Genomic DNA, 55,452 nt, shown 5'->3' on the forward strand with positions numbered 1-55,452 from the left:
TTCCCGGGTTACCAGCCGGGTCCGTCGCCGGCGGGCTTCTCGGCCTGGCGCGAGGGCGGCTGGATGCCGCCGACGCAACGGCCGATGGATCTGCCGGGGCTGAACGAGGTCTCGGCCCGCGTTGAGCCGAGCTACTCGCCTGGTTTTGGGGGCGAACTGGCCGAGGTGGTGCGCGAGGCCTATACCAGCGTCGCCTTCGAGGACCGCCCCGCTCCCGACTACGCGGCCGCCGCCCCGTTCGACCCGGTCGACTTCCCGCTGGGCGCGGCGCGCGCCCAGGTGCACGAGACCTATATCGTCGCCCAGACCCGCGACGGCATGGTCATCGTCGACCAGCACGCCGCCCACGAACGCCTGGTCTATGAGCGCATGAAGGGCGAGATGGCCGCCGGCGGCGTGGCCCGCCAGACCCTGCTGCTGCCCGAGGTCGTCGACCTGGACCCCGCCGAGGCCGAGCGCGTCGTCGCCCGGTCCGAGGAACTGGCGTCGCTCGGCCTCGTCATCGAGAGCTTCGGCCCCGGCGCGGTGCTGGTGCGCGAGACGCCCGCCTTGCTGGGCAAGACCGACGCCGCCGCCCTGATCCGCGACATCGCCGACGACCTGGCCGAGAACGGCCAGGCCCTGGCCCTGAAGGAGCGGCTGGAGGAGGTCTGCTCGACCATGGCCTGCCACGGCAGCGTCCGCGCCGGCCGCCGCCTGAACGGCGCCGAGATGAACGCCCTGCTCCGCGAGATGGAAGCCACGCCGCATTCGGGTCAGTGCAACCACGGGCGACCGACCTACGTCGAGCTGAAGCTGGCGGATATCGAGAAGCTGTTCGGGCGGCGCTAGAACCGAACTTCCGCCCAGGCGTTCGCCTCCAAACCCGGAGGCCTACCCATGGAAGTTCATCGCGGCCGACTGATCGACCACATCCAGCTGCGCGCCAAGGACCTGGAGACGACCAAGCGGTTCTACCGCGCGGTGCTGGCGGTGCTGGACGTCCCGTTCAATGAGGACGACACCCACCTGGACGCCGATGAGATCTGGATCGACCAGGGCGAGCCGGCCACCCATATCCACCTGGCCTTCCAGGCCAAGGATCGCGAGACGGTCGAGCGGTTCCACAAGGCAGGGGTCGAGGCCGGCGGTCGCGACAATGGCGGGCCGGGCGAGCGGCCCTATCATCCGGGCTACTACGCCGCGTTCCTGTACGATCCGGACGGCAACAATATCGAGGCGGTGTTCCACGGACCGTCCGAGCGCTCGGCCGACAGCGTCGTGTTCACGTTCGAGATGCCGAAGGCTTAAGCCGCGTTCTGGGCCAGCGCCAGGGGCGCGCCGTCGGGACCGCCGACCGGGACGTCCAGCAGTTCGGTGACCGCCAGGCCTTGCACCAGGTTGATGCCGCCGGCCTTGGCCGCTTCCAGCTCGACCGACGAGTTCACGCCGGCCAACGCCTGGACGAAGCCCTTGGCGGCGTAGCCCGACTTGCGCTCGACGAACTTCAGGATCTGCTTGAGGCGATCGTGCTCGGTCTCGCCATCCAGAACCAGGGTGATGGTGTCCAACAGTTCGGGCGGCAGGCCCTGGATCGGGAAGGTCGGATCGCTGACGCGCACGTCGAACCTGGCGAAGCTGCTCTTCAGGAAAGCCCGCATCTGCTGCAGCATCCCGAGCGAGGCCTCGCGCGGCGTGGCGTAGACCGTGGCGACCAGGCGCGGCTGCTGGTCCAGCGGATAGCGCGACAGGCGGCCCTTATAGGCCTCCTGCGACGATGGCGTGGTCAGGTTCCAGAAGCCGAACGGCACGTGGATCTCGCCGTAGGGGCCCTTCTTCAGGGCGGCCTGGGCGTCGGTCAGACAGACCAGGTCACGCTTCAGCAGCTTGGCGTCGTCCTCGGGCGCGGGACCTATGAGGTCCGAGCGCATGCCGATGGCCGAGCCCACGAAGGCGCCCTGGGCCATGTCGTAGATCCCCCACCAGCCGGTCTCGGCCGGCGGCGGCGGGGCTTCGACCCTAGCGGCCTTGGCGGGCGCAGCGGCGGTCTTAGCCTTGGCCGGGGCGGGCGCGGCGACGGGAAGCGGTTCCAGCTCCGGCGCGACGGCCTTGGACGGCTCGACTATCGGGATGGTCGAGATCGGCGCGGCGCTCTTGGCGGCCGGCGCGGGTTCTTTTTCGATCGTGGTCGCGGCCGTCAGCCCCCCCGAAGCCTTCTTCTCGGCGGCGTAGACCTTGGCCTCGGCGCGCGTGCTGGGCAGCGGGCCGTCGATGGAGTCGGCGGTGATCACGTGAACGCGGCCGGGCTCGCCTTCGTAGCCCTCGCCGTTCATCAGGCCGCGCAGTTCCTTCTGGGTCAGGGCGGCGAACTTCAGCACCGCCTGCTCGTCGCCCTCGAAGGTCATCAGCGCGATCTGGCCGATCGGACGGCCGGGGAAGAGCACCTTCTCCAGCTCGACCGCCAGGCCCTGAACCTCGGTCGGATCCAGGTGTTCGACATTGTGGTCGGCGATGACGAAGGCCAGGGGCGCCACGGCCCCGCACTTGCGTGGCTTGCGCCAGCGGGCCTTCAGGAACGCGTCCGCGACCCCTTGCGCCTTGTGCTTGGGGATATCACCGGGCTGGCTTTCGCCATCGGCGGTGAACAGGATGCGAAGGCAGGCAATGGCCGTCATGAGGACTGACCCTAGCGCGCCTTCATTTTTGAATTCTTACAACCGACGGGATAACGCGGTTTTATTTTAGACCCTGGGACGCGTCGTTCCGACGCACCCCGCCCGTCTAGACGAAGCTCTCGCTCAGGCGGAATTCCAGCCGCTCGCGGATCGCCGGCCAGTCGTAGTCGGTGATCGAGAAGACGGCGGTGTCGCGCACATGGCCGGTCCAGGTGACCTTGTGGCTGCGCAGCACGCCTTCCTTGCTGGCGCCCAGCTTCTCCACGGCCGCCTGGCTGCGGGCGTTGCGGACGTCGATCATGAACTCGACGCGGATGGCCCCGGCCTTCTCGAAGGCGTGGGCCAGCATAAGGCGCTTGCTTTCCGGATTGATCGGACCCGAGCGGCCTTCCGGGTTCAGGAAGGTCGAGCCGATCTCCAGCCCGCCATGCAGACGGCGGATGTTCAGATAGCTGGAGGTGCCGATCACCTTGCCGTCGGACAGGCGGCGGATGGCGAAGCCGATGCGCTCGCCGCGGTCGGTCTCGCCCTGCAGCGAACCCCAGAAGTCGTCGAAGCCTTCGCCGCAGCCATTGATCGACATGATCTCCCAGCTGGCGGGATCGCAGTCGACGGCGGCCTTCAGCTCGTCGCGGTGATCGATGGTGATCGGTTCGAGCCGGACGTAGCGGCCCTGCAGGGTGTCGGCGGTCAAGGTCAGCATGTCCCCGTTTTCGGTCAGGAGCGCCGTCATGACAAGTCGGCTTACGCGACGGGACCGCTTGCCGCCCGCGTAAAGCCAGTTTACAACCACTTCAAACAAGCGTTTGACACATAGAGAACCGGGCAGAGGGAACGACCATGGACTTCGACATCTCCCCCACGCAGCGCGCCTTCCTGGATCGCGTCACCGCGTTCATGGACGAGCACATCGTTCCGGCGATCCCGGTCTACGAGGCCGAGATGAACGTCCTCGGCGCCGAGCGCTGGAAGGTCGTCCAGGTCGTCGAGGAGCTGAAGGCGAAAGCCAAGGCCGCCGGCCTGTGGAACTTCTTCATGCCGCCGCACAGCGGCCAGACCCACGTCGACGACACCTTCCAGTTCGAAGGCGTGCAGCTGACCAACCTGGAATACAGCCTGATCGCTGAACAGCTGGGCAAGATCGGCTTCGCCTCGGAAGTGTTCAACTGCTCGGCCCCCGACACCGGCAACATGGAAGTGCTGATGCGCTACGGCACGCTGGCGCAGAAGGAGAAGTGGCTGCGCCCGCTGATGAACGGCGAGATCCGTTCGGCCTTCCTGATGACCGAACCGGCGGTGGCGAGCTCCGACGCCACCAACATCGAGACCCGCATCGAGCGCGACGGCGACCACTACGTCATCAACGGCCGCAAGTGGTGGTCCTCGGGCGTGGGCGACCCGCGCTGCAAGGTCGCCATCGTCATGGGCAAGACCGATCCCGACAACGCCAGCCGCCACCAGCAGCAGAGCCAGGTCCTGGTGCCGCTGGACGCGCCGGGCATCGAGATCGTCCGCATGCTGCCGGTGTTCGGCTATGACGACGCCCCGCACGGCCATGCCGAGGTCATCCTCAAGGACGTGCGCGTGCCGGTCGAGGACGCCCTGCTGCTGGGCGAAGGCCGCGGCTTCGAGATCGCCCAGGGTCGCCTGGGCCCCGGCCGCATCCACCACTGCATGCGCACCATCGGCACGGCGGAAGTCGCGCTGGAAAAGATGTGCAAGCGCCTGATGAGCCGCAAAGCCTTCGGCAAGTACGTCTCGGACCACTCGGTGTGGGAAGAGCGTGTCGCCGACGCCCGCATCGACATCGAGATGTGCCGCCTGCTGTGCCTGAAGGCGGCCGACATGATGGACAAGGCCGGCAACAAGTCGGCCCGCCTGGAGATCGCCATGATCAAGGTCGCGGCCCCGCGCCTGGCCCTGAAGATCATCGACGACGCCATCCAGGCCCACGGTGGCGGCGGCGTGACCACCGACTTCGGCCTGGCCAAGGCCTATGCCGGCATCCGCACCCTGCGCCTGGCCGACGGCCCGGACGAGGTGCACCAGCGCACGATCGCGCGGATGGAGTACGGCAAGTACGGCGACCTGGTCTTCAAGCAGAAGGCCGAGAAGGAAGCGGCCATGCAGGTGCCGGGGATCCGGTAGCAAAATCCGGGCGGACGGCTCATCGCGTCCGGGCGATGATCGCCCGATGAGTCGTCCCGCCCGTCTTGTTCTCGACCGCGCGCCATCGCCCATCGGCGAGCTGCTGATCGTCACCGACGAGGCCGGCCTGCTGCGCGCCGTCGACTTCCATGACTACGAGCACCGCCTCGATCGGCTGCTGAAGACCCACTACGGCCCGCTGCGGCCGGATGCCGGCGCGGCGCCCGCCTCCGTCCGCGAGGCCATCACCGCCTACTTCTCGGGTAAGTTCGCCGCCCTGAACACCATCGCCTGGACGACCAACGGCACGGCGTTCCAGCACGCGGTGTGGACGGCCCTGACGCAGATCCCGGCCGGCGAGACCATCACCTATTCCGAACTGGCCCGCCGCGCCGGGCGTCCAGCCGCGATCCGCGCCGCCGGCCACGCCAATGGTTCGAACCCGCTCAGCATCGTCGCGCCCTGCCACCGGGTGATCGGCATGGACGGAACCCTGACCGGCTACGGCGGCGGCATCGAGCGCAAGCGCTGGCTGCTAGCCCACGAAGGCTTCAGGCCAGGTTCGTAACGCCGCGCAGGGCCACGCGGCCGATCTGGAAGAATGGCAGGCTGAGGGTCACGCCGATCAGGGCGTTGAACACCATGGCGCCGGTGTTGAAGCGCTGGTCCGCGCCGTCCAGCGCCGCCGACAGCGCCCGGCCCGTCGCCGCGCCCAGCCAGGCGACGGCCAAAGCCAGGGCCATGGCCGCGCCGATGCGGGGCTGGTAGCCCAGATACAGCGCCGCCACCCCGTGCGAGGCGATCAGCACACCGCCGAGGGCCCGCCCTTCGGCCAGCAGCGGCGTCTTGGGGGTGTCCTCGTCGGCCAGTCCCGCCAGGCCCAGCATGGTCTGAGGCCGCGCCAGGATCATGCCGCCCAGCGTGCCGCCGATGACGCAGGCCAGGACCGCCAGGAGCAGCGACAGGACATAGCTGGACATCAAGGATCCTCAGGCGGGCGCGTGACAGACGGCCTCGACGTTTCGACCGTCCGGGTCAAGCACGAAGGCGGCATAGTAATTGGGATGATAATGAGGCCGCACGCCGGGGCCGCCATTGTCGGTCCCGCCCGCCGCCAGGGCCGCGGCGTGGAAGGCGTCGACCTGGGACCGGTCGGCGGCGATGAAGGCCACGTGCATCGGGCCGGTCAGGGTCTCGCCCTGGCTGATCCAGAAGCTGGGCTTGCCGGCCTGGATGTCGCGCCGGTCGGCGGTGGGGCCGTAGCCATAGAACGCCGTGCTGCCGGTCTGCTCGGCGCTGACGCTCATCACCACGGCGATGCCCAGAGCGCCGAACGCGGCGTCATAAAACGGCTTGGCCGCCTGGAGATCACGGACCGTCACGCCCATATGATCGATCATCGAAGGCTCCTCTGAATTAACCCTTCGCGAAAAGTTCGCGGGCGTCGTCCTTGACTCCCCCGAGCCCCCTGCCTAACTCACGCCCGACGTTGGCACTCGATGGGAGCGACTGCTAACAGCAACGCTCCCCGGTCCGACGCAGCCTTACTTGAAACCGTTCCGACGGAGAACACCCATGAAATTTCGTCCCCTGGGCGACCGCGTCCTCGTGAAGCGCGTCGAAGAAGAAACCAAGACCAAGGGCGGGATCATCATCCCCGACACCGCCAAGGAAAAGCCGCAGGAAGGCGAAGTCGTCGCCGTCGGCCCCGGCGCGCGTAACGACAAGGGCGAAGTCGTCGCCCTGGACGTCAAGGCTGGCGACCGCATCCTGTTCGGCAAGTGGTCGGGCACGGAAGTGAAGGTCGACGGTCAGGACCTCCTGATCATGAAGGAAAGCGACGTCCTGGGCGTGGTCGAGGGCTAATCCCTCCCTGTTTCCAGACGCTTTCTTCCTAGAAATTCCTATTTCAGAAAGGCGCCCTCCATGGCCGCTAAAGACGTTTATTTCGGTTCCGACGCGCGCGACAAGATGCTGCGCGGCGTCAACATCCTCGCCAACGCCGTGAAGGTGACCCTGGGCCCCAAGGGCCGCAACGTGGTCATCGAGAAGTCGTTCGGCGCCCCGCGCACCACCAAGGACGGCGTCTCGGTCGCCAAGGAAATCGAACTGTCGGATAAGTTCGAGAACCTCGGCGCGCAGATGATCCGCGAAGTCGCCTCGAAGACCAACGACAAGGCCGGCGACGGCACCACGACCGCCACGGTCCTGGCCCAGGCCATCGTCCAGGAAGGCCTCAAGTCGGTCGCCGCCGGCATGAACCCGATGGACCTGAAGCGCGGCATCGACAAGGCCGTCCTGATCGCCGTCGAGGACATCAAGAAGTCCTCGAAGAAGGTCACGACCAACGCTGAAATCGCTCAGGTCGGCACCATCTCGGCCAACGGCGACAAGGAAGTTGGCGAGATGATCGCCAAGGCCATGGACAAGGTCGGCAACGAAGGCGTCATCACCGTCGAAGAAGCCAAGACCGCCGAAACCGAACTCGACGTCGTCGAAGGCATGCAGTTCGACCGCGGCTACCTGTCGCCGTACTTCATCACCAACGCCGACAAGATGGAAGTTCAGCTGGAAGAGCCGCTGATCCTCCTGTTCGAAAAGAAGCTGTCGTCGCTGCAGCCGCTGCTGCCGGTGCTGGAAGCCGTCGTCCAGTCGGGCCGCCCGCTGGTCATCATCGCTGAAGACGTCGAAGGCGAGGCCCTGGCCACGCTGGTCGTCAACAAGCTGCGTGGCGGCCTGCGCGTCGCCGCCGTCAAGGCTCCGGGCTTCGGCGATCGCCGCAAGGCCATGCTGGAAGACATCGCCATCCTGACCGGCGCTCAAGTCGTGTCGGAAGACCTGGGCATCAAGCTCGAGAACGTGTCGCTCGACATGCTCGGCAAGGCCAAGAAGATCTCGATCACCAAGGACGACACCACGATCGTGGACGGCATTGGCGAGAAGGAAGCGATCGAAGCCCGTATCGCCCAGATCAAGCGCCAGATCGAAGACACCACGTCGGACTACGACAAGGAAAAGCTGCAAGAGCGTCTGGCCAAGCTGGCCGGCGGCGTTGCGGTCATCCGCGTCGGCGGCTCGACCGAAGTCGAAGTGAAGGAAAAGAAGGACCGCGTCGACGACGCCCTGAACGCGACCCGCGCGGCCGCCGATGAAGGCATCGTCCCGGGCGGCGGCACCGCTCTGCTGTGGGCTTCCAAGGCCCTGGCTGGCGTGACCGGCGACAACGACGACCAGACGGCCGGCATCGCCATCGTCCGTCGCGCCCTGCAATCGCCGATCCGCCAGATCGCCGAGAACGCCGGCGTCGAAGGTTCGATCGTGGTCGGCAAGATCCTGGAAAGCGACTCGAGCGCGTTCGGCTTCAACGCCCAGAGCGAGCAGTATGTCGACCTGGTCGTCGACGGCGTCATCGACCCGGCCAAGGTCGTCCGCACGGCTCTGCAGAACGCCGCCTCGGTGGCCGGCCTGCTGATCACCACGGAAGCCGCGATCGTCGAAGCCCCCAAGAAGGGCGGCGGCGCTCCGGCCGGCGGCGGCATGCCGGGCGGCATGGGCGACATGGACTTCTAATTTAGAAGTTCAGCTCAACGCTGAAACGATCGAGGGCGGGTCCGAAAGGTCCCGCCCTTTTTCTTTGGCGCCTAGCCGATCACCTCGGCGCGCCATTTCTGATTGTCGCCGCCGTGCCACGCGTAGCTGAGGATCCGCACGCCATCGCCGATGTTCGCATGGTCGATGTCGGCGACCTGGCTGTGGTCATAGTTGTTCAGCGCGAACCAGGTGTCGTCCAGGTAGTCGGTGGTGAAGGCCGAGTAGAACTCCGCGCTCAGCCGCAGGGCGTCCCCCTCGTCGCCAAAGCCCAGCCGCAGCGGATTGGGTCCCTCGCCCGCCACCCACTGCAGCGAGAAGCCGTTCGGCACGTACTTGGCGCGCCAGAGCGTGGTGTTGTCGTTGTAGCCGCTCAACGGCCGCAGGACCGCCGCGCCGTAGCCGTTCTGGTATTCGTCCACGTGCCCAATCACGTAATTCTGGTCGGAATAGGCGTGAAAGCGCACCACGGCGTTGTCCGGTATTCCCGACATCGCGACCTCCCCATACGATTGTTTCCGCAGAGGAAGTTGCGCTCAAGCCACCGGCCGGCGCTGTGCAGAAGCGCACCTCACATAACAGCGCTCTCACCTTCCCGTGAGAGGCGAAAATCGTCCGCATCCGAATTTCGCCACAGGCGTTAACAACCCCAGCCAAGATTGAAGCATGGAGCGGGTGATGGCGTTCGTGCGTGAACTTCCAACCTATCGTCGGCGTCGCACATCGCGGACGACCCTGGTCGTCGTCGCGCTTTCGGCGTGGCTGGTGCTGGGCCTGATCAGCCAGGCGGCGTTCCAGCTGATCGGCTAGGACGCCGGCACGCCTCGGCGGGCCCACACGTCCGCCAGGGACGGCATTCCCTTCAAGGCCTTGGCGACGTCGGCGCGCCCCTCGGCCTCCCGCCTCAGGCGCAGATGGGTCATGCCCCGCATGTAGCGCGAGGAATCCGCGCGCGGCGCCAAGCGCAGGGCCTCGTCGTAGAGCGCCAGCGCGCCGGCATGGTCCCCGCGCTGGAAGGCCACGAAGCCACAGGAGTCGACGGCGTCCAGCGAGCGCTGGATCGTCAGGGCGCGGTCGCAGCGACGCGAGGCCTCGTCCAGGTCGTCCTTCATCAGCGCCCGGATCCACGCCGTGTGACTCCAGGACTTTTCGCGCCCCGGCGCCAGCGCCAAGACCCGCTCATAGTCGGTCCGCGCCCCGGCCAGGTCGCCGATCTTCTCCCGCAGGAAGGCGCGTTCGGTGATCGCCGAGGCGAAGTCGGGCTGGCGGCGGAAGAGTTCCTCATAGACCGCCAACGCCTGGTCGTTCTCACCCCGGCCCGCATGGCGACGGGCGCGTTCCAGGAGGCGGGCCTCGGCGTGGCCGGCCGGCGCGAACAGTGACCTCGCCTCCTCGGCGGCCCGCGCGGGCGGCACGCACAGGGCCATGACCGCCAGCAACAGCATCACGACACGCATGGCTTCTCCTCGGCCCGATCGACCTGAGGTTACACGCGCGATCGAAAACAGCCAGCGATCGGGATTTGCTTTCAGCGCCGACGGGACTACATGCGGCGGATGTTTCGCCAGCGCCCCGACGCCGATCTGATCGTTCAAGGCTGGGTCATCGGCGTGATGGTCGAGGTCCCGGGCGAGCGTACGCCCGTCCGCCACTACTTCGCCGTCGGCAAGGCCGACCGGGCCCAGGCCGAATGGACAGCCGTGGACCTGGCGCAGAACGCCGGTTCCGTGGCCTCCAGCCCCGTGGGCGGCAATGAGCCCGTCGAGGCTTTGCGCGAGATCGTCGCCTATCGCATGCGTGACCTGGGCCTGAAGCCTGGCGAGGCGCGGTCTCTCGGTGACAAGAACCCGCGTCGCTGGCTGTCGCTCTAGTGCTTCTTGCCGCCGCCGCAGTTGCAGCCGCCACCGCCGCCCCGGCCGCCGACACGCACCGAGACTGACGAGGACGCCGAGGCCGAAGCGCTGGCCGACGCGGACGAACGACCCGAGGCGTAGCCGCCGGCCCAGCCGCCACCGCCCACCAGGCCGTAACCGCCATAGCCACCGCCACGCCCGCCCGACTGGGCGCCGACATAGCCCATCGGCAGCGGCGGCGGTTCGACATAGCCCCAGGCCTGGGTCGGGGCCGAGCCGGCATTCCAGCCGCCGCCCGAACCGTAGCGCGAACCCGAATAGGACGAAGACGACGAGCTCTCCTCGTAGCGCTCGGTCTCGCGGGTCTCTTCGTAGCTCTCGACCGCGCGCTCCTGGTAGCGGGGCGCGGGACGATCGACATAGACGGGACGGTCCACATAGACCGGGCGGTCGATATAGACGGGCTTCTCGACGACGCGCTCGACCTTGACGATCTTCTCGACGGGAACCTGGACGACGCGGTCCACGGGCACCTGGACGATGCGCTCGACTGGCACCTCGACCCGCTTCTCGACGATCACCGGCTTTTCGATCACGCGATCGACGGGACGGTCGACATAGATGCGCTTCTCGACGATCCGCTCGACGGGGACCTCGATGCGCTTTTCGACGACGACCGGCTTTTCGACCACCTTCACGATCGGCACTTCGACGCGCTTCTCGATGATGACGGGCCGGTCGATCACCTTCTCGACGATCTGGGTGGTGGGACGGTCGACATAGACCGGCACGCGCTTTTCCACGACGACCGGGCGGTCGACATAGACGATCCGGGTGCGGGGCTTCGGGGCGGCCCGTTTCGGCACATGCTCGCCGCGCACCGGCGCGCCGGGGAAGCCGTCGGCCAGGACCGGCGAAACCGCCGTCGCGCTGGCGAACACGGCCGCCGCGCCGACAAGAAGAAGGGTCCGGACAGTCATCGCCGACCTCGTACGCAAAGCTCTGCCGTCCCGGGGCGGGACAACTCCCGCCTGTTCCCGCAATCCCCGCGCCAAGACCCCTTGGCGAGCGGCGTTCTCTGTGGTCATGCTCCGCGCCAAACGAGCGTTTGAGCGCGATGGGGAGAGACGGATGGCGAAGACCTTGGCCGCGATGGCCTTGACCCTGGGCCTGGCCCTGACCGGTGCGGCCTGTGCGCAGGCCCCGGCGAATATCGCCCCCAACGACTACGGCAATAAGGACAGCTGGCTGTGCTGGCCGGGCCGAGCCGACGCCTGCGCGGTCGACCAGACGACGACCATCGTCCAGACGGACGGCAAGACCTCGACCGAGGCCTTCAAGGCCGCCACGGCGCCGGGCTACGACTGCTTCTACGTCTATCCGACCGTCTCGACCGATCCGGGCGGCAACAGCGACATGGTCATCGATGAGGCCGAGCGCCGGGTGGTCGAGCAGCAGCTGGCCCGCTTCGCCAGCAAGTGCCGGGTGTTCGCGCCGATGTACCGCCAGGTGACACTGGCGGCCCTGCGCACGGTGATGATGGGCCAGCCCTCGCCGGGCAACGGCGTCCTGGCCTATGGCGACGTCCGCGACGCCTGGCGCTGGTACCTGGCCAACGAGAACAAGGGCCGCGGCGTGGTCCTGCTGGGTCACAGCCAGGGCTCGCGCATGCTGCTGGACCTGCTGAAGAACGAAGTCGACGGCAAGCCGGCCCAGAAGCAGATGATCTCGGCCTATGTGCTGGGCATGAACACCCCGGTCGCCGACGGCAAGTTCGGATCGATCCCGCTGTGCACGAAGGCCGACCAGGCCGGGTGCCTCGTCACCTATGTCTCATTCCGTGAGAGCGCCCCGCCGCCGGCCAACAGCCGCTTTGGCAAGACCGACGAGCAGGGCCGCCGCGCCGGCTGCGTGAACCCCGCCGCCCTGTTGGCCGGCAAGGCCTCGACCGACGAGACGCCCGTTCACGCCTATCTGAGCAGCAAGGGTTTCCTGTCGAGCGGCGAGCCCAAGCCCTTCGCCAAGGACCTGAAGGTGACGACGCCGTTCGTGTCGCTGCCAGGCCTGCTGTCGGCCAAGTGCGTCAGCGAAGGCGACTTCACCTACCTGGCGATCAAGGTGAACGCCGATCCGGCCGACCCGCGCGCCGACGACATCACCGGCGATATCGTGATCCCGGGCGCCGGCGTCCTGAAGGACTGGGGCCTGCACCTGATCGACGTGAATGTGGAGATGGGCGACCTGGTGGCGCTGGTCGATCGCCAGGCCAAGACGTACGCGGGACGCTAGGACCCACCCACGGGTCCTAGCGCCATCTTATGCCGGCGGCGGGGTCGACGTCCGCTCCGGCCCGCGCAAGGCGTGCGGCGGCCTATTTCGGGCCGGTCGCCGCCTTGAACACGGTCGCGCCCAGCAGCATGACGATCACGAAGCCGAGCAGGAACAGGAAGAACAGGATCTTGGCCACGCCGGCCGCCGCGCCGGCGACGCCCGTGAAGCCCAGGGCCCCGGCGATCAGGGCGACGACAGCGAGAATGATGGCCCACTTGAGCATTTGCGTTTCCTTCCAGGGGCGCGCGAACGGCGCCGTTAGAAAATCAACGTCTCGTCCGCGCACGCCGTTCCTTGTTTTCGCCGCCCGGCGCCGCTAACTCGAAGCCATGGCCTCCAAGCCCGAAAGCCCGACCGAACCCTTCAAGCGCGCCCTGGCGCACGCCGCGCGCTCGCTCGCCGAGACCCCGGACCTGGAGGTCGTGTTCTCGGGCGATGGCCCCCAGCTGCTGGGCAAGCGGGCGATCCTGCCGCATCCGCCGCGCGACCTGTCGTCGAAGGAGGCCGCGCGCATCCGGGGCCTGGCCGACCAGATGGCCCTGCGCCTGGCCCACCACGACCCGATGGCCCACGCCCGCGCCCGTCCGGCCTCGCCCGATGGCCAGGCGGCGTTCGAGTCGATCGAGCAGGCCCGCCTGGAAGCGATCGGCGCCAACGCCCTGGGCGGGGTGCGCCAGAACCTGACCGCCGCCCTCGAGGCGCGGCTGGAAAAGCAGGGCCTGACCCGCGCCGTCGCCACCGACCGCCAGTCCGCCCCCATGGCCGAGATCCTGGGCCTGATGGTGCGCGAGCGCCTGACCGGCGACGCGCCGCCCGACGGGGCCAAGGCCCTGGTCGACATCCTGCGCAACGACATCGAGATGAAGGCCGGCAAGGACCTGGACCGCCTGGCCGCCGCCATCGACGACCAGGCCGCCTTCGCCCGTGTCACCCGCGAGATCCTGCGCGACCTCGACCTCGGCGAAGAGATGTCCGAGGCCACCGAAAGCGCCGACGAGGACGACGGCGAGGACGAGGGCGCGACCGAGAACTCCGACGAGGATCAGGGCGAGGGCGAAGGCGAACAGCCCGAGGGCTCTTCCCCGCAGGAGAGCGAAGCCTCCGACCGCGAGACCGAGTCCGGCGACGAAGAGATGGTCCAGTCGGACCAGGAGGGCGAGCCCGAGGAGTCCGACGAGACGCCCGACATGGGCGACGGCGCCAAGGCCGCCCGGCCCGACACCAGCAACGCCCAGGGCGGCGAGCCCCTCTACAAGATCTTCACCACGGCCCACGACGAGGTCGTCGACGCCGAGGACCTGTGCGACGCCGAGGAACTCACGCGACTGCGGGCCTATCTGGACCAGCAACTCAGCGCGCTCTCCAGCGTCGTCTCGCGCCTGGCCAACAAGCTGCAGCGCCGCCTGCTGGCCCAGCAGAACCGCGCCTGGACCTTCGATCTCGAGGAAGGGATGCTGGACGTCGCCCGCCTGACGCGGGTGATCATCGATCCGACCGCCCCCCTCTCCTTCAAGCAGGAAGAGGACCAGGAGTTCCGCGACACGGTCGTGACCCTGCTGATCGACAATTCCGGCTCGATGCGCGGCCGGCCGATCATGGTGGCGGCGATCTGCGCAGACATCCTGGCGCGGACCCTGGAGCGCTGCGGGGTCAAGACCGAGGTGCTGGGCTTCACCACCCGCGCCTGGAAGGGCGGCACCAGCCGCGACGAATGGATCAAGTCCGGCAAGCCCGCCGCGCCGGGCCGTCTGAACGACCTGCGCCACATCATCTACAAGGCCGCCGACAGTCCCTGGCGCCGGGCCCGCAAGAACCTGGGCCTGATGATGCGCGAGGGGCTCCTGAAGGAGAACATCGACGGCGAGGCCCTGATGTGGGCGCACCAGCGCGTCATCAACCGGCCCGAAGCCCGCCGCATTCTGATGGTGATTTCCGATGGCGCGCCGGTGGACGACTCCACCCTGAGCGTCAATTCGGGCCACTATCTGGAGCGTCACTTGCGCCAGGTCATCGGTGAGATCGAGGGCAAGAGCCCCGTGGAGCTGATCGCCATCGGCATCGGCCACGACGTCACGCGCTATTACCGCCGCGCCGTCACCATCGTCGATGTCGAGCAGCTGGGCGGGGTGCTGGTCGAACAGCTGGCCGCTCTGTTCGAGGAAGAACCGCGCCAGATCGCCCGCACGCGCGGCCTGCTGGCTCCGCCGCCGGTCGTGACCCCGCAGGTCCCGAAGGCCGGCAAGGTCCCCGCGTGATCGGTCCGCGGTTCGCGCTGATCCTGGGTCTGGTCGGCGGCCTGGGCGGCATGGCCACCCAGTGCACGCCGCGCCGGGCTCCGCCGGCCCCCATGGTCCCGGCCGCGCCGGTCAAGGCTGGCCCCGAGATCAGCGTCACCACCACGCCCGTGCCGCTGGACGCGGCTAACCCCGCCAAGGTCGATGCCGGCGGCGGCTTCACCTATGCCGGCGGCCTGGTGCTGACCAGCGCCGACACCACCCGCCTACACGGCCTCTCGGACCTGTCGGTCACGGTCGACGGCCGGCTGACGGCGATCAGCGATGACGGCGACCTGTTCGAGGCCCAGCTGCAGCTGGACGCGACCGGTCGCCTGGTCGGCGTCACCGACGGCAAGCTGCAGCCCCTGAAGGGTCCGGACGGCCAGCCGCTGCAGAACAAGCAGCACGCCGACGCCGAGGGCCTGGCCGTGCTGCCCAATGGCGACCGCCTGGTCAGCTTCGAGCGCAACCATCGCATCTGGCGCTACGCGGTCGGCCCCGACGGGACCTGGAGCCTGCCCGCCCCCGCCCCCAAGCCCGCCACCATCTTCCCCGACAACGAGGGCATGGAGGCCATCACCGCCTATCCGGCCGCCGGCCCCGACGCCTATATCGTCGGCGGCGAGGAGGGCGAGGTCTGGCTGTGCCGCCTGTCTTCGGACTGCAAGGCGCTGCCGCCGCAATCGGGCCCGGACTTCACCTGGGGCCTGACGGGCTTCGCGCCCTTCTCGGGCACGGCCATCGCCACCCTGCACCGCGGCTACGACCCCGTGCGCGGCTGGCGCTCGGTGGTGCGGTTCATCTCCGACCCGACCAAGCCCCTGGCCCAGCAGCGGACGTCCGCCGCCCTGCACATCGAGGGGGCCATGCCGCGCGACAACTTCGAGGGCGTGTCCCTGACCGGTCCGCCGCCGGGCGCGCCGGCCGGCTCCACGCGTCTCTACCTGATCTCGGACGACGGCGCGGTCAGCAACAGCCAGCGCACCCTGCTGCTGGCCTTCGACTGGGTCGCGCCGCCCATGCCCGCGCCGCTTCCGCCCAAGCCTGCCCGGAAACCCGTTCGCAAGCGCTAACCCGTTTCGTTTCACACGAGACGGTTTCATTGCCAACTATATGATACTATTGAACTTTTTTCCGAAAAGTCGGATTTCGCACTTGCAATAGGTACCGGTACCAGATACCGGTGTCAGTGACGGACGACGAGAGGGCGAGAACCTGGGCCGTCAGAGGAACGCACCTGGAGGCGGTTGAATCCAACCTCCTTTCCGGGACTATCAAAATGATCCGCCTGCTCGCTATCGCCATCGCCGCCCTGATGACCACCGCCGCCGCCACCTCGGCCAGCGCTGGTGAAATCACCATCAAGGTCGCCGGCCGCGCTTCCGCCGAAGTGCACGCCGACATCATCAACGCCGCCAAGCTGCTCTGCCAGGAAGACCTGGCCGGTAACCCGGCCGCTTCGGACCTGGCCCCCTACTGCGTGCGCGAAGTCACCCGCGACGCCGTCCTGCGCACCAAGAGCCGCGACCTGGTCGCCTACAACAAGGCCCAAGGCCGCAGCGTCTACTTCATGCGAGTCGCCGCCCGCTAATCAGCGGACCGCTCGCTGAGCTGAGTAAGGCCCGTGAGACTTCGGTCTCGCGGGCTTTTTCGTGCCAGCCTTCTGGCCTGCAATCGGTTGTTCGCACGCGAAACACCCGAACGCTCAAGCTAAGGGTGCAATGCAATATAATCGTTGATAACCCAGGAGAACGTTGCTATATGCAACGCGACGGGCTGAGCAGGCGATAGACCAGGTACTGGCCGTCAGAGGAACGCGTCTGGAGGTGGTTGATCACAACCCCCTTTCGGAACTTTCGAGATGATCCGCTCCATCGTTCTGGCCGCTTCGGCCATCGTTCTCGCCGCCGCCGCTCCCGCTTCGGCCGCTGAAATCCGCGTCAAGGTCACCGGCAAGTCGGCCGCCGAAGTCCGCGCCGAAATCGTCAAGGCCGCCTCCACCGTGTGCTGGCAAGACGTGCGTGGCGAAGCCCTCGCCGGCTACCTGTACCCGGCCTGCATCCGCGCCTCGGTCAACGACGCCGTGTCGAAGATCAACAACCCGGCGCTGTCGGCCTACAACTCGGCCAACCCGTCGTCGGGCGCCGTCGTCGCCCGCTAAGCGACCACTAGAGTAACAAGCTTCCAAACCCGCCGCGGCTCAGTCGCGGCGGGTTTTGCTTGTTCGCGTCGCGTTCCTGCAAGGCCGCCTCCCCGCTCGAGCGCATCGTCGCCCGACGAAGGAGGACCCCATGCGCTATCGGATCTTTGGCCGTACAGGCCTGCGAGTCTCGTCCCTGGCCCTGGGCACAGGCAATTTCGGCACCGGCTGGGGCTATGGCGCCGAGCGGGGTCAGGCCAAGGCGATCTATGACGCCTATCGCGCCGCCGGCGGCAATTTCATCGACACCGCCGACCAGTATCAGTTCGGCCAGTCAGAGACCCTGGTGGGCGAGTTCGTGGCCGCTGATCGCGACGATGTCGTGCTGGCCACCAAGGTCTCGATGGGCGACTCGCCCGGGGCCGGCCTGCAGGGCACCGGCAACAGCCGCAAGGCCATCACCCAGTCGCTGGAAAAGAGCCTGAAGCGCCTGAGGACCGACCGCGTCGACCTGCTTTGGGTCCACATGCCCGATCAGGTCACGCCGACCGACGAGCTGGCCCGGACGCTGGAGGACCTGATCCGCTCGGGCAAGGCGCTGCACGCGGGCCTGTCGGACTTCCCCGCCTGGCGGACCGCCCGCGCCGCGACGATCGCCGAGCTGCGCGGCTGGTCAGGCGTCAGCGCCATCCAGCTGGAGTACAGCCTGGTCGAGCGAACGCCCGAGGCCGAGTTGCTGCCGATGGCCGACGGCTTCGACCTGGGCGTCGTGGGCTGGTCGCCGCTGGGCGGCGGCCTGCTGACCGGCAAGTACCGGCTGGGTCAGACCGGCCGCAAGGAAGGCCTCGGCGTCGTCATCCACGATGAGGAAGGCGACGCGCGCAAGACCGCCGCCCTGGACGCCGTCCTGGCCGTCGCTCAGGAGGCCGGCGACAGCCCCGGCGCGGTCGCTATCGCCTGGGTGCTGGCCAAGGGCGTCCTGCCGATCCTGGGGCCGCGCACGCCTGAGCAGCTGGCCGGCAATCTGGCCGCCGCCGACGTGACCTTGAGCCTCGAGCAGATCGCCCGCCTGGACGCCGCCAGCGCCCCGCCGGTCGTCTTCCCACAGGGCATGATCGCCAACCCGGGCAATCGCCAGGTCCTGGCCGGCGGCATTCCCGATCGGATCGCGCCGACCGGCCGCGCCCTGCTCTAGCCGCACAGGAACGACGAAAAGCCCGCCGGGCGAACCCGGCGGGCTTTCGATGGATCAGTCTAGAACCGTAAGCCTTAGGCGGCTTGAGCGGCGGCCTTGGCCTTGGCCTTGACCTGCGACTTGATCTTCAGGGCGCGCGGCGACAGCTGCTCGTCCTTGGCGCCCAGCAGGAACACGTCCAGGCCGCCCTTGAAGTCCAGGGTGCGCAGGGCGGCGTTGCTGATGCGCAGACGGAACGTCTGGCCCAGCGACTCCGAGGCCAGCGTCGCCGGCGACAGGGCCGGCAGGAAGCGGCGCTTGGTCTTGATGTTCGAGTGGCTCACATTGTGGCCGACCATCGGACCGATACCGGTAAGTTCGCAACGGCGCGACATGGTGGTTACCTTGGCTTGGGCGAAACCGTCTGGCTCGGTGAAGAGCCTGGTTCCGATAAGATATGAATTCGGACACGCGATTGGACCAAGCCGACCGCGCGAGAGCCGGCGATATAGGCGAAGGCCCATACATGAGTCAAGGCTGTCGGCGCGCATCCGCGACGGGAACCGGACGCCTCACCGCCGCCTTCAAGCACGGTTCATATCGCACTCTATATAGGGAGCTGCATGAAGGAGACCCGCCGTATGCGTTCCACCGCCCTCGTTGCTTCCGCCCTGGCTCTTTGCACGGGCGTCGCTATCGCCGGTTTCAGCCTGGCCCAACCCGCGGGACGCGCGGCCCACTCGACGATTCTCCCCGGCCAGTGGGAGTACGACTACAAGATCGGCATGATCCCGGTCAGCAACGAGACCAAGTGCCTCAAGCCCGCCGACGCCGAGCAGTTCTCGCGCGGCATCTGCACCAAGCGCTATCGCTGCGAGTACACCACCAATGTGGTCAAGGACGGCAAGATCCAGCTGAAGGGCACCTGGACCGACAAGAAGGACCGCGTCTCGCCGGTCACGGCTGACGGCAGCTACACGCCCGAGAGCTTCAAGATGGACATCCACATCAAGACCATCAGCGGCATGCCCCTGGCCGGCAGCATGACCGCCAAGCGCCTGGCGGCCGAGTGCCCGCCGGAAGCGAAGAAGCCCGAGGAAACGGCGGCCAAGTAGCGGCGCTTCCTGAACCAATTTGTGGTTAATCCGCTTTAAGCTACAATAGCTTGTAGGGAACAAACACTGAATCGGGGAACGTCGCCGATTCGGTCCTGATTCGTTTCGCCCCTGTTCGGAGAAGCGTTAGCGCGCGTTAAGCGTTGCCTACGGACGATCTCCGGCTCCCCTCAGATTTATGGATAGGCGCCTAAGCGCCGCGCGGCGGCGCGACCGAGAATTCCAGGTCGAACAGCGTCGGCGCCTCGCTGGTCTTGGCCTTCTCGATGGTCAGCAGCTTGGCCTTGGTCTCCGCCCCGCCGGGGGCCGAGAAGCCGCCCATGTGACCCGAGGAGCCCAGCACGCGGTGGCAGGGCACCACGATCGGCCAGGGGTTCTCGCCCAGAGCCTTGCCCACGGCCCGCGCCGCGCCCGGCTCGCCCATGGCTTTCGCCACCTCGCCATAGGTCGAGGTGTCGCCCGGCGTGATGGCCCTTGCGATCTCGTAGACCCGCAGGTTGAAAGCCGACTGGCCGTCCAGATCCAGGGGGATGTCCGACAGGTCATCGCGGCCGCCGGCCAAGAGATCGCGGATTCGCTCGATGACCGCCTCGAGCTCGGCGGAGGGTTCGGCCTCGACCGCGTCGGGGAACCGACGCCGCAGCCGCGCCCAGGCCGCGCCCGGCGAGCTCTCCGGCAATTGCACGCCAATCAGGCCGCGCTCGCCCCAGGCGAGGCCGCAGCGCCCGATCACCGTGTCGAAAAGGGTGAAACCCTGGGCGGTCATGCAGGAAAAATAGCAGGCCTGTTGCGAGTTGGGAGGCGCCACCCGTACGATTTCCGGAACTTGCTCTCCGGAGGCTGCTCTTGCGCCCGATTCTGCTCGCCGCCCTGCTGGCCGCCACGTCTATCTCCTCGGCCAATGCGGCCGACATTCTCATCCACGGCGGCCCGATCCATACCGGGGTCGACGCCGCGCCCACCGCCGAGGCGGTGCTGATCCGCGACGACAAGATCCTGTTCGTCGGCCCGCTGGCCGCCGCCAAGGCCAAGGCGACCAAGGACGCCCGCGACATCGACCTGAAGGGCGCGGCCGCCTATCCCGGCTTCGTCGACGCCCACGCCCACCTGGTCGGCATCGGCCTGCGCGAGCTGACCCTGAACCTCGACCAGATCCAGTCGGTGGCTGAGCTCGTCACGACGGTGAAGACCTATGCCGCCGCCCATCCCGAGGGCGCGATCTTCGGCCGGGGCTGGATCGAGACCCACTGGCCCGAGAAGCGCTTCCCGACCAAGGCCGACCTGGACGCCGCCGCGCCGGGCCGCGTCATCGTGCTGGAACGCTCCGACGGCCATGCCAGCGTCGCCTCCAGCGCCGCCCTGGCCAAGGCCGGGGTCACGGCGACCACCGCCGCGCCCGCCGGCGGCCAGATCCTCAAAGGTCCGGACGGCCAGCCCGACGGCATGCTGATCGACCACGCCCAGAGCCTGGTCGAGGGCGTCATCCCACCGCCCAGCGAGACCCTGATGCGCGAGGCGGTCCGCAAGGCCGGCGCGCTCTACGCCGCGCGCGGCTGGACCGGCCTCGATAATATGAGCGTCATGGCCGACGACCTGGCCCTGATCCGCGACGAGGCCGCCAAGGGCGCCTTCAAGATCCGGGTCGACAACTACATGGACCCCAGCGGCGCGGCCGAGGTATTGGCCAAGGGCCCGCAAACCGACGCGACCGGCCTGATCCGGGTGCGCGGCATCAAGCTTTATATGGACGGCGCCCTGGGCTCGCGCGGCGCGGCCCTGCTGGAGCCCTATAGCGACGCCGAGAGCCTGGGCCTGCAGCTGACCCCGCGCGACAAGGGCCTGGCCCTGATGAAGCAGGCCAAGGCGGTCGGCGCCCAGGTGGCCATGCACGCCATCGGCGACCGCGGCAACCGCATGACCCTGGACTGGTTCGAAGAGACCCTCGCCGGCGACACCGCCGCCCGCTGGCGCATCGAGCACGCCCAGATCGTCGCCGACACCGACGTGCCTCGCTTCGCCAAGCTGGGCGTCATCGCCTCGATGCAGCCCAGCCACGCGATCGGCGACCTCTATTTCGCCCCAGCGCGCCTGGGCAAGGACCGCCTGCACGAAGGCTATCGCTGGAAGGACTTCCTGACCGCCGGCGTCGTGGTGGCCGCCGGCTCGGACGCCCCGGTCGAGGTCGGCGACCCGCGCATCGAGTTCTACGCCGCCGTCCACCGCCACAGCCTGACGGGGTTCGCCAACGCCGACTGGCATCTGGAAGAGGCGGTGTCCCGCGCCCAGGCCCTGAAGATGCTGACCCTCGCCCCGGCCTATGCGGTGTTCCGCGAGAAGGAGCTGGGCACCCTGGAGGCCGGCAAGAAGGCCGACGTCACCGCCTTCGACAAGGACCTGATGACGGTGGAGCCCAAGGAAATCCTGACGGCCCAGCCGGTGCTGACGGTGGTGGACGGCAAGGTGGTGTTCGCGCGGCCGTAGCGCCGCACCGCCTTGCCTCCCCACGATTCCCGCCCCACCTTGAATCCATGAGTGACCGTTCGACCGGCCTGGCCCCTTCGAAGCTGACCGCCGTCCTGGGGCCCACCAATACCGGCAAGACCCACCTGGCCGTGGAGCGGATGCTGGGCCATGCCTCGGGGATGATCGGCCTGCCGCTGCGCCTGCTGGCGCGCGAGATCTATGACCGGGTCGTCAAGCTGCGCGGCAAGGCCGCCGTCGCCCTGATCACCGGTGAGGAGAAGATCACCCCGCCGCGCGCCGCCTATTTCGTCTGCACCGTCGAGGCCATGCCGCTGGCGCGTGAGGTCGACTTCCTGGCGGTCGACGAGATCCAGCTGTGCGCCGATCCCGAGCGCGGCCACATCTTCACCCACCGCCTGCTGCATGCGCGCGGCAAGTTCGAGACCATGTTCCTGGGAGCCGGGACCATGGGTCCGCTGGTGCGCCGCCTGCTGCCGGACGCCGAGCTCGTCGGGCGCGAGCGGTTTTCCAACCTGTCCTATGCCGGCTCCAAGAAGCTGACCCGCCTGCCCCGGCGCAGCGCCATCGTCGCCTTCTCCACCGACGCGGTCTACGGCATCGCCGAGCTGATCCGCCGCCAGCGCGGCGGCGCGGCGGTCGTGATGGGCTCGCTCAGCCCCCGCACCCGCAACGCCCAGGTCGCCCTGTACCAGTCCGGCGAAGTCGACTTCCTGGTGGCCACCGACGCCATCGGCATGGGCCTGAACATGGACGTCGATCACGTGGCCTTCGCGGGCTTGCGCAAGTTCGACGGCAAGCGCACCCGCTGGCTCTATCCGCAGGAGGTCGGCCAGATCGCCGGCCGCGCGGGCCGCTACACCCGCGACGGCACCTTTGGTGTGACGGGTGACTGCGAGGAGATCGACGAGGACCTGGTCGAGGCCGTCGAGAGCCACACCTTCGAGCCGATCACCCAGGCCGAGTGGCGCAACGCCCGTCTGGACTTCGGCTCGCTGCCGGGCCTGCTGCGGTCGCTGAACGAGACGCCGGGACGCAAGAGCCTGTCGCTGTCGCAGGAGGCGCTGGACGAGCGCACCCTGCGGGCCCTGGCCAAGGACGAGGACGTCATCAAGCGCTGCAAGACCGACCGCTCGGCCCTGCTGCGCCTGTGGGACGTGTGCCAGACGCCGGACTTCCGCAAGACTACCGACGACGACCACCAGCGCATGGCGCGGACCCTGTTCGACGACCTGACCACCGGGCGCAAGCGCCTGCCCGAGGACTGGATCAACGGCCAGTTCAAGGCGCTGGACCGCGTCGATGGCGAGATCGACAGCCTGGCCGCGCGGCTGTCGGGCGTGCGCACGCTCAGCTACATCGCCAACCGTCCCGACTGGGTGGGAAACCCCGCCCACTGGCAAGGCCTGACCCGCCAGCTGGAAGACCGGATCAGCGACACCCTGCACGAAAAGCTGATGGCCCGGTTCATCGACCGCCGCACCAGCGTGCTGATGAAGCAGTTGGGCGAGCGCGAGACGCTCTATGCCGGCGTCGGCCAGGACGGCGAGGTGACGGTCGAGGGCCACGTGGTCGGCCACCTGTCGGGCGTGGCCTTCACCCCGGTCAAGGCGACCTCCGCCCTGGAGGAGAAGGCCCTGCGCAACGCCGCCCAGCGCGCGGTGGGACCCGAGATCGCCCGTCGCCTGGGCGTGCTGGCCAGCGAGCCCGACGACGCCTTCGCCCTGACGCCCGATGGCGCGATCCTGTGGCGCGGCGAGGCGGCCGGGGCGGTGCGTCGCGACCTGCCGCTGCTGTCGCCCCGCGCCCGCTTGCTGGGCGAACTGGGCGCGGCGGCCGTGCGCGAGCGGGCCGAGCGGCGACTGGACGCCTTCCTGGCCAGCGAGGTCGACAAGCACCTGGCCCCGCTGCGCAAGCTGGAACGCGCCCTGGGCGGCGGCGAGCTGCGCGGCCTGCCGCGCGGCGTCGCCCACCGCCTGCTGGAGGCCGGTGGGGTGCTGGACAAGCGGCCGGTGGATCCGGAGCTGAAAGCCCTGAGCCAGGCCGAGCGCCGCACCTTGAAAAGCCTGGGCGTGCGGATCGGGGCGTTCAGCCTCTATTGCCCGGCCGCGATCAAGGCCGAGGCCATCGCTTGCGCCCGCGCCCTGAACCCGACCGGCTGGCGCGGGGCGCTGACGACGCTGGAGCCCCTGCCCTCGCCCGAGCCGTCGGCGCGCGAACTGTCGGCCAGCGGTCTGCGCGCCGTGGCCGGCTTCAGCGTGCCTGTCGAGGCGCTGGAAGAGCTGGACGCCCTGCTCCGCGCCGAGCAGCACCACGGCGGCGTCATCCTGACCGACAAGGCGCTGGAGAAGCTGGGCTGGACCGCCAAGCAGGCCTCCAATGTGCTGCGGGCCCTGGACTACACCCCCGCCATCCGCGCAAAGCCCGACCAGCCGATCGTCTGGAAACGCCGCGGCGCGGCCAAGCTGGAGCAGAAGCCGGTCAAGGCGCGGCCGGACTCGCCGTTCGCGGCCCTGGCCAAGCTGACCGAGCCGCCGCCGAGACGGAAGAAGCCCCGCCGTCGCAAGCCGGCCGCCCAGAAAGCCGCGTCATGACGGATACACATGGCGATAGCGTCCGCGCCGACGTCTGGCTCTGGCGCGCTCGCTTCTTCAAGACCCGCTCCCTGGCCGCCAAATTCGTCGACGAAGGCCGCATCCGCCTGACTCGGGCTGGAACCGAGACCCGGGTGGACAAGCCGTCGCGGACGCTGAAACCCGGCGACGTGGTGGTGTTTGGTCTGGCCGGCCGCCTGATCGCCGTGCGCGTCCTGGACTGCGGCGAACGTCGAGGTCCGGCGACCGAGGCGCGCGGGCTGTACGAAGCGGTAGAGGGGTAGGTTCGTGCGGGCCTTCGCCGAACTGCTGGACCAGCGGGAGCCAGCGCTTCCGCTCTTGCAGTCGTGGATAGTTGATCCCGCCGGCAATGGCGCTGACCTTCTTCCGGCCGAGGAGACGCTGCGCTCCGATACCCTGTTGGCCCTGCAGGTCACGACGCGTTCGATGCTCGGCGCCATCGCTTACGAAACCGGCGGCCTGTCGGTGGCGGAGGGTTTCCTGCGCCTTTTCGGATCCGGCGCAACGCGCTCGCTTCTTCGCATCGCAGAGCTGACGGGTTGCCCGCTCGACGGGACCTATCCGGACATCATCGTCGTGGGGGATGACATCCTGGGCGGCTTGTTCGCGCTCAACGGCGGTCGGTTCGGGACGGACCGACAGGGCGAGGTCTTCCATCTCGCCGCCGATGACACGGTTTGGGCGTCGCTCGGGGTCGGCTACACGGACTTCGTCGCCTGGTGCCTGACCGGCGACCTGAAGCTGCTCTACGGACCGCTCGCGGATCTCGATGCGTATGAAGCAAGGCCGCGCCCCGCTTTCGATACGACCTATTCTTTCTATCCGTTCCTATGGTCCCGAGAGGTACGGGACAGGCGGCCGGATGTCCGCGTGATCAGCGCAGACGAGAATCTGAAACTTCGCCTGGAGCTCTGCGGCTTCGCCGTAGAGTAGCCCCGCGCTAGGCCTCCGACACCGCCACCGGCGGCCACACCCGCGCGCTCACCCCGCCGCCCTCGCGGTTGCCGATAACCAGCTTGCCGCCGAAGCGCTTGATCAGCCGCTCGGCCGTCGGGATCCCCAGGCCGAAGCCGCCGGTGTCCCGCGCCCGCGCCGCATCCCCCCGGAAGAACGGCTCGTAGATCCGCGCCATGGCCTCGTCGGTCAGGCCGGGTCCGTGATCCAGCACCTCGATCAGTGGGCCGTCAGGACCGTCGGACAGCCGCACCTTGGCCTGGCCGCCGAAACGCACGGCGTTGTCGATCAGGCGGATCAGCGCCTGTTCCAGAGGGCCACGATGGGTGGTGACCAGGAGCGCCTTGTCGCCCTCATATCGGACGGCATCCGGCCAGCGCGCCGTGATCCCCTGGATCAGTGACGGCAGGTCGACCACCTCGGCGGTGCTGGCCGAGTGCTGGGCGCGCAGCCAGTCGGCCAGGGAGCGCAGCATGGCGTCCAGCTCGTGGGTGTTTTCGGCGACCAGCGTCTTGATGTCGTCCGGCTCGATATAGTCCGCCGCCAGGGTCAGGCGGGCCAGGGGCGTGCGCAGGTCGTGGCTGAGCGCCTCCATGGCCCGGGCCTGGTCCTCGATCAGGCCGGCGATGCGGCGCTGCATGTCGTTGAAGGCCCGGCCCAGCTCGACGATGTCGTTGGGGCCCTCGACCGCGATCGGCGAGACCGGCGCTTCACCGACGTGGCGCGAGGCCTCGGTCAGGCGGCGCAACGGCTCGCCCAGCTGGCGCAGGGCGTAGGCGCCCAGGCCCAAGCAGGCCAGGGAGAAGACCAGGGTCGTGGCCACCGCGCGCAGGGCGATCGGCCAGGGCCGGGGGAAGTTGCGCGAGCGGAAGGTCAGCCAGCGGCCGTCCTTCAGGGCCATGACGCCCCCGAGGTCGCGCCCGCCCTCGGGCCGACTCTCGGACCACAGGCGCAGCGGCCGGTTGGCCAGGGCCGGCTCCCAGCGCTGGACATAGTCGGCGATGGCGTTGGCCTCGCTCGTCTGGGCCCGCGTGGTCGGCGGCCCCTCGGGCGGCAAGGCGACCACCTCGGCCTGGAGATAGTGCGAGCTCATCACCTGGTCGAAATCGGCCTGGCCCAGCTTGCTGACCCGCTCGCCGACGACCAGCAGCTCGGCGATCCGCCGGGCGTGGTCCTCGCGCAGGGTCTGGCGATCGATGGCGCTGTAGAAGGCGACACTGGCCGTCAGCTGCACCAGCACGATCGCGACCACCACCCAGATGGATCGCCCCACGAAGCCGCGGGATCGCCGCAGCACTTTGCGCACCGTCAGTGTCATGGCCCGACGCTATACGAAGCGCGGGGTCCTAGACCACTAAGGGTTACCCCCGAACCCCTTCAGGAACCCGGCGACGGCCCCCGCCGGCATCGGGCGGCCGAAATGGTAGCCCTGCACCTGGTCGCAGCCGTAGCGATCCAGGGCGGCCAGCTGTTCGGCGTCCTCGACCCCCTCGGCGACGACCTTCATGCCCATCGAGGTGCCCAGGGTGATGACGGCCTTCACGATGGCCTCGTCCTCGGCGTTCTGGACGAACGACTTGTCGATCTTCAGGCGGTCGATCGGGAACTGGCGCAGGTTGGCGAGGCTGGCATAGCCGGTGCCAAAGTCGTCCAGGGCGATCATCACCCCGGCCTCGTGCAGCTGGCGGACGGTGTCGCTAACGAGATCCGAGCCCCAGCCCATATAGACGTTCTCGGTGACCTCGATCGTGAGCCGCTCGCACGGCACGTTCCAGCGGGCCAGGCGCTCCTGGATCTCCTCGGCCAGGCGGCCCGAGCGGAACTGGGCCGAGCTGATGTTGACGGCCACTCGGCCGAAGTCGACGCCGGTGTCCAGCCACTCGCGCATCTGGCGCAGCGCCGCCTCGAAGGCCACGTCGCCCAGCTTCAGGGACAGATCCTGATCCTCGAAGGCCGGCATGAAGCGGGCCGGGGTCAGCACGCCCTGCTCGGGGTGGATCCAGCGCATCAGGGCCTCGAAGCCGGCGACCTTGCCTTCGCGGATGTCGACGACCGGCTGGTAGAACAGGGTGAACTCGTTCTCCGACAGGGCCAGGCGGACATCGCGCAGCAGCTCCAGCCGCTGCTCGACCTCGGACCGCATCGACGGCTCGAACAGGATGCTGCGGTTCCGACCGGCCTCCTTGGCGCGATAGAGCGCGATGTCGGCGTTCTTGATCATGTGGGCCGGATCGGCGTCCGGATCGCCGTGCAGGGCGGCCCCCATGCTGGCGCTGGCGGTGAAGCTGCGACCACCGTGCTCGATCGGCTGGCGCAGCAGGTCCTGCAGCTTGGCGATCGGGCGCAGCATGTCGGCCTCGCCGTGCAGGCCGCGTAGGATCACGGCGAACTCGTCGCCGCCCAGGCGGGCCACGGTGTCATTGCTGCGGAAGGCGTGGTGCAGCATGCCGGCCAGGCGCTTGAGCAGGGCGTCGCCCGCATCGTGGCCAAGGCTGTCGTTGATGTCCTTGAAGTGATCGACGTCGATCATGATCAGGCCGAACATCTCGCCCAGCGTCTCGGACGCCGTCACCGCCTCCTGGAAGCGGTGCTGGAACAGGGCGCGGTTGGGCAGACCGGTCAGCGGATCCTTGAAGGCCAGGGTCTCGATCGCCTCGGTCTGGCGGCGGCGATCGGTGATGTCCTTGAACAGGTTGACCAGCTTTTCGGGCTTGCCGTCAGCCCCGACGAACACCTTGCCGACCGAGCGGACCCAGGTCTCGACATCGTCGTCGCGGTTCAGCTTGAACTCGAAGACGCGGGCCTCGCCGATCTTGCGGGTGGCGACCAGATCGGCGCAGCGCTGGCGGTCGTCGGGATGGACGATCTCCAGCGGGTCGTTTTCGAACAGGCACCACTTCTGCAGCTCGGGCGCGGTGCCCGAGAAATAGATCTCCCGCGTGCGCAGGTCGTATTCGCGGACCAGAAGGTCATCGAGTTCCAGCGCCATCTTCAGGCGCTGCTGGTCGCGCTCGGCGCGCAGCACGCTCTCGGCATAGCCCGTGACGTCGCGGGCGGTGATCATGATGGCGTAGTTCTCACCCGCATCCTGGCAGGCGGAAAATTCCGTGCGCCAGACGTGCTGCACGCCCTTGGCGTCGAACGTCGGCAGATAGCGCGAGAACGGCACGCCTTCCTCGGCGCAGGCCAGCAGCACGCCGGCGTCCTCAGGCGCCACCAGCCCGCCGGCCCCGGCGTCGTCGCCGATCGCCACGCCCGCGGCGATGCCCTGATCGGCCCATTCGCGGCTGACGGCGACCAGCGTCAAGTCGCGGTCCAGCAAGGCCGCGGCAAAGGGAATCTCGCGAACGAACTCGCCGAATGCACGCGCACGCGCCCTGGCCAGGGCGCGCGTGGCGGTATCGGCCTCCAGTGTGGGTTGGACAGCCAAGGCTTCAATCTTCATCGTGTCGGCTTTCCGACTTTGTTTTTATTGGGCGTTTCCTGGTCGGCATAATCACGTTCGTTCAATAAGAAATGGTTTGCGTCCAGACGACCCGATGCCGCGCGACATCACCACACGCCCAGCGTATGGTTGCAGAAAGTCGTCCCGCCCTGGCCGCGCCTAGAGAATTCCTGCGATCGCGCGCGGCCAAGCCGCATTGACAAGAGGGCCTGGGACTTCGAAAACGCCCGCGCCTAACTCCGTCCGACCTCATCCGAGTTTTCGATGACCTACATCGTCACCGACGCCTGCGTCCGCTGCAAGTTCATGGACTGCGTGGAGGTGTGCCCGGTCGATTGCTTCTACGAAGGCGAGAACTTCCTCGTCATCAATCCCGACGAATGCATCGATTGCGGCGTCTGCGAGCCGGAGTGCCCGATCGACGCCATCAAGCCCGACACCGAGGACGAGGCGGACGGCAAGTGGCTGCGCATCAACGCCGACTACGCCAAGGTCTGGCCGAACATCACGGTGAAGGGCGAGCCGCCCGCCGACCGCGAGGCGTTCGAGCGCGAGACCGGCAAGTTCGAGAAGTACTTCAGCGAAAAGCCGGGCAAGGGCTCCTAAGCGGGCCTGCGATTTCTCAAGCTTGAAAAGACGTCAGGCCGCGAAAGCTTGACGGTTCGTCCCGCATGCCGGGACGCAACCCTTTCATAGGGCTGAATTTTATGCTATTGTCGCCCTCGACGTGACGGCTGCGGCTATTCGCGACCGTCCGTCTTGTCGAAGAAGCCGTTTCAAGAAACCATTTTGAACCGGCTCGCCCGATCGAAGGCGAAGGGTGTCTTAGAGATCTATTCCAAATCCTGACAGGCCTGGCCCCGCGCATCACATTCCGCGGAGCAAGAACCTGTCGTTTTTGATTTGGGATGGGTTACGGCGTTCGGGTCCCGAGGACCCGCATACATGAGGACGAACATGAGCAAGACTGGTCTGGAATTCTCGGTCGGCGATCACGTCGTTTATCCCGCGCACGGCGTGGGCACCATTCAGGCGGTCGAGACCCAGGAAGTGGCCGGTATGTCGCTCGAAGTCTACGTCATCACCTTCGACCATGAAAAAATGACGCTGCGCGTCCCGACCAAGAAGGCCAAAACGGCCGGCTTGCGTCCGCTGGCCGAAGGCGGCACCGTTTCTCAGGCCCTGACCACCCTGAAGGGCCGCGCCCGCGTAAAGCGCACCATGTGGTCGCGTCGCGCCCAGGAATACGAAGCCAAGATCAACTCGGGCGACCTGATCTCGATCGCCGAAGTGGTCCGCGACCTGCACCGCGCCGAGAACCAGCCGGAACAGTCCTACTCGGAACGCCAGCTGTATGAATCGGCCCTGGACCGCATGGCTCGCGAAGTCGCCGCCATCGAGCGCATCGACCGCGAAGCCGCCATCGGCATCCTGACCAAGTCGCTGGTCAAGGCCGCCTAAGCGGGTCTTTCTAGCCTCGAAACACGAAGACGCCCCCCGCCTAGCGAGGGGCGTTTTTGTTTGAGCACAGACCACTCCACGGCGCCGCTTGCCCGTCGCCGCGATCCGCCCTCATATGCGCGTGCGGTCGCACAGACGCCTGCCGGGGGGCGGGGTCGAGGGTGGCCCGGAGTGTGAAGACCCCGTGCAGCTCGGCCCACTCAAGCGCTTCGACGGCGCCACCACTCTGGCCCAACGCCTGAGCCTGCTGACGGTGCTGTTCCTGGTCCCGCTGGCCATCCTGCTGTCGACCCTGACGGTCTACGCCCTGCGCGACATCGCCTTCACCGAGCGCGAGGTCCGCGGCGCGGTGCTGCTGCGCGACACCTGGCCCAGCGTGGTCGCCGCGACACGCCCCGACACCCGCGCCCTGGAGGACGCCGCCCAGGACCTGGGCGTCGAGGTCCCGCTGCACGCCTTCGCCGTCGCCCAGCCCGACAACCGGCCCGAGTCCGGCGCGGTGCTGATCAGCGCCATCGCCGACGCCTCGAACCTGACCCTGGATCGCGATCTGGCCCGCTTCTATCTGGGTGACACGGCCACCGTCGGTCTGCCCAACCTGTGGACCGCGATCCATCGCCTGGGCCAGGTCGCCGCCCTGCCCGACGAGATGACCGGCCGCCGCCAGCGGGTGTTCTCGGCCTATGAGCGGCTGAACGCCCAGGCCGAGATCCTGGACCAGTCGCTGGCCAAGGCCGCGCTGAACCACCACGATCCCAATGTCCGCGCCGTGCTGGAGACGCGCCGCACCGAGCTGAACCTGGCGCGGGCCGCCGCCCTGTCGCAACGCGAGGCCGTGGCGGCGGGCGCCGCGCCGGACCTGGATCGCCTGCACACCGCGGCCATCGCCGCCTGGGACGCCAGCGCCCGCCAGCTGCACGCCTCGGTCAAGCAGGAGCTGGACCTGCTGATCATCCGCTTCGGGGTCAGCCTGCTGATCGTGGCGATCTCGGTCGGCGGCGCCCTGGCCCTGGCGTTCGCCATCCACCGCGGCATCACCCGCCGGATCGACGGGCTGATCGCGGCCATGTCGCGGTTGATCGCCGGCGACCTGACCGTCGAAGTCCCGCACCTGGACCAGCGCAACGAGTTCGGCCGCATCGCCGAGACCGTCCTGGCCTTCCGCGAGAGCCAGCTGGAGCGCGCCCAGCTGGAGCAGGACGCCGCCGCCGCCGACCGCGCCAAGTCGGTGTTCCTGGCCAATGTCAGCCACGAGATCCGCACGCCCCTGAACGGCGTGATCGGGGCCAGCAGCGCCCTGTCCCAGACTGCCCTCGCGCCCGAGCAGCGGCGGATGGTCGACCTGATCCGCGCCTCGGGCCGCGACGTCGAGCGGCTGATGTCCGACATTCTGGATGTCGCCAGCCTGGACGCCGGCGACCTGAAGCTGGAACTGGCCGCCTTCGACCTGGTCCAGACCATCGAGGAGGCCATCGCCCCGCTGCGGGCCCGCGCCGAGGACAAGGGCCTGGCCCTGCGCCTGGACCTCAACGCCCAGACCGAGGGCCGCTTCGAGGGCGATCCGGCCCGCCTGGCCCAGGTGGTCGGCAACCTGGCCGCCAACGCCGTCAAGTTCACCGAGGCCGGCGAGGTCGTGGTCTCGATCGCCACCCTGCCCACCGCCTCGGCCGCGACCCGCAGCCTGACGGTCGAGGTGCGCGACACCGGCGTCGGCTTCGACGAGGCCCTGCTGCCCAAGCTGCTGGAGCCCTTCACCCAGGCCGACGGCTCGCTGTCGCGGCGCTATGGCGGCGGGGGCCTGGGGTTGCCGATCTGCAAGGCGATCGTCGAGATGCTGGGCGGGACGCTGGAAGCGCACTCCAGACGCGGCGCCGGCAGCCTGTTCCGCTTCACCGTGCCGCTGCGGGTGGCGACCACCGCCGCGCCGGTCGCCGCCAATGCGCCGACGGAGCGCCCGGCCCGCGTGCTGCTGGTCGAGGACCACGAGGTCAACCGCGCCGTCGTCGAGCTGCTCTTGGCCCCGCTGGGCGTCGAGCTGATCATGGCCTGCGACGGCCAGGAGGGCATCGACGCCTTCGAGGGCGACCGCTTCGACCTGGTTCTGATGGACATGCAGATGCCGCGCGTCGACGGCCTGGCCGCCACCCGGCGCTTTCGCGACATCGAGGCCAAGCGGGGCGAGGGGCGCACGCCGATCGTCATGCTGACCGCCAATGTCGGTCCCGAGCACCAGCTGGCCGCCCTGGCCGCGGGCGCCGACGCCCACCTGGCCAAGCCGATCGACCGCGAACGGCTCTGGAACGTGGTCCTGGGCGGCGCCCAGGCCGCCTGAAGTTGCCCCCGACGAACGAAGCGGGCTAGCTGAGGGCTGGTAAGGGGATCGCGCATGGACGAACACGCCAGACAGGGCGCTGTGACCCGCTTTCTGACCACCGCCCCGCCTTGGCTGTTCGCCCTCTACGGCGGCCTGTCGTCCTTCGCCGTCTATTTCGCCATGTTCGGCTATCGCAAGCCGTTCACGGCCGCCGCCTTCAGCCATCCCGAGGGCTGGCCGTTCGCCTTCGACTTCAAGATCGCCCTCGTCATCGCCCAGGTCGCCGGCTACGCCACGGCCAAGTTCATCGGGGTCAAGGTGATCTCCGAGATGCAGCCCAGCAAGCGGGCCATGGGCATCCTGACCCTGATCTTCGGAGCGCAGATGTCGCTGCTGCTGTTCGGGACCCTGCCGACGGTGATTGGGCCGATGGCCATGTATCTGAACGGGCTTTGTCTCGGGATGATCTGGGGCCTGGTGTTCGGCTTCCTCGAGGGCCGCCGCCTGACCGAGGTGCTGGGGGCCATGCTGTGCGCCAGCTTCATCCTCTCATCCGGCGTGGCCAAGTCGGTCGGCAAGATGCTGCTGCTCTCGAATGTCGACGAGAAGTGGATGCCGGCCATCTCGGGCCTGGTGTTCGCGCCGCTGATGCTGGTCGCCGTCGTCGCCCTGGCCCAGCTGCCGCCGCCCAACGCCGCCGACGAGGCCGAGCGCGTGCGCCGCGCGCCGATGAGCCGGCAGGACCGCATCGCCCTGTTCGCCGCCCACGCCCCGGCCCTGATCCTGCTGATCGCCGTCTATGTGATCCTGACCGCCCTGCGCGACTTCCGCGACAACTTCTCGGCCGAGATCTGGGCCGAGCTGGGCTTCAAGAACGCCGCCTCGATCTTCACCCTGTCGGAGCTGCCGGTGGCGGCGATCGTGCTGGTGGGCCTGGCCGCCCTGATGGGGGTCAAGGACAACCGCCGCGCGGTGTCGTTCAACATCGGCTTCGTGGCCCTGGGCTTTGTGCTGCTCGGGGCTTCGACCCTGGCCTATCAGCTGCACGTGCTGCCGCCGGTCTGGTGGATGATCCTGGCGGGCGCGGGGCTCTACATGGGCTACACCCCGTTCAACGCCATGCTGTTCGACCGGATGATCGCCGCCACCGGCAAGGTGGGGACGGCGGGCTTTTTGATCTATGTCGCCGACTCGTTCGGCTATATCGGCAGCATCTCGCTGTTGCTGGTGAAATCGTTCGCCAAGCTGGACATCGAATGGGGCCAGTTCCTGGCGAGCGGGGCCTATGTCGCCTGCGGTCTTGGTCTGGTGGGCCTGTTCTTCGCCAATCGTTTCCTGAGGTCGCTCTAGTATGGCGTTACGATCGATCAGCCTGCGCGCCCGCCGCGCCCTCAGCACCTTCCTCAAGGACGAGGCGGCCGGCGGCTATGTGCTGATGGCCGCTGCGGCCCTGGCCCTGGTCGTCGCCAATTCGCCCCTGGCGCCAGCCTATTTCGGCGCGCTGCACATCTATCTGGGCCCCTTGAGCGCCCATCACTGGATCAATGACGGCCTGATGGCGCTGTTTTTCCTGCTGGTCGGGCTGGAGATCAAGCGCGAGGTCCTGGACGGCCAGCTGTCGCGTCCCGCCGACGTGATCCTGCCCGGCGCGGCGGCCCTGGGCGGCGTGGCGCTACCGGCGGCGATCTACCTGGCCTTCAATGCCGGACACCCGGCCAGCATCGCCGGCTGGGCGATCCCGTCGGCCACCGACATCGCCTTCGCGCTGGGCGTGTTGGCCCTGCTGGGACCGCGCGTGCCGACCAGCTTGAAGGTTTTCCTGACCGCCATCGCCATCATGGACGACCTGGCGGCCATCGTGATCATCGCCCTGTTCTACACCGCCCAGCTGCATCTGCTGTATCTGGCCGCGGCGGGCGGCGTGCTGCTGATCCTGGTCGCCTTGAACCGGCTGAAGGTCCTGAAGCTGTGGCCCTACCTGCTGTTGGGCGCGGTGCTGTGGTTCCTGGTGCTGAAGTCTGGGATCCACGCCACCCTGGCCGGCGTCGCCCTGGCCCTGACCATCCCGCTGCGGAGTGACGACCACTCGCCGCTGCACCGGTTGGAGCATGCCCTGCACAAGCCGGTCGCCTTCGTGGTCACCCCGATCTTCGGCTTCGCCAATGCCGGGCTGTCCTTCGCCGGTGTCGGCCTCGCCGCCCTGCTGGATCCCGTGCCGCTGGGCGTGGCGCTGGGCCTGTTCGTCGGCAAGCAGGTCGGCGTGTTCGGCGTGGCCTTCGGCCTGATCAAGCTGGGCTGGGCGCGGCTGCCGCGCGGGGCCAGCGTCGGCCAGCTTTACGGTGTCGCGGCCCTGTGCGGGATCGGCTTCACCATGAGCCTGTTCATCGGCGCCCTGGCCTTCAAGGACCCGCACCTGATCGACGAGACCAAGATCGGGGTGCTGGCCGGCTCGCTGGCCTCCGCCCTGGTCGGCATGGCCATCCTGAGGGTGGCTAAACCGGCACGGTGAGCCCGACCTTGGTCCGCTCCATCACCACCGAGGTGCGGAAGCGGCGGACATTGCCGTTCTCGAAGAACAATCGGTGGGTCAGGGCCTCGAAGTCGGCCATGTCCCTGGCCACGCAGACCAAAGCAAAGTCGCTCTCGCCGGTGACGTAATAGGCCTGCTGCACCTGCGGCTCGTCGCGGACACGGCTGCGGAAATCGGCCAACTGCTCGCGGCGCTCGCGCTCCAGCTCGACCATGATCACGAAGGTCATCGGCAGGCCCACCGCCGCGGGCTCCACCTGGGCGACCTCACGGGCGATCACGCCGCTGGACCGCAGACGCTTCAGCCGCCGCTGCACCGAGGCCACCGACAGGCCGCACGCGTGAGCCAGGGCGTCGATGCCCTGGGTGGCGTCGGTCTGCAGCTGATCCAGCAGGATCCGGTCGGCCTCATCCAGCGCCTCGGCGGCCATGATCGATTTCTTTCACCCTGACGAGCAATTTCGGGAAACTTAGCCGAACGAACACCGATCAGCGAGACAAACAGCGCAGCACTTTTCGCTAGCCTTACGGCATGACGTTCAACCCCGACCCCGGCGCCCCGCTGCGCACCTTGGCCGCCCTGCCCGGTTTCGCCGCCACGCCGCTGCGCACCCTGACCCAGGCGGGGGGCCCGACCATCCTGATCAAGGACGAGCGCGACCGCATGGGCCTGGGGGCCTTCAAGGCGGTCGGCGGCATCCATGCGGTCGCGACCCTGCTGGCCGAGCAGGACGACGTCCCGACCTTCGTCTGCGCCAGCGCCGGCAACCACGGCTACGCGGTCGCGACCGGCGCGCGGCTGCTGGGGGCCAAGGCGCGGATCCATCTCTCACGCTCGACGCCCGCGCCGTTCGTCGCCCGCCTTCAACTGGCCGGAGCCGGGGCGGTGATCAGCGACGCCCGCTACGATGAGCTGCTGCTGGAGGCCCAAGCCGACGCGGCGGCGACTGGCGCGATCCTGCTGTCCGACACCGCCGACAGGCTCGATGACCGCCCGCCGGCCCTGGTCATGGAGGGCTACACGCTGATCGCCGAGGAGCTGCGGGCGGTGTTCGAGGTCTCGGGCCGCTGGCCGACCGATGTCTATCTGCAGGCCGGCGTCGGCGGCCTGGCCGCCGCCATGGCCCACATGATCCGCGCCAACTGGCGGGTCCAGCCGCGCATCGTCATCGTCGAACCCGACGCCGCGCCGTGCCTCGCCATCAGTGCGACAGCGGGCCGGCCGGTGCGGGTCGAGGGGCCGGACTCGGTGATGGGCCGCCTGGACTGCAAGGCGCCGTCGGTCCTGGCCCATGCGGTGCTGGCGCGCTGTGACGTCGAGTTCGCCACCGTCAGCGATGAAGCCGCGTGCATCGCCGCCGACCACCTGGCCTTCGCCGGCCTGCCCACCACGCCCTCCGGCGCGGCCGGCTTGGCGGCCCTGCTGGCCGACACGCCCGACACAAGACCCCTGATCATCCTGACCGAAGGACCGCTCGCGTGAAGCTGCTCTACCAGACCCACTCGCCGTTCGCCCGCAAGGCCCTGGTCTTCGCTCACGAGGCCGGGCTGGCCGACCGCATCGAGGTCATCCACCACGAGACCAGCCCCACCCTGCGCAACGACGAGGTTTTCGCCCTCAACCCGCTGGGCAAGGTGCCGGTGCTGATCACCGACGACGGCGAGGCGATCTTCGATTCCAGCGTGATCTGCCAATATCTGGACGCTCTGCACGATCGCGCGCCGTTGATCCCGGTGAACCCCATCGCCGCCCTGCGCTGGCAGGCGGTGGCCGACGGAATCTCTGAGGCCGGCATCCTGGTGCGCTGGGAGACCACCCGCCGGCCCGAACATCTGCGCTACCCGCCCCTGGGCGAGGGATATCTGGCCAAGGTCGCGGCGGGCTGCGCCTATCTAGAGGCCCGGTTCGAACCCGCCAACACGCCCGGCCTGGCGGAGATCGCCATCGCCACGGCGCTGAGCTGGATCGCCTTCCGCGAGATCCACGACCTGCGCGCCTATCCTCTCCTGGCCGCCTGGCTGGATGCGTTCGAGCAGCGCCCGTCGATGCGGGCAACGACCCTGGTCGGCGAAACGTTGGACGCCTGAAACACATGAGCCTTGAGCCGGCCACGCTTGCGCGCGAGGGTGGCGAGCGGGCGCCGTTAGGAGTGTTTGATCATGCGTATCCTGATCGGGTCCGTCGTGCTGGCGGCGCTGCTGTCCGCCGGCCCCGTCCTCGCCGCCGACGCCAAGAAGGAACGACCGGAGCGCTCTTGCTTCCGGCCCGACGACGTCAACGGCTTCACCGTCGTCGACGACCGCACGGTGGACGTCACCATCACGCCCCGAAACGTCTATCGCCTGACGCTGTTCTCGCCGTCGCCCGATATCGACTGGTCGCTGCGCATCGGCATCTATTCGCGTGGGCGGTCCTGGGTGTGCTCGGGTTATGACGCCGAGATCATCGTGCCGGACGCGACCGGCCGGCAGCGCTATCCGGTGACCGACGTGCGCAAGCTGACGCCGGAGGAGCTGGCGGCCCAGAAGACCCAGAAGAAGAAGTAGCCGCCTAGTTCGGGCGACGACGACGCACGGCGTCCAGCACCGTGCGGTCGCGATCGTCGGCCGTGCGACCGCCGCCGGCCAGCAGGCGAACGCCCAACACGAAGCCGGCCACGATGGCGGCCAGCTTCAGCGCCACGGTCCAGGCCGAGCCGGCGAGCAGGACCGAGAGGATGTCTTCCAGCATCAGTCTCTCCTCCTACTCGGACAGGTCGGTCGAGGCGTTGCGCGCCTCGGCGGCCAGGCGGCGCCAGCTTTCCAGCACGTCGATCACCGAGCCGCTGGCCGCGAACGGCTGGTCGCGCTCGGCGCAGCGCAGCACCTGGCCCGCGCCCGCCCGCAGGTCCTCGGCAATGGCGGCCCAGTCGTCGGACAGCCGCGACAGGCCGCCGACCTCCAGGCCGTGGGTCGCAGCCGGACCGATCACGTCGTGAAAGATCAGTTCCTGGCGTGAGCGCAGCGGCGGCTCGAACGCCCAGCGCTGGGTCGAGCCCCCGCGCTTCAGGCGGGTGACCACCGGCGCGCCATGCCGCCAGCCACCTTCGCCCGGGCACTCCAGGGCCAGGGTCTGGTAGCTGACGTTCTGCAGATAGAGGTCCGGCGACACCGAGACCAGGAAACGGGAGGCCTCGACCACCGTCGCCTCGCGACGCGCCACGCGCGGCCGGGGTCCCCGGTCGGCGAAGGTGAACGGCGGCGGCGTGCGGGTCAGCGGGATCAGCTCTTCGTCCTGGTCGACGATCAGGACAAGGCTGGGGTCGGCGGCGCTGACCAGGACATAGGCCTCGGCGCTGGGCTCGAGCACCCAGAACTGGCGCTTGTCGAAGATCGCCATGTCGCTGGCGCAGGCCTCGCCATGGTCGTCATAGGCCAGGCACAGGCCCGGCACGTGGGGCAGGACGATGCGGACGGGCGGATTGCGCTCACGACCGGTGAATACGGCGCCCAGGCGGGTGGCGGCCTTGGCCAATGGCGCGACGGCGTCGCCCAAGGCGAACGCACGCCGGGCGCGCTCGTCGGCGGCGCGGCCCAGGGTGTCCAGGATCGCCTGGCAGGCCTTGGCCTCTTCCAGCGACGGGGCCCGCGCCTTCAGCGGGGCCAGCAGAGCGGCCAGGCGGCGATAGAGTTCGGGCGTGTCCTTGGCGTAGCTGACGATGTCCTCGGCCAGGGTGCGGGCCTTGCCGCGCACGTCGTCGTCCCAGGCCTGCGCGGCCCCGGCGAAGTCGGTCCAGGCGTTCAACAGCGAGGGGTCGGCGAACCAGGTGACCCGCGCGATGTCGACGGCGGGGGCGGCGCGACGGCGGCCCTCGGCCGCCATCAGGCACAGCAGGCGCCAGGCCTCGGTCTCCAGCGCCAGTAGCGGTTCGACCGAAGCCGGCGCCGGCTGAGGCAGGGCCTCCGCGCCGGCGACCGCGCTCCGCGCCCGGGCGCAATCGCCCCCGCGATCGGCGAAGAGCCGAAGACTACGCACCGGTTCGTCCGTAGCGGCCGTCCAGGATGCTGGCCGTGGCGTAGTGGAAGACGCCGTCGATGAACGAGGGCACGTCGGCTTCCTTCACGCCCTGCTCGCGAGCCCAGACCTTCAGAACGTGGCGCAGCAGGCGGGCGGCGGCGTCGTCGGCCGGCGGAGCGGCGTTGAGGACGGCGTTCGAAGCGTCGGAAGAGAAGGACTTGTCGAGAAGCATGGTCGGCTCCTTTGGCTTGGCGGGGGCCGCATGCGCGACCTGAGGAATGGTGTTTCGAAAAGAAGGGCCCGGCCGGCGGGTGGCCGGGCCCCTTAGTCGGTTCACGCGGCCGGCGGCGGGCTTGGACCGGGGCGGTGCTCAACCACCCCCGTCGTCGCTCGTCGCGGTCGACAGCTGGACCATGGAAAAAAATTGCGATTTCAGATGTGCCGATCTGCACACCGGACGCAGATCGCATACCCGCGATCGGTAAAACCTGCTGGGCGAGCAATCGATTGCCGCCACACCTTGAGGGTGTTTCGACCGTCTACGGAGCGCGGGTCAGGCTGAAGATCGGGGTCGCCGGGAAGCCCTTGCGCCCCTGGGTGCGGCCGACATAGCCGCAGGCGACGGCGTCGCCGTGGAAGGTGGCCAACGCCCCGGCCAGGGCCTCACTGACGCCGGCCGAGCCGGGGGCGACGTCGGGCTCGATGCGGGCGGCGACGACGACGTGGGTGCCGATCACCGCCGGGGCGTGGGTCAGCGGATGACGGCGCAGGTGCACCGGCCCGTAGTGCCCAGCGACCCGCAGGCCCAGACTCCGGGGCAGACCCAGGGCCTTCAGGTCCAGCGACTTGTGGCCCTCCAGCAGGGCCAGGGCCGCCAGGGCCGCGTCGATAGGGCGGTCGAAGACCAGGAACAGGCCGTCGCCCCAGGTCTCGACATGGCTCGGCGGGGCGGCCAGCCATTCGACCGCTTTGGCCATCCGGCCCATCACCGTCTCGATGAAGGCCGGGATCTGATCGTCGCGCAGGGCCCCGAAGCCCTGGACGTCGGCGAACAGCATCGCCTTCATGGCCCGCTTGGGCGGCTCGCCCGAACGGTCAGGCGGACGACGGACCGGCGGTGGGCGCTCGATCGACACCACCGCGCGGCGGCGGCCACTGCGCGCCCAGTAGTTGAGGTCGTAGGCGACGCCGGCCGGGCCGCCGGTCTCGTGGCCATCCCAGACCGCCAGCTGGATCGCCTCGGTCGACAGGGTCTGGGCGCGCAGCACCGCACAGCCCATGGCGAACTGGCTGGAATAGGCGAAGACCTGCTCGTCCCCCAGATAGGGGTCGTGCGAGGCGTAGCGGATCGAGGTCGCCTGCCGCATGCACTGCTCGAACCGGTCGATCCATTCGACGCCGAACGGGGCCACCGAGACGTCGATGAACGCCTGGCGGCCGACCGGCAGCACCACGTGCAGCTCGGCCCCCGCCGCCAGCAGGGCCTCGGCGAAGACGATGTCGGCGCCGGCCGCCAGACTACCGTAACCGAAGCCGACGCGCTGGTCCTTCAGCAGCTGGTCGACCTGGCGACGCAGGGCGCAGTCCGACAGCGCCCCGCCATTGGCGGGCCCCAGGATGTGGCCGGTGAAGTGGGCGCAGACGGGCGGGCGGAACGGGGCCAGCCAGGCCGGGTCGACGCCCGTCTCGCGGCACAGCATGTCCAGCTGGCGCAGGGTCGAGGCGTGGGCGGCATAGGCCTGGGGCGCGTGGGCCAGGGCGGCGGCCAGGGTCTCGCGCGCGGCGGTCAGATCGCCGGTGAGAAAGCGGGCCTCGGCCCGGCTGGCGGCTTCGTAATAGGCGGCCTCGCCGGTCAGGCCGGGCGGCGGCGGGATCTCCAGCGCCGCGGCGGCGCGCATGCGGGCGCCCTCGGGATCGCCGGCCATCAGGGTCATGGTCGCGGCGTTGATCGCGCCGTACAGGCCGCCGAACCGCTGGAACAGGGCCTCGTAGCGGCGAATCGAGGCGCGGGCGAAGGCGGCGCGGCGCGGACCGCGCGCGGCCAGGGCCACGTCCTTCAGGAGCCGCGCGCCCAAGGCCACGGCGTCCGAGTCGTCCGCCTGGTCCAGGCCCAGGCGGACATATTCGGATCGCGCGAAGTCGATGGCCCCCGACCGCGCCAGGCACAGCACGGCGGCATAGGCGACGTCACGCGAGATCTCGCCCACCTCGAGGGCGGCGCGAGCGATGTCGTAGGCGGCCAGGATCTCGCCACGCTGGATCAGCGCGGCGATCCTGGCCTGGTCGAACACCGCGTGCGAGATCAGGGAACGCGACCCGTGCCGTTCGAGATGTCCGGATCCAGGTCGATCTTCTGGCCGTGGCCGTCCTGCATGAACAGGCTGTAGGTGTATTCGCCCATGCGCGCGTCTTCGTAGATGACCTTGAACCGCGCACGACGGCAGGGATCGCCGCCGTCGATGGAATAGGGCACCCAGACATAGCTCGAGAAGTTGACGCCGTAGTCGCGATCAAACTCGATCGGCCGGCTTTGGAACATCCAGCCGGCGTTGATCAATTGATCGCTGAGCGTGAACACCAGCTCGCAGCGCTCGGTCAAATCCAGCGACAGCCGCGTGGGCCGTTCCGGGTGCAGAAAGTTCATGAAGTTGAAGTTGGTATCCAGACCGATGACCAGCTCGACAACTTTAGAGGGTGTAGGTTCCGTCATTTAATAGCCTCCCGACCGAAGATTCCACCTACGGGGGAATCCTGCCAAAAGGCAAGAAAGCTTGGGTGTGCGTAACTCTCTTTCTTCAAGGCGCGAACGATGGCCTCGGCGTTGTCGCGTTTGCCGGTCGCCAGATAGGCCCGGGCGAGGATGTCACGACCGCTCGGCGAGAGGGATTGGCGACGCGCGGCAAGGGTCGCGACCGCATCAGCCGGCAGCCCCGCCTCCAGTTGCGCGAAGCCGAGATACCAGGAACGATCCGCTTCGTTCCCCCCGACCGCCGGCAGCGCCCGCAGGCGCTCGAGCATGGTGACAGCCAGGGCGCGCGCCTTGGACGCGTCTCCAACGCGCCGCGCCAGCACGATCGCCTGCTGGTCCAGTCGACCGTCCAGGTCGCTGCGCCATGTCTCGGCGGCGGCAGTGCGCAACTTGGCCAGCATGGCGGTCGCGGCGGCGTGGGACGCGCGTGCGCCGCCCAGATCACCCGACCAACAGGCCATGTCCACCTCGTCCAGCTGGGCGACCAGCTGGTACTCGCCCCACCGCGCATTGGTCGGATCCAGCGCCACTAGCTCGCGCAGCCTGCGCGCGCCCTCAGCGGAATGGGCGCGGGCGGCGGCGATGCGCCCGAGGTCCAACTCCAGGCGCGCCAGGGCCTGGGCCGAGCCGACGCTCTGGATCGCCAGGCGCTTGTCGTTCGGATCGTTGGCGGCCGCTTGGGCCAGCAGCTTCGCTGAGGCCTCGCGCTCGACAAGGGCCGCCCGCACGCGCCCCTGCTTGAGCAGGGTGTCGGCGATCCAGGCGCGGGTGTTGGCCGTGTCCATGATCCGCGCCTTGTTGCGCGGCTCGCGGGCGCGTTCAGCCTCGTTCACCACGAGCGAGCGCTGAAACGCCGCCAAGGCCTCGTCCGGTCGGCCCTGCTCGAAGAACAGAGTGCCGAGGTTGTTGTTGGCGTAAGCGACCTCGACCCGCCAGTCGGCGCGCTTGGGATCGATCGCAACCAGCTTGCGGGCCAGTTCATCGTACCGCCTCATGCCGCGCTCGGCGCTGGCCATGTCGCCGCGCCGCCATTGCATGTAGGCCAGCCAGAAGACGTTCTGGGCCTCGTCGAAGATGCGCTCGCCGTTGTTCGGGTCGCGCTCGACCAGGGCGTGGGTGGTCGCCGCCGCCTGGCCAAAAGCGTCTTGAGCGCCGGCGAGGTCGCCGCGCTGCTCACGGATCGTGCCCAGCAGGGTCTGGGCCTTGGCGCGCTGGGCCAGGGCCTTGTCGTCCAGCCGGTCGGTCTTGGCCTTGGCGTAATAGGCCAGCACCCTGGCGCTGACCCCGTCCAGCACGTCCAGGCGCCCGACGGGCTCCAGCTGCTGGCGCAGGTCGCCCAGCATGTAGGCGACCAGGGCCTCGGTCTCGTCGCGCTGCTCGCGGGCGATCTGGCGGGACTTGAGGGTGGCGACGGTCATGGCGCCCATGCCCACCGTGACGACGGCGGCCAGGGTCGTGAAGGCGGCCATCACCCGCAGGCGGCGGCGGGCGTCGCGCTGGACCAGCTGGTCCAGGCTGACGCCCAGCAGGCGGGCGGCGATTTTCAAGCGAGCCAGGCGCTTGCCGTCGGCGTCGCGGCGCAGGTCAACGGCCAGGGGCTCGACGCCCTCGGGCAGGGCCGCGCGCAGGGCCGGCGGCATGATGTCTCCCAGAGACGCCGCGTCGGGCGTCGCCGGGGTGATCACGCAGAGCACCGCGCTCGGCCCGCGATCCTTCAGGAAGTAGGCGACCTCCTGGTCGACCCAGCGCGAGGTCGCCGCCGTCGGCGAGCACAGGACGATCAGGGCGTCGGAGCGATCCAGGGCGTCGCGGATCGTCTCGCCAAGATCAGCGGCGGCGCTCAGCTCGTCGCGATCGCGAAAAATCGGCCGAAGCCCACCCGCGATACTAGCGCCGCTTTTCGCCGACAACCTGGGCGGGGCGCGATAGCTCTCTAATGCGCGATGAAGCCATTCCGCAGCTTGGCGGTCATGGTGACTATAGCTGATAAAGGCCTTGTAACGCTGTCGATTTTCCATTCGCCGCCCCCCAGCACGAGTGTGCAGGACCGTACCCGATGACCGTGATTCCACCATCATCCCCGCGCGCCCAAACGTTTGCGTCGACCGCGTTCGCGCCCGAGGACTATCGCGCCAACAAGCTGTTCCGCCACATGACCCGGGAGGAGATCGAGGCGCTGGGGTCGCAGGTCGAGCACCTGCGCTACGGCAAGGGCGAGATGATCGTGCAGCGCCGCGACGAGGACGGCGGCATCTACCTGCTGCTGGAGGGTGGCTTGCTGGCCAACCTCTATGCGCGCTCGGGTCGTGAGGTCGGCTATCGGCGTATCGCGCCCGGCGGCTATTTCGGCGAGATCGCCGCCATCGACGGCCTGCCGCGCTCGGTCAACATCGTCGCCCTCGAGGACGTGCGGATGGTGCGCCTGCCCCAGCGGCTGGTGCTGCGGCTGTTCGAAGACTCGCCGCGCTTCATGCGGGCCCTGCTGGAAGACATGGCCAGCCTGACTCGCGCCCTGACCGATCGCCTGTTCGAACTGACCGCCGTCTCGGTGGCCTGCCGAGTCGACATCGAGCTCTTGCGCATGGGCTCGGAAAAGGCCGGCGACGCCAACGAGGCGGTGATCCATCCCTGCCCCACCCACGCCGAGTTGGCCGTGCTGGTCGGCAGCCAGCGCGAGCCGGTGACCCGCGAACTGAACCGCCTGGCCAGCCTCAACATCGTCCGCCAGAGCGGCCGCACCCTGAAGATCCTCGACCTGGCCGCCCTGGCCGACGAGGTCGAGCGGATCGGCGGCGAGCTCTAGGCCAGCCGCGTCAGCGCCACCCGCAGCTTCGTGACTAGTTCGTCGATGTGGTTGGCCTCGGCGATCAGCGGCGGCGACAGCGCGATGATGTCGCCGGTGACCCGCACCAGCAGGCCGCTCTCGAAGGCGTCGACCAGCAGGTCGTAGCCGCGCGCGCCGGGCGCGCCTTCGCGTGGGGTCAGCTCGACCGCGCCCATCAGGCCGATGGTGCGGATATCGATGACGTGCGGGACGTCCTTCAGGCCATGCAGCGCCTGGGCCCACACCGCCTCGAGTTCACCGACACGGGTCAGCAGGCCTTCGCGGCGATAGATGTCCAGCGTCGCCAGGCCCGCCGCGCAGGCGACCGGGTGGCCGGAATAGGTGTAGCCGTGGAACAGCTCGATCTGCGGCTCGGGTCCGGTCATCAGGGCGTCGTGAATCTCGCGTTTCGCCAGCACTGCCCCCATCGGCACGACGCCGTTGGTGACGCCCTTGGCCACGGTGATCAGGTCGGGCGTCACGCCGAAGACGTCCGTCGCGAACGGCGCGCCCAGGCGCCCGAAGCCGGTGATCACCTCGTCGAAGATCAGCAGGATGCCATGGCGGTCGGCGATCGCCCGCAGGCGTTCGAGGTAGCCTTTGGGTGGCGGCAGCACGCCGGCCGAGCCGGCCACCGGCTCGACGATCACGGCGGCGATCGTCTCGGCGCCGTGCAGGGCGACCAGGCGCTCGAGGTCGTCGGCCAGTTCGGCGCCGTGCTCGGGTTGACCGCTCGAGAAGGCGTTGCGCGCTAGGTCGTGGGTGTGGCGCAGGTGGTCGACGCCGTTCAGGGTCGGGAAGGCCCGCCGGTTGTTGACCAGCCCGCCCACCGAAATCCCGCCGAAGCCGACGCCGTGATAGGCCCGCTCGCGACCGATGAAGCGCGTCCGCGTGCCCTGGCCGATCGCCCGCTGATAGGCGATGGCGATCTTCAGCGCGCTGTCGACGGCCTCGGAGCCGGAGTTGGCGAAGAAGATCCTGTCGAGGCCCGCTGGCGCGATCTCGGCCAGCGCGTTGGCGAACTCGAACGCCACCGGATGGCCCATCTGGAACGACGGCGCGTAGTCCAGCTCCAGCAGCTGGCGTGAGACCGCCTCGGCGATCTCGCGACGACCGTGGCCGGCGTTGACGCACCACAGGCCGGCGGTCCCATCCAGGATCTGACGGCCGTCGGCGCTGACGTAGCGCATGCCTTCCGCGCTGACCAAAAGACGCGGATTGGCCTTGAACTGGCGGTTGGCCGTGAACGGCATCCAGTAGGCGTCGAGGGTCTGATGGGTGTCGGGCATGCCACATTCCTACTTATTGAGTAGGAAAATCCACGCCGCCGGCCCGCTGCGCAATCCCCCGCCCTTCCGGATAAAACTGCGTGACCAATCAGAATTTTTCCGTCCCACCTGAACGCTGATTAGAGAAGCTTGCCGGACGGGAAGGAAATCTCGGTTTCAATCTCGACCATATGACTAGGAATTATAAGCACGAACAAAAAACGGCGCTTCTCCCAGGCGTCGACAATCGGGGATCTGTCGTGATCAAGCGTCTTCTTATCGGAACCGCCGCCGGCGCCATCGGCGTCTCCTTCGCAGGGCTCGCCCTGGCTCAAGCGAGCAACGACACGGCGGTGGAGCAGGTGATCGTCACCGCCCAGCGCCGCGAACAATCGGCCCAGGACGTTGGTGTCGCGCTGTCGGTGATCTCCGGCGACCAGTTGGCCGCGCGCGGCGTCAACACGGTCAACCAGCTGCAGTTCGCCACACCCAGCCTGGAGATCACCCCGCAGTTCGGCAGCGGCCAGCCCAGCTTCCGCCTGCGCGGCGTCGGCTTCGACGACTACGCCTCGAACAACTCCTCGACCGTCGGCGTCAGCGTCGATGAAGTCGCCTATCCGATCCAGGCTCAGACGCAAGGGTTGCTGTTCGACATCGCCCGCGTGGAAGTGCTGCGCGGCCCGCAAGGCACGCTGTACGGCCGCAACACCACCGGCGGCGCGATCAACTTCATCACCAATCGCCCGACCAACACCCTGTCGGCCGGCGTCACCGCCGAATACGACAGCAACGAGGAATTCAAGGCCGAGGGCTTCGTCTCCGGCCCGATCAGCGACACGCTGAGCGGCCGCCTCGCCTTCGTCACCGACCAGGGCGGCGCCTGGCAGAAGAACCGCGCCACCGGCGAAAAGCTGGGCGACAAGGACACCACCTCGGTGCGCGGCCAGCTGGCCTGGACGCCCAGCGACAAGGTCGACTTCCTGCTCAGCGCCCATGCCGGCTACGACAAGTCCGAGCCGACGGGCCTCTATCTGTTCAACCCGCTCGCCTACAACGCCAGCCTGCCGGCCATCGCCGCCGACGGCAGCCGCAAGAACACCGGCTGGGGCGGCTCGTCCGCCTTCGCCACGCTCACCGGCATCGCGACCAACGCCAAGCCGTTCCACGACACCAAGAGCCACGGCGCCTCGCTGCGCGCTCACGGCGAGACCGACGCGGTCGACATCGTCTCGATCACCAGCGTCGAGCGCCTGAAGCGCAAGGAATACAACGACTGGGACGCCTCGCAGTACGCCTATGCCGGCACCTATTTCGACACCGACGCCAAGGTGTTCTCGCAGGAACTGCGCGCCTCGTCGAAGACCGAAGGCCCGCTGCAATGGCTGGTCGGCGGCTACTATTCGCGTGAGACCATCGACGAGGCGTTCTATTCGGACTTCTACCAGTCGCTGCTGTTCGACACCCGCACGACCTACAGCCAGAAGGTCCGTTCGGCCTCGGTGTTCGGCCAGCTGGAATACGCCCTCAGCGACCGCCTGAAGGTGATCGGCGGCCTGCGCGGTGAGAACGAAAAGCGCGAGCAGTTCGACTTCGTCACCGCCGGCGTCTTCGCCCCCGGCGCGCCGCCGACCAACTTCAGCCCCACCGACGACAAGGAACTGAAGAACAAGTCGGTGACCGGCAAGCTGGCCATGGAATACAAGCCGACCGACGACGTGCTGCTGTACGCCAGCATCAGCAAGGGCACGAAGTCCGGCGGCTTCACCTCGTACAATCGCGGCGACGCCGCGGCGGTCGACGGCTTCAAGCCCGAGACCCTGTGGGCCTATGAGGCGGGCTTCAAGTCCAGCTTCGCGGCCAACACCGTCCAGCTGAACGGCTCGGTGTTCTACTACGATTACAAGAACCAGCAGATCCAGTCGGCGATCTACGACATCAACAACGGCCCGATCGGGGCCATCGTCAACGCCCAGGAGTCGCACATCTATGGCGGCGAGCTGGAGCTGACCTGGCGTCCGGTCTCCGCCCTGCGGATCGGCCAGTCGCTGGGCTACAAGACCGGCAAGTTCGACAAGTACCTGAACGACCTGGACATTCCCGCCAGCGTCGCGGCCAAGCGCGCCGTCTTCATCGACCGCACCGGGGCCAAGGTCGGCTTCCCGCCGCTCAGCTATAACGGCGACATCTCCTACACCTGGGCGGTCGGCGACTTCGAGGTCGAGGCGCAAGGCAACTACGCCTTCCACGACAAGACCAAGCCCCTGCTGCTGGGCTCGCGCTACGACGTCGACAGCTACTGGCTGGCCAACGCCAGCGTGACCCTGTCGCCGGCCCAGGGCCCGTGGGCGCTGACCGCCTTCGCGCGCAACGTCTTCAACACTAAGTACGACCTGACGCGGAACTTCTTCCTGCCGCTGATCGACATCGCCGCGCCCGGTCAGCCGGCGACCTATGGCCTTCGCGCCCAGTATCGCTTCTAGTCGCGCTTAAGGGAGACCGCCCATGTTGAAGACCCTGTTGCTGATCCTGGGCGGCCTCCTGGCCGTGATCGTGCTGGCCGGCTTTGTCGGCTGGCTGCTGCTGCGCGGCCCCGACATCCCGTACGAAAAGCTCGAGGCCAAGTACGCCAGCCAGGCCTCGCACTATGCCGACCTGCCCGGCGGGGTGCGGCTGCACTACAAGGACGAGGGCAAGGCCGACGGCCCGGTGCTGGTCCTGGTCCACGGCTTTGGCGACAGCCACTTCTCGTGGGAGGGCTGGGTCGCGCGGCTCTCCGACCGCTACCGGATCATCACTGTCGACCTGCCCGGTCACGGCCTGACCCGCGCGCCGGCGGGCTATGTCGCTTCGGCCGACGGCTTCGCCGACCTGATCGACGCCCTGGCCGCGAAAGAGAACCTCCCGAAGTTCGCCATCGCCGGCAATTCGATGGGCGGCGGCGTGGCCTGGCAGGTCGCCGTGCGCCATCCCGATCGCCTGAACGGCCTCGTGCTGGTCGACGCCGCCGGCTGGCCCGCGACCACGCTGAAGAAGCCGCCGCTGGCCTTCAAGCTGCTGAAATATTCGTGGGGCCGGGCCTTCCTGCGCTCGATCGACAACACCCCGCTGATCCGTGCGGGTCTGCGCGGCGAGGTCGGCGATCCGGCTGTGATCACCGACGCCTTCATCGCCCGCTGGGCCGAGCTGCAGCGCGCCCCCGGCCACCGCGCCATCCTGATGTCGATCCAGCCGGGTAAGCACAGCCAGGCGACCAAGGACACGCTGGCGACGATCAAGGTCCCCACCCTGATCCTGTGGGGCGAGATCGATCCCCTGATCGAGGTCGCCGCCGCCCACAAGTTCGCCGAAGCCATCCCGGGCGCCAAGCTGATCCTCTATCCCAAGGTCGGCCACCTGCCGCAGGTCGAAATCCCGCAACGCACCGCCGACGACACGGCCGCCTTCCTGGAAGCCGCCGACGTCCACTAGAGTACCCCGTATGCGTACCGACTATCTCGGCAACCCGGTCAGCTCGACCTCTGACGCGGCTTTGGCGGCCATCGACAATTTCGTCGATGGCTTCCTCAGCTACGAGACCCGGGCCGCCGAGGTGATCGGCGCTGCCGAAGCGCATCCGGACAGCGTGCTGCTGAACGCCTATGCCGCGACCCTGTGGCTGCTGCTGGAAGCGCCCGAGGCCGCTGAACGCGCAGCGCCGTACCTGGCCCGCGCCCAGGCCGCTACCGGCAATCCGCGCGAGCAGGCCTTCGTCGACTTCGTCGCCGCCTGGTCGGCCGACGACATTCCGCGCGCCCTGGAGATCGCCGACACCATCCTGGCGGCCTGGCCCCGCGACCTCTTGGTGCTGAAGCTTCGGCACTATCACGACTTCAACCACGGTGACTTCCCGGCCATGCTGCGCACGGCCAGCGCCGTCCTGCCCGCCGCCGGCGACGTCGCCCAGCTGCACGGCATGCTGGCCTTCGCCTACGAGCAGTGCCACCTGCTGGACGAGGCCGAGGCCGCCGCCCGCCGCGCGCTGGCCCTGAAACGCAAGGAGCCCTGGGCCCAGCACGCCCTGGCCCATGTGATGCTGACCCAAGGCCGCATCGCCGAGGGCGTGGCCTTCCTGGAAGGCGTCCGCGACACCTGGACGGGCCTGAACTCGTTCATGGACACCCACCTGTGGTGGCACCTGGCGCTGTTCTATCTGAGCCAAGGCCGGTTCGAAGAGGCGCTGGCCGCCTATGACGGCCACTGCTGGGCGCAGGAAAAGGATTACTCCCAGGACCAGGTGGGGGCGGTGTCGCTGCTGGCCCGGCTGGAGCTGGCCGGCGTGGACGTCGGCGACCGCTGGAACGATCTCGCCGACCACCTGGCCGTCCGCGCCGACGACGTGGTCCAGCCGTTCCTGACCCTGCAGTATCTGTACGGCCTGGCCCGCGCCGGTCGCCCCCAGGCCGAGACCCTGCTCGCCGCCGTGCGCCAGGCGGCGCTGGAAGCCCCCGACCATGTCCGCGAGACCTGGCGCGAGGTGGCCCTGCCCGCCGCCGAGGGCTTGATGGCCCACACGCGCGGCGACTATCCGGCGGCCCTGCGTGGCCTGCGCGCTGCCCTGCCGCGCCTGGCCGAGATCGGCGGCAGCCACGCCCAGCGCGATCTCTTCGAGCAGTTGATCCTGGACGCCCTGATCCGCGCCGACCGCCTGTCGGAAGCCCAGCAGACCCTGGAGCTGCGGCGCGGCTTCGATCCGAACGGCGCGCCCCTGAACCGCGCCCTGGCGCAGGTCTATGACCGCTTGGCCCTGCCCGACGAGGCCGCCAAGGCCCGGGCGCGCATCGCGTGAATCTCCGCGCCCTTCTCGGCCTGGCCGCCGCCTGCCTGCTGTCCTTCACGCCGGTCGCCCAGGCCGCGCCCAAGGACGCCGTCACGGTCGCCCTGCAGCTGGAGCCGCCAAACCTCGACCCGACCTCCGGCGCGGCCGTCGCCACCGACGAGGTGGTCTACGCGACGGTGTTCGAAGGCCTGGTCCGACTCGACGCCCAAGGGACGGTCAAGCCGCTGCTGGCGACCTGGTGGGAGATCTCGCCCGACGGCCTGACCTACGTCTTCCACCTGCGCGACGGGGTGAGGTTCCAGGACGGCGCGCCGTTCGACGCCGGCATCGTCAAGTTCAGCCTGGAGCGCGCCATCGCGCCGGCCTCGACCAACGTCCAGAAACAGGCGCTGAGCGTCATCCGCCAGGTCGAGGTCGTTGACCCACGCACCGTCCGTCTGCATCTGACGAGCGCGGACAGCAACCTGCTCTACACCCTGGCCTGGGGCGACGCCGTGATGGTCTCGCCGAAGTCGGCCGCCAGCCTGGCCACCGCGCCGGTCGGCACAGGCCCGTTCAAGTTCGCCGGCTGGCGGCGCGGCGACACCGTTAGCCTCACCCGCAACGACAGCTACTGGGGCCAGCCGGCCAAGCTGAAGGCGGTGCGCTTCAAGTTCATCGCCGATCCGGCGGCGGCCTATGCAGCGATCAAGACGCACGAGGTCGACGCCTTCCCCGACTATCCGGCCCCGGAGAACCTGGCCCAGCTGCGCGCCGATCCGGCCCTGAAGGTGGTCACCGCCTCCAGCGAGGGCGAGGTCATCCTGGCAATGAACCAGCGCACCGGCCCGCTGGCCGACGTGCGGGTGCGCCGCGCGCTGCAGCACGCCCTGGATCGCCGAGCGATCATCGACGGGGCGATGTACGGCTATGGCGCGCCGATCGGCAGCCACTTCCCGCCGCAAAACGCCGCTTACGTGGACCTCACGGGGCTCTACCCGCACGACGTCGCCAAGGCCAAGGCGCTGCTCGCCGAAGCCGGCTACTCGAACGGCCTCGACCTGACCCTGAAACTGCCGCCGCCCAACTACGCCCGCCGCAGTGGCGAGATCGTCGCCGCCCAGCTGGCCCAGGCCGGCGTGCGGGTGAAGATCGAGAACATCGAATGGGCCCAGTGGCTGGACCAGGTCTATGGCCGCCACGCCTTCGACCTGACCATCGTCAGCCACGCCGAGCCGATGGACTACGCCATCTACGACAAGGCCGACTACTATTTCGGCTATCACAGCGACGCCTTCCACGCGCTGATGGAGGCCCTGAAGGGCGCCACCGACGAGGGCCAGCGCACGGCGATCCTGGGCCAGATCCAGCGGCGCATCGCCGAGGACGCGGTCAATGGCTTCCTGTTCCAATTCCCGCGCCTGGGCGTGTTCGACGCGCGACTGAAGGACTTCTGGGTCAATTCGCCCAGCCAGACGATCGACCTGCACGCGGCCTCGTTCGACGGGGTCGGCGGGGCGGAAGCGACCACCATCGGCAAGACCGCGCCGGCCGGCGCCATCTTCGGCGGCGTCCTGGTCCTGGCGGTCTTAACCGGACTCGCAGTCCTCGCCGCCCGCTTCGGCGCGGCGTGGCTGGGCGGGCGAGCAGCGGTGATGGTCGCCACCCTGCTGGCCGCCAGCGTCGTGGTCTTCGCCATCATCCAGGTCGTGCCCGGCGATCCCGCCGCCTACATGCTGGGCTTGAACGCCAGCCCTGAAGCGGTCGCGAACCTGCGCCAGCAGATGGGCCTCGAAGGTCCGGCGGTTCAACGCTATCTCGCTTGGCTGCTGGGCATGCTGCACGGCGATCTGGGCGTCAGCTACACCTACCAGACCCCGGTCGCAGCCCTGGTCGCCGAGCGTATCGGCGTCTCCCTGCCGCTGGCCCTGCTGGCCATGATCCTGTCGATCATCATCGGCGCGCCGATCGGAGCCCTGGCCGCCGCGCGACGGGGCAAGGCGACCGACACGGCGGTCATGGGCCTGACCCAGGTGGGCGTGGCCATCCCCAACTTCTGGTTCGCGGTGCTGCTGGTCATGGTGTTCTCGATCGGCCTGCGCTGGGTCTCGGCCGGCGGCTTCCCAGGCTGGGAGGCGGGCCTGGTTCCCGCGCTGAAGGCCCTGGCCTTGCCCTCCCTGGCCCTGGCCGCGCCGCAAGCGGCGATCATCGCCCGCGTCACCCGCTCGGCCCTGATCGACACCCTGACCGAGGACTACATGCGCACCGCCCGCGCCAAGGGCCTGACCGCCAGCCAAGCCCTGTGGCGGCACGGCCTGCCCAACGCCCTGATCCCGCTGCTGACCATTCTGGGCCTGCAGTTCCCCTTCCTGCTGGCCGGCGGGGTGATCATCGAGAACGTCTTCTTCCTGCCGGGCCTGGGGCGCCTCGTGTTGCAAGCCATCACCCAGCGCGACCTGATCGTGGTCCAGGGCGTGGTCATGCTGCTGGTCTTCGCCGTCGTGGCCACCAACTTCCTGGTCGACGTGGCCTATGTGCTGGTCGATCCCCGCCTGCGGAGGCGCGGATCATGAGCCGGTCGCGCCTGTCCCCCACGCTGATCGTCGGCGGCGTCATCAGCATCGCCTTCATTGCGGCCGCCCTGCTGTCGCTGGTCTGGACACCCTACGACGTCGCCAGCTTCGACATCGACCACCGCCTGCAAGGCCCTACCGCCGCCCACTGGCTGGGCCTGGACCACTTCGGCCGCGACGTCGCCTCGATGATCCTGCTGGGCGCGCGCAACGCCCTGTCGGTGTCGCTGGTGGCGGTGCTGCTGGGCGCCGGTGTCGGCGTGCCCCTGGGCCTGCTGGCCGCCGCCCGGCGGGGCTGGGTCGACGAGCTGGTCATGCGCGCCTCGGACGTGGTCTTCGCCTTCCCGGCCCTGATCCTGGCGATCCTGATCACCGCCGTCCTGGGTCCGGGCGCGATCAACGCCGTGATCGCCATCGGGGTGTTCAACGTGCCGGTCTTCGCGAGATTGACCCGAGGATCGGCGCTATCCTTGTGGGCCCGCGACTACGTCCTGGCCGCCCGCGCGGCCGGCAAGGGGCCGACGCGGATCTCGATCGAGCACATCGCGCCCGGATTGTTCAGCATACTGATCATCCAGGCGACCTTGCAGTTCTCGCTGGGCGTCATCGCCGAGGCCGGCCTGTCCTATGTGGGCCTCGGCGCCCAGCCGCCGGCCGCCAGTTGGGGCAAGATGCTGGCCGACGCCCAGACCCTGGTCGCCGTCGCGCCCTTGCAGGCGATCTTCCCGGGCCTGGCCATCGTCATCACCGTGCTCGGTTTGAACCTGCTGGGCGACGGCCTGCGCGACCGGCTCGACCCGCGCCTGGATGAGGAGCGCTGAGATGCTGGAGATTCGCGACCTCAAGCTCACCCTCGGCGACAAGCCGATCCTCAAGGGTCTGTCCATGACCCTCGAGCCTGGCCAGGTGCTGGGGGTGGTCGGCGAGTCCGGCTCGGGCAAGTCGATGACAGCGCTCTCGATCCTGGGCCTGCCGCCGCGCGGCGCGACGCTCAGCGGCCACATCCGCCTCGGGGACCGCGACCTGATCGGCATGTCAGATGGCGAGCTGTCGCGACTGCGCGGTGACCGCATCGGCATGGTGTTCCAGGAACCGATGACGGCTCTGAACCCGGTCATGACCATCGGCGCCCAGGTGGCCGAGGTCGTGCGCCTGCACAGCAAGGCCTCGCGCGCCGAGGCCAACGCCGCCGCCCGCAAGACCCTGGACCGCGTGGGCCTGGCCGACATCCCCCTGACCCGCTACCCACACGAGCTTTCGGGCGGCCAGCGTCAACGCGTGGCCATCGCCATCGCCGTCGTGCTCTCCCCGCGCCTGCTGATCGCCGACGAGCCGACCACCGCCCTGGACGTCACCACCCAGGCCCAGATCCTGGATCTGCTGCTGCGCCTGGTGCGCGAGGACGGCGCGGCGCTGATCCTGATCAGCCATGACCTGGCCCTGGTCGCCCAGGCCGCCGACCGCGTGGCGGTGATGAAGGACGGCGAGATCGTCGAGCAGGGCGAGACCGGCGCGCTGTTCGCCAACCTCACCCATCCCTACACCCGCGCCCTGGCCGCCAATGCCGAGCGCATGCCGGTGCGGACCCGCAAGCCCGACGCCGAGGCCGCCCCGGTGCTGGAAGCGCTCGGGGTCGTCCGCGACTATCCGGGGCAGCGCGGCTTCCTGCGTGCTGGCGCCCCGGTCCGCGTGCTGCCCAGTGTCTCGCTGGAGATCCGCCCCGGCGAGATCGTCGGCCTGGTCGGCGAGTCCGGCAGCGGCAAGTCGACCCTGCTGCGGGCCCTGCTGGCGCTGGATCCGGTCCAGGGCGGCGAGGTGCGGCTGGCTGGCGAGGCCTTCACTCCTAGCGCTCCGCGCCGCAGCCGCCGGGCCATCCAGCTGGTCTTCCAGGATCCGAACGGCAGCCTGGATCCGCGCTGGACGGTCGAGCGGCTGGTCGCCGAGCCGCTGCACCTGCTTGACACCAAGCTCTCAGCCACCGAGCGCCGCGCCAGGGTCGAGGCCGTTCTGGCCAAGGTCGGCTTGCCCGCCGAGGCCGCCGATCGGTATCCGCACCAGTTCAGCGGCGGCCAGCGCCAGCGCATCGCCATCGCCCGCGCCCTGATCGTCGAGCCGGACGTCATCGCCCTGGACGAGGCGGTCTCGGCCCTGGACGTCACGGTCCGCGC

General features: G+C 68.7%; 54 protein-coding genes (2 of these 54 running past the window's edge). 34 read left to right on the forward strand and 20 right to left on the reverse strand.

Features of this window, described 5'->3' with window-relative positions:
* A protein-coding gene (mutL, locus tag AC1RR5_RS10885) for a DNA mismatch repair endonuclease MutL (RefSeq protein ID WP_492921508.1) crosses the window boundary here: on the forward strand, positions 1–831 show its end. Its footprint begins 1,080 nt before the window's first position; only the last 831 of its 1,911 coding nucleotides appear in the window; its start codon lies off the left edge, out of view; its stop codon occupies positions 829–831.
* 48 nt (positions 832–879) lie between these two features.
* On the forward strand, positions 880–1,290 hold the full coding sequence (locus AC1RR5_RS10890; RefSeq protein ID WP_492921510.1) for a VOC family protein: 411 nt from the start codon (positions 880–882) through the stop codon (positions 1,288–1,290).
* Here the strand turns inward: AC1RR5_RS10890 and AC1RR5_RS10895 are convergent.
* Complete coding sequence (locus AC1RR5_RS10895; protein ID WP_492921511.1) at positions 1,287–2,654, reverse strand: hypothetical protein; 1,368 nt, start codon at positions 2,652–2,654, stop codon at positions 1,287–1,289. The two genes, AC1RR5_RS10890 and AC1RR5_RS10895, sit on opposite strands and share 4 nt — an antisense overlap.
* A 106-nt stretch (positions 2,655–2,760) precedes the next feature.
* On the reverse strand, positions 2,761–3,357 hold the full coding sequence (locus tag AC1RR5_RS10900) for a GNAT family N-acetyltransferase (RefSeq protein WP_492921513.1): 597 nt from the start codon (positions 3,355–3,357) through the stop codon (positions 2,761–2,763).
* A 137-nt stretch (positions 3,358–3,494) separates the two neighbouring features.
* On the opposite strand from AC1RR5_RS10900, the gene AC1RR5_RS10905 reads away from it, so the two are divergent.
* Together AC1RR5_RS10905 and AC1RR5_RS10910 are read left to right on the forward strand one after the other, a co-directional pair.
* Entirely contained in the window at positions 3,495–4,802 is a 1,308-nt protein-coding gene (locus AC1RR5_RS10905) for an acyl-CoA dehydrogenase family protein (protein ID WP_492921514.1), read from the forward strand.
* Positions 4,803–4,848: 46 nt separating this feature from the next.
* Complete coding sequence (locus AC1RR5_RS10910) at positions 4,849–5,370, forward strand: methylated-DNA--[protein]-cysteine S-methyltransferase (protein WP_492921516.1); 522 nt, start codon at positions 4,849–4,851, stop codon at positions 5,368–5,370.
* Here AC1RR5_RS10910 and AC1RR5_RS10915 read toward each other — a convergent pair.
* A complete protein-coding gene (locus tag AC1RR5_RS10915) occupies positions 5,354–5,782 on the reverse strand; it encodes a DUF4345 family protein (RefSeq protein WP_492921517.1) in 429 nt (142 codons plus the stop codon). The genes AC1RR5_RS10910 and AC1RR5_RS10915 overlap by 17 nt on opposite strands.
* A gap of 9 nt (positions 5,783–5,791) precedes the next feature.
* Positions 5,792–6,202 (reverse strand): VOC family protein, encoded by a 411-nt coding sequence (locus AC1RR5_RS10920; RefSeq protein ID WP_492921519.1) that lies wholly within the window; start codon positions 6,200–6,202, stop codon positions 5,792–5,794.
* A gap of 175 nt (positions 6,203–6,377) precedes the next feature.
* Between AC1RR5_RS10920 and groES the strand changes: the two genes are divergently transcribed.
* Both groES and groL read left to right on the forward strand, forming a co-directional pair.
* Positions 6,378–6,668, forward strand: coding sequence for a co-chaperone GroES (groES, locus tag AC1RR5_RS10925; RefSeq protein ID WP_291876365.1), 291 nt, complete (start codon positions 6,378–6,380; stop codon positions 6,666–6,668).
* A 60-nt stretch (positions 6,669–6,728) separates the two neighbouring features.
* The gene (groL, locus tag AC1RR5_RS10930) at positions 6,729–8,372 is read left to right on the forward strand and encodes a chaperonin GroEL (protein WP_492921520.1); all 1,644 of its coding nucleotides are present in this window, start codon (positions 6,729–6,731) and stop codon (positions 8,370–8,372) included.
* Positions 8,373–8,443: 71 nt separating this feature from the next.
* Here groL and AC1RR5_RS10935 read toward each other — a convergent pair whose 3' ends face one another.
* The gene (locus tag AC1RR5_RS10935) at positions 8,444–8,884 is read right to left on the reverse strand and encodes a hypothetical protein (protein WP_492921521.1); all 441 of its coding nucleotides are present in this window, start codon (positions 8,882–8,884) and stop codon (positions 8,444–8,446) included.
* Positions 8,885–9,068: 184 nt separating this feature from the next.
* On the opposite strand from AC1RR5_RS10935, the gene AC1RR5_RS10940 reads away from it, so the two are divergent.
* Positions 9,069–9,200: a hypothetical protein gene (locus AC1RR5_RS10940; protein WP_492921523.1), complete on the forward strand. Its 132-nt coding sequence runs from the start codon at positions 9,069–9,071 to the stop codon at positions 9,198–9,200.
* On the opposite strand, the gene AC1RR5_RS10945 is transcribed toward AC1RR5_RS10940, so the two are convergent.
* Entirely contained in the window at positions 9,197–9,847 is a 651-nt protein-coding gene (locus AC1RR5_RS10945) for a tetratricopeptide repeat protein (protein WP_492921525.1), read from the reverse strand. The genes AC1RR5_RS10940 and AC1RR5_RS10945 overlap by 4 nt on opposite strands.
* Positions 9,848–9,946: 99 nt before the next feature.
* On the opposite strand from AC1RR5_RS10945, the gene AC1RR5_RS10950 reads away from it, so the two are divergent.
* Positions 9,947–10,261: a hypothetical protein gene (locus tag AC1RR5_RS10950; protein ID WP_492922090.1), complete on the forward strand. Its 315-nt coding sequence runs from the start codon at positions 9,947–9,949 to the stop codon at positions 10,259–10,261.
* Here AC1RR5_RS10950 and AC1RR5_RS10955 read toward each other — a convergent pair.
* Entirely contained in the window at positions 10,258–11,223 is a 966-nt protein-coding gene (locus tag AC1RR5_RS10955) for an IMCp domain-containing protein (RefSeq protein WP_492921526.1), read from the reverse strand. The genes AC1RR5_RS10950 and AC1RR5_RS10955 overlap by 4 nt on opposite strands.
* Before the next feature lie 151 nt (positions 11,224–11,374).
* Between AC1RR5_RS10955 and AC1RR5_RS10960 the strand changes: the two genes are divergently transcribed.
* On the forward strand, positions 11,375–12,532 hold the full coding sequence (locus tag AC1RR5_RS10960; RefSeq protein WP_492921527.1) for a DUF3089 domain-containing protein: 1,158 nt from the start codon (positions 11,375–11,377) through the stop codon (positions 12,530–12,532).
* Between the two features lie 82 nt (positions 12,533–12,614).
* On the opposite strand, the gene AC1RR5_RS10965 is transcribed toward AC1RR5_RS10960, so the two are convergent.
* Positions 12,615–12,797, reverse strand: a complete 183-nt coding sequence (locus AC1RR5_RS10965) for a DUF1328 family protein (protein WP_492083582.1) — start codon at positions 12,795–12,797, stop codon at positions 12,615–12,617.
* A 106-nt stretch (positions 12,798–12,903) separates the two neighbouring features.
* On the opposite strand from AC1RR5_RS10965, the gene cobT reads away from it, so the two are divergent.
* From cobT to AC1RR5_RS10990, 5 genes are all read left to right on the forward strand, one after another.
* Positions 12,904–14,829, forward strand: a complete 1,926-nt coding sequence (cobT, locus tag AC1RR5_RS10970) for a cobaltochelatase subunit CobT (protein WP_492921529.1) — start codon at positions 12,904–12,906, stop codon at positions 14,827–14,829.
* Positions 14,826–15,923 carry an esterase-like activity of phytase family protein gene (locus AC1RR5_RS10975; protein ID WP_492921530.1) on the forward strand — a complete coding sequence of 366 codons (1,098 nt, stop codon included), beginning with the start codon at positions 14,826–14,828 and terminating at the stop codon, positions 15,921–15,923. Before cobT ends, AC1RR5_RS10975 begins: the two co-directional genes overlap by 4 nt.
* 206 nt (positions 15,924–16,129) lie before the next feature.
* Positions 16,130–16,441 (forward strand): hypothetical protein, encoded by a 312-nt coding sequence (locus AC1RR5_RS10980; protein WP_492921531.1) that lies wholly within the window; start codon positions 16,130–16,132, stop codon positions 16,439–16,441.
* 270 nt (positions 16,442–16,711) lie between these two features.
* The gene (locus AC1RR5_RS10985; protein WP_492921532.1) at positions 16,712–17,011 is read left to right on the forward strand and encodes a hypothetical protein; all 300 of its coding nucleotides are present in this window, start codon (positions 16,712–16,714) and stop codon (positions 17,009–17,011) included.
* A gap of 130 nt (positions 17,012–17,141) precedes the next feature.
* Positions 17,142–18,185: an aldo/keto reductase gene (locus AC1RR5_RS10990; protein WP_492921533.1), complete on the forward strand. Its 1,044-nt coding sequence runs from the start codon at positions 17,142–17,144 to the stop codon at positions 18,183–18,185.
* Positions 18,186–18,259: 74 nt separating this feature from the next.
* On the opposite strand, the gene rpmB is transcribed toward AC1RR5_RS10990, so the two are convergent.
* A complete protein-coding gene (rpmB, locus tag AC1RR5_RS10995; protein WP_492814208.1) occupies positions 18,260–18,559 on the reverse strand; it encodes a 50S ribosomal protein L28 in 300 nt (99 codons plus the stop codon).
* A gap of 246 nt (positions 18,560–18,805) precedes the next feature.
* Here rpmB and AC1RR5_RS11000 point away from each other — a divergent pair, with 246 nt between their 5' ends.
* A complete protein-coding gene (locus tag AC1RR5_RS11000) occupies positions 18,806–19,279 on the forward strand; it encodes a DUF3617 domain-containing protein (RefSeq protein WP_492921535.1) in 474 nt (157 codons plus the stop codon).
* 190 nt (positions 19,280–19,469) lie between these two features.
* On the opposite strand, the gene AC1RR5_RS11005 is transcribed toward AC1RR5_RS11000, so the two are convergent.
* Entirely contained in the window at positions 19,470–20,045 is a 576-nt protein-coding gene (locus tag AC1RR5_RS11005) for a methylated-DNA--[protein]-cysteine S-methyltransferase (RefSeq protein WP_492921536.1), read from the reverse strand.
* Positions 20,046–20,125: 80 nt separating this feature from the next.
* On the opposite strand from AC1RR5_RS11005, the gene AC1RR5_RS11010 reads away from it, so the two are divergent.
* The 4 genes from AC1RR5_RS11010 to AC1RR5_RS11025 are packed head-to-tail and all read left to right on the forward strand — an operon-like array spanning position 20,126 to position 25,308.
* The gene (locus AC1RR5_RS11010; RefSeq protein WP_492921538.1) at positions 20,126–21,760 is read left to right on the forward strand and encodes an amidohydrolase; all 1,635 of its coding nucleotides are present in this window, start codon (positions 20,126–20,128) and stop codon (positions 21,758–21,760) included.
* A 47-nt stretch (positions 21,761–21,807) separates the two neighbouring features.
* Positions 21,808–24,354: a helicase-related protein gene (locus AC1RR5_RS11015; protein WP_492921539.1), complete on the forward strand. Its 2,547-nt coding sequence runs from the start codon at positions 21,808–21,810 to the stop codon at positions 24,352–24,354.
* Complete coding sequence (locus AC1RR5_RS11020) at positions 24,351–24,638, forward strand: RNA-binding S4 domain-containing protein (RefSeq protein WP_492921541.1); 288 nt, start codon at positions 24,351–24,353, stop codon at positions 24,636–24,638. The genes AC1RR5_RS11015 and AC1RR5_RS11020 overlap by 4 nt, the downstream gene beginning before the upstream one ends.
* Positions 24,639–24,642: 4 nt before the next feature.
* The gene (locus tag AC1RR5_RS11025) at positions 24,643–25,308 is read left to right on the forward strand and encodes a DUF2625 family protein (protein WP_492921542.1); all 666 of its coding nucleotides are present in this window, start codon (positions 24,643–24,645) and stop codon (positions 25,306–25,308) included.
* 7 nt (positions 25,309–25,315) lie between these two features.
* On the opposite strand, the gene AC1RR5_RS11030 is transcribed toward AC1RR5_RS11025, so the two are convergent.
* Positions 25,316–26,647 (reverse strand): ATP-binding protein, encoded by a 1,332-nt coding sequence (locus AC1RR5_RS11030; RefSeq protein WP_492921544.1) that lies wholly within the window; start codon positions 26,645–26,647, stop codon positions 25,316–25,318.
* A 36-nt stretch (positions 26,648–26,683) separates the two neighbouring features.
* The gene (locus tag AC1RR5_RS11035; protein ID WP_492921546.1) at positions 26,684–28,774 is read right to left on the reverse strand and encodes a putative bifunctional diguanylate cyclase/phosphodiesterase; all 2,091 of its coding nucleotides are present in this window, start codon (positions 28,772–28,774) and stop codon (positions 26,684–26,686) included.
* Positions 28,775–29,038: 264 nt separating this feature from the next.
* On the opposite strand from AC1RR5_RS11035, the gene fdxA reads away from it, so the two are divergent.
* The 5 genes from fdxA (at position 29,039) to nhaA (ending at position 35,058) form a co-directional block, all read left to right on the forward strand.
* Positions 29,039–29,380, forward strand: a complete 342-nt coding sequence (gene fdxA / locus AC1RR5_RS11040; RefSeq protein WP_492921548.1) for a ferredoxin FdxA — start codon at positions 29,039–29,041, stop codon at positions 29,378–29,380.
* Between the two features lie 351 nt (positions 29,381–29,731).
* A complete protein-coding gene (locus AC1RR5_RS11045; RefSeq protein WP_492814195.1) occupies positions 29,732–30,235 on the forward strand; it encodes a CarD family transcriptional regulator in 504 nt (167 codons plus the stop codon).
* A gap of 184 nt (positions 30,236–30,419) precedes the next feature.
* A complete protein-coding gene (locus AC1RR5_RS11050; RefSeq protein WP_492921549.1) occupies positions 30,420–32,567 on the forward strand; it encodes an ATP-binding protein in 2,148 nt (715 codons plus the stop codon).
* Positions 32,568–32,621: 54 nt separating this feature from the next.
* Entirely contained in the window at positions 32,622–33,899 is a 1,278-nt protein-coding gene (locus tag AC1RR5_RS11055; protein WP_492921550.1) for a DUF5690 family protein, read from the forward strand.
* 1 nt (position 33,900) lies between these two features.
* Positions 33,901–35,058, forward strand: coding sequence for a Na+/H+ antiporter NhaA (nhaA, locus tag AC1RR5_RS11060; protein ID WP_492921552.1), 1,158 nt, complete (start codon positions 33,901–33,903; stop codon positions 35,056–35,058).
* On the opposite strand, the gene AC1RR5_RS11065 is transcribed toward nhaA, so the two are convergent.
* Positions 35,042–35,509 (reverse strand): Lrp/AsnC family transcriptional regulator, encoded by a 468-nt coding sequence (locus AC1RR5_RS11065; RefSeq protein ID WP_492921553.1) that lies wholly within the window; start codon positions 35,507–35,509, stop codon positions 35,042–35,044. The two genes, nhaA and AC1RR5_RS11065, sit on opposite strands and share 17 nt — an antisense overlap.
* 101 nt (positions 35,510–35,610) lie before the next feature.
* Between AC1RR5_RS11065 and AC1RR5_RS11070 the strand changes: the two genes are divergently transcribed.
* From AC1RR5_RS11070 to AC1RR5_RS11080, 3 genes are all read left to right on the forward strand, one after another.
* Positions 35,611–36,561: a pyridoxal-phosphate dependent enzyme gene (locus AC1RR5_RS11070; RefSeq protein ID WP_492921555.1), complete on the forward strand. Its 951-nt coding sequence runs from the start codon at positions 35,611–35,613 to the stop codon at positions 36,559–36,561.
* Complete coding sequence (locus AC1RR5_RS11075) at positions 36,558–37,166, forward strand: glutathione S-transferase family protein (protein ID WP_492921556.1); 609 nt, start codon at positions 36,558–36,560, stop codon at positions 37,164–37,166. The genes AC1RR5_RS11070 and AC1RR5_RS11075 overlap by 4 nt, the downstream gene beginning before the upstream one ends.
* A gap of 72 nt (positions 37,167–37,238) precedes the next feature.
* Entirely contained in the window at positions 37,239–37,625 is a 387-nt protein-coding gene (locus AC1RR5_RS11080; RefSeq protein WP_492921557.1) for a DUF6491 family protein, read from the forward strand.
* Positions 37,626–37,629: 4 nt separating this feature from the next.
* On the opposite strand, the gene AC1RR5_RS11085 is transcribed toward AC1RR5_RS11080, so the two are convergent.
* From AC1RR5_RS11085 to AC1RR5_RS11110, 6 genes are all read right to left on the reverse strand, one after another.
* Positions 37,630–37,809 (reverse strand): hypothetical protein, encoded by a 180-nt coding sequence (locus AC1RR5_RS11085; RefSeq protein WP_492921559.1) that lies wholly within the window; start codon positions 37,807–37,809, stop codon positions 37,630–37,632.
* A gap of 12 nt (positions 37,810–37,821) precedes the next feature.
* Positions 37,822–39,093 (reverse strand): hypothetical protein, encoded by a 1,272-nt coding sequence (locus AC1RR5_RS11090; RefSeq protein WP_492921561.1) that lies wholly within the window; start codon positions 39,091–39,093, stop codon positions 37,822–37,824.
* Positions 39,086–39,307: a hypothetical protein gene (locus AC1RR5_RS11095; RefSeq protein ID WP_492921562.1), complete on the reverse strand. Its 222-nt coding sequence runs from the start codon at positions 39,305–39,307 to the stop codon at positions 39,086–39,088. Before AC1RR5_RS11095 ends, AC1RR5_RS11090 begins: the two co-directional genes overlap by 8 nt.
* Before the next feature lie 307 nt (positions 39,308–39,614).
* A complete protein-coding gene (locus tag AC1RR5_RS11100) occupies positions 39,615–41,366 on the reverse strand; it encodes an adenylate/guanylate cyclase domain-containing protein (RefSeq protein ID WP_492921564.1) in 1,752 nt (583 codons plus the stop codon).
* Positions 41,367–41,377: 11 nt separating this feature from the next.
* Positions 41,378–41,785 carry a hypothetical protein gene (locus AC1RR5_RS11105; RefSeq protein WP_492921565.1) on the reverse strand — a complete coding sequence of 136 codons (408 nt, stop codon included), beginning with the start codon at positions 41,783–41,785 and terminating at the stop codon, positions 41,378–41,380.
* Positions 41,782–43,902, reverse strand: a complete 2,121-nt coding sequence (locus tag AC1RR5_RS11110) for a TIR domain-containing protein (RefSeq protein ID WP_492921566.1) — start codon at positions 43,900–43,902, stop codon at positions 41,782–41,784. The genes AC1RR5_RS11105 and AC1RR5_RS11110 overlap by 4 nt, the downstream gene beginning before the upstream one ends.
* Between AC1RR5_RS11110 and AC1RR5_RS11115 the strand changes: the two genes are divergently transcribed.
* Positions 43,881–44,627 carry a Crp/Fnr family transcriptional regulator gene (locus AC1RR5_RS11115; RefSeq protein WP_492921567.1) on the forward strand — a complete coding sequence of 249 codons (747 nt, stop codon included), beginning with the start codon at positions 43,881–43,883 and terminating at the stop codon, positions 44,625–44,627. The genes AC1RR5_RS11110 and AC1RR5_RS11115 overlap by 22 nt on opposite strands.
* On the opposite strand, the gene aptA is transcribed toward AC1RR5_RS11115, so the two are convergent.
* Positions 44,624–45,937, reverse strand: a complete 1,314-nt coding sequence (aptA, locus tag AC1RR5_RS11120; protein WP_492921568.1) for an omega-aminotransferase AptA — start codon at positions 45,935–45,937, stop codon at positions 44,624–44,626. The genes AC1RR5_RS11115 and aptA overlap by 4 nt on opposite strands.
* A gap of 239 nt (positions 45,938–46,176) precedes the next feature.
* Here aptA and AC1RR5_RS11125 point away from each other — a divergent pair, with 239 nt between their 5' ends.
* The 6 genes in view from AC1RR5_RS11125 to AC1RR5_RS11150 are tightly spaced (at most 22 nt apart) and all read left to right on the forward strand, a layout consistent with a single transcriptional unit that may run on beyond the window.
* Positions 46,177–48,396 (forward strand): TonB-dependent receptor, encoded by a 2,220-nt coding sequence (locus AC1RR5_RS11125; protein WP_492921569.1) that lies wholly within the window; start codon positions 46,177–46,179, stop codon positions 48,394–48,396.
* A gap of 22 nt (positions 48,397–48,418) precedes the next feature.
* Complete coding sequence (locus AC1RR5_RS11130; protein ID WP_492921570.1) at positions 48,419–49,384, forward strand: alpha/beta fold hydrolase; 966 nt, start codon at positions 48,419–48,421, stop codon at positions 49,382–49,384.
* 10 nt (positions 49,385–49,394) lie between these two features.
* On the forward strand, positions 49,395–50,741 hold the full coding sequence (locus AC1RR5_RS11135) for a tetratricopeptide repeat protein (protein ID WP_492921572.1): 1,347 nt from the start codon (positions 49,395–49,397) through the stop codon (positions 50,739–50,741).
* Positions 50,738–53,284, forward strand: coding sequence for an ABC transporter substrate-binding protein (locus AC1RR5_RS11140; RefSeq protein ID WP_492921574.1), 2,547 nt, complete (start codon positions 50,738–50,740; stop codon positions 53,282–53,284). The genes AC1RR5_RS11135 and AC1RR5_RS11140 overlap by 4 nt, the downstream gene beginning before the upstream one ends.
* Positions 53,281–54,105, forward strand: a complete 825-nt coding sequence (locus AC1RR5_RS11145) for an ABC transporter permease (protein ID WP_492921575.1) — start codon at positions 53,281–53,283, stop codon at positions 54,103–54,105. Before AC1RR5_RS11140 ends, AC1RR5_RS11145 begins: the two co-directional genes overlap by 4 nt.
* A 1-nt stretch (position 54,106) precedes the next feature.
* On the forward strand, positions 54,107–55,452 hold the 5' portion of the coding sequence (locus AC1RR5_RS11150) for an ABC transporter ATP-binding protein (RefSeq protein WP_492921576.1). Its footprint extends 238 nt past the window's final position; 1,346 of the gene's 1,584 nt are visible here — the first part of the coding sequence; the start codon lies at positions 54,107–54,109; the stop codon falls past the right edge of the window.

The sequence above is a fragment of the Caulobacter sp. GW821-FHT11E11 genome (assembly GCF_058808315.1).

Coding starts and splice junctions, on each gene's coding strand:
- AC1RR5_RS10910 (WP_492921516.1), top strand. CDS start 4,849: ATGAGTCGTCCCGCCCGTCTTGTTCTCGACCGCGCGCCATCGCCCATC.
- AC1RR5_RS10965 (WP_492083582.1), bottom strand. CDS start 12,797: ATGCTCAAGTGGGCCATCATTCTCGCTGTCGTCGCCCTGATCGCCGGG.
- fdxA (WP_492921548.1), top strand. CDS start 29,039: ATGACCTACATCGTCACCGACGCCTGCGTCCGCTGCAAGTTCATGGAC.
- AC1RR5_RS10920 (WP_492921519.1), bottom strand. CDS start 6,202: ATGATCGATCATATGGGCGTGACGGTCCGTGATCTCCAGGCGGCCAAG.
- AC1RR5_RS11055 (WP_492921550.1), top strand. CDS start 32,622: ATGGACGAACACGCCAGACAGGGCGCTGTGACCCGCTTTCTGACCACC.
- rpmB (WP_492814208.1), bottom strand. CDS start 18,559: ATGTCGCGCCGTTGCGAACTTACCGGTATCGGTCCGATGGTCGGCCAC.
- AC1RR5_RS11105 (WP_492921565.1), bottom strand. CDS start 41,785: ATGACGGAACCTACACCCTCTAAAGTTGTCGAGCTGGTCATCGGTCTG.
- AC1RR5_RS11110 (WP_492921566.1), bottom strand. CDS start 43,902: ATGATGGTGGAATCACGGTCATCGGGTACGGTCCTGCACACTCGTGCT.
- AC1RR5_RS11145 (WP_492921575.1), top strand. CDS start 53,281: ATGAGCCGGTCGCGCCTGTCCCCCACGCTGATCGTCGGCGGCGTCATC.
- AC1RR5_RS10945 (WP_492921525.1), bottom strand. CDS start 9,847: ATGCGTGTCGTGATGCTGTTGCTGGCGGTCATGGCCCTGTGCGTGCCG.
- AC1RR5_RS11115 (WP_492921567.1), top strand. CDS start 43,881: ATGACCGTGATTCCACCATCATCCCCGCGCGCCCAAACGTTTGCGTCG.
- AC1RR5_RS11035 (WP_492921546.1), bottom strand. CDS start 28,774: ATGAAGATTGAAGCCTTGGCTGTCCAACCCACACTGGAGGCCGATACC.
- AC1RR5_RS11030 (WP_492921544.1), bottom strand. CDS start 26,647: ATGACACTGACGGTGCGCAAAGTGCTGCGGCGATCCCGCGGCTTCGTG.
- AC1RR5_RS11005 (WP_492921536.1), bottom strand. CDS start 20,045: ATGACCGCCCAGGGTTTCACCCTTTTCGACACGGTGATCGGGCGCTGC.
- AC1RR5_RS11070 (WP_492921555.1), top strand. CDS start 35,611: ATGACGTTCAACCCCGACCCCGGCGCCCCGCTGCGCACCTTGGCCGCC.
- AC1RR5_RS10960 (WP_492921527.1), top strand. CDS start 11,375: ATGGCGAAGACCTTGGCCGCGATGGCCTTGACCCTGGGCCTGGCCCTG.
- AC1RR5_RS10890 (WP_492921510.1), top strand. CDS start 880: ATGGAAGTTCATCGCGGCCGACTGATCGACCACATCCAGCTGCGCGCC.
- AC1RR5_RS10940 (WP_492921523.1), top strand. CDS start 9,069: ATGGCGTTCGTGCGTGAACTTCCAACCTATCGTCGGCGTCGCACATCG.
- AC1RR5_RS11000 (WP_492921535.1), top strand. CDS start 18,806: ATGCGTTCCACCGCCCTCGTTGCTTCCGCCCTGGCTCTTTGCACGGGC.
- AC1RR5_RS11095 (WP_492921562.1), bottom strand. CDS start 39,307: ATGCTTCTCGACAAGTCCTTCTCTTCCGACGCTTCGAACGCCGTCCTC.
- groES (WP_291876365.1), top strand. CDS start 6,378: ATGAAATTTCGTCCCCTGGGCGACCGCGTCCTCGTGAAGCGCGTCGAA.
- AC1RR5_RS11135 (WP_492921572.1), top strand. CDS start 49,395: ATGCGTACCGACTATCTCGGCAACCCGGTCAGCTCGACCTCTGACGCG.
- aptA (WP_492921568.1), bottom strand. CDS start 45,937: ATGCCCGACACCCATCAGACCCTCGACGCCTACTGGATGCCGTTCACG.
- nhaA (WP_492921552.1), top strand. CDS start 33,901: ATGGCGTTACGATCGATCAGCCTGCGCGCCCGCCGCGCCCTCAGCACC.
- cobT (WP_492921529.1), top strand. CDS start 12,904: ATGGCCTCCAAGCCCGAAAGCCCGACCGAACCCTTCAAGCGCGCCCTG.
- AC1RR5_RS10905 (WP_492921514.1), top strand. CDS start 3,495: ATGGACTTCGACATCTCCCCCACGCAGCGCGCCTTCCTGGATCGCGTC.
- AC1RR5_RS11130 (WP_492921570.1), top strand. CDS start 48,419: ATGTTGAAGACCCTGTTGCTGATCCTGGGCGGCCTCCTGGCCGTGATC.
- AC1RR5_RS10950 (WP_492922090.1), top strand. CDS start 9,947: ATGTTTCGCCAGCGCCCCGACGCCGATCTGATCGTTCAAGGCTGGGTC.
- AC1RR5_RS10955 (WP_492921526.1), bottom strand. CDS start 11,223: ATGACTGTCCGGACCCTTCTTCTTGTCGGCGCGGCGGCCGTGTTCGCC.
- AC1RR5_RS11065 (WP_492921553.1), bottom strand. CDS start 35,509: ATGGCCGCCGAGGCGCTGGATGAGGCCGACCGGATCCTGCTGGATCAG.
- AC1RR5_RS10985 (WP_492921532.1), top strand. CDS start 16,712: ATGATCCGCTCCATCGTTCTGGCCGCTTCGGCCATCGTTCTCGCCGCC.
- AC1RR5_RS11015 (WP_492921539.1), top strand. CDS start 21,808: ATGAGTGACCGTTCGACCGGCCTGGCCCCTTCGAAGCTGACCGCCGTC.
- AC1RR5_RS10980 (WP_492921531.1), top strand. CDS start 16,130: ATGATCCGCCTGCTCGCTATCGCCATCGCCGCCCTGATGACCACCGCC.
- AC1RR5_RS10895 (WP_492921511.1), bottom strand. CDS start 2,654: ATGACGGCCATTGCCTGCCTTCGCATCCTGTTCACCGCCGATGGCGAA.
- AC1RR5_RS11080 (WP_492921557.1), top strand. CDS start 37,239: ATGCGTATCCTGATCGGGTCCGTCGTGCTGGCGGCGCTGCTGTCCGCC.
- AC1RR5_RS11045 (WP_492814195.1), top strand. CDS start 29,732: ATGAGCAAGACTGGTCTGGAATTCTCGGTCGGCGATCACGTCGTTTAT.
- AC1RR5_RS11020 (WP_492921541.1), top strand. CDS start 24,351: ATGACGGATACACATGGCGATAGCGTCCGCGCCGACGTCTGGCTCTGG.
- groL (WP_492921520.1), top strand. CDS start 6,729: ATGGCCGCTAAAGACGTTTATTTCGGTTCCGACGCGCGCGACAAGATG.
- AC1RR5_RS10990 (WP_492921533.1), top strand. CDS start 17,142: ATGCGCTATCGGATCTTTGGCCGTACAGGCCTGCGAGTCTCGTCCCTG.
- AC1RR5_RS10935 (WP_492921521.1), bottom strand. CDS start 8,884: ATGTCGGGAATACCGGACAACGCCGTGGTGCGCTTTCACGCCTATTCC.
- AC1RR5_RS10915 (WP_492921517.1), bottom strand. CDS start 5,782: ATGTCCAGCTATGTCCTGTCGCTGCTCCTGGCGGTCCTGGCCTGCGTC.
- AC1RR5_RS11085 (WP_492921559.1), bottom strand. CDS start 37,809: ATGCTGGAAGACATCCTCTCGGTCCTGCTCGCCGGCTCGGCCTGGACC.
- AC1RR5_RS10900 (WP_492921513.1), bottom strand. CDS start 3,357: ATGCTGACCTTGACCGCCGACACCCTGCAGGGCCGCTACGTCCGGCTC.